Raw genomic sequence first — 57,671 nt, forward strand, 5'->3', positions numbered from 1 at the left:
TGAAGTACATGCAATTCCAGTCGCGGTTGAAGTACTCATGGGCAACGTAGTGGCGATCCTGGCCTTTGATGCTTTGCAGTTTGGCTGCGATGCTCGGGGCCGCAGCGGCGTAGTTGGGATTGGCCGCCAACAGCGTCTCGGAGAACTGCAGGGCGGCGTCTATGCGCTGCTGCGGGTTTGTAGAACTGCTGGTGGCGAAGCGATCGTGCAAGCTGAACAGATGGCGCAACGGTGCCGAAGGCGACCAGCCCGGCAAGCAGTTGTAGCTGACATACAGCATGCCGCCAGGCTTGAGGTGGCGGCGGGCGAATTCAACGATCAGCTTCTGGTTGTCGCGACTGACCCAGGTCCAGATGCCATGCAGGCTGATGCTGTCGAACTGTGGCAAATCCTTGCGCGCGAGTAGTTGTTCGAAGCTGTCGTCATACAGTTGTGCATCGCTGTTCCAGGTACGCGCAAGCGCTTGGGCATGGGCGGCCTGAGCCGGGTGAAAGTCCGTACCGATGAAAGACCCGGGATTGGCGGCAGCATGGATATTGATTGAAACGCCTTGGCCAAAGCCCAGTTCGCAGTGATAACCGTCGCTGGTCTCCAGCGTGGCAAAACCGCGCAACAACAGGCAGTAGCGCTGGAAGACGGGATTGATTTCCCGGCTATAGCTGTAGGTATAACCCTCGTCCGTGAAATACCCTTCGTTCCAGGCGTTGCTCATGCTTGTTTCCTTTATCTCGGGAGGGAAAGCGGTCTTTATACGGGGTAGCCGTGGCGCGCCACAAGCGTAATGAGCGGCACGTGGTTCGGCTTGGGTCAGACATGCTTGAGAGGCATGGTTGAAGCCATTCAATAAGTGTTACCCGGCTACCAATCTGCACTTGTTTGAGGCTCATCGTGAGCCAATAGGTAGCAGACTCTCAGGCCAAGGTCCTGAGACGGTCGCTGTCTCATTTCGCAAAAATCATTGGAATCAAACGCTTGGCAAGTGCTGGCGCAATTTGGCACGCGTCGTGCTTTTCTGCATTCATGGATAATTGGATACAAAAATACAAAAAAGGTGCCGTCATGCAATTCGCTCCCGCGTATGAACAACGACAACCGATGACGGCCGAGGAGGAGGCCTACAACTTTCTCCTGGAAGGCATCTGTGGCGGGCGTTACCGCAAGGGCGATCGACTGATTGCCGAGGACATTGCCGGCGAAATCGGCATGAGCCGCATGCCCGTGCGCGAAGCCTTCCGCCGTCTCGACGCCCAGGGATTGGTCACGCTCAGGCCCAACCGTGGCGCAATTGTCAGCGGTCTGGATGTAGAGGAAATGCACGAAGTCTTCGAGATGCGCAGCGCCCTGGAGGGGCTGGCGATGCGAATCGCGGTGCCGAAGATCACTGAGCGTCAGTTGGTGGCCCTGGAGCGACTGCTCGATGAAATGGACGACTACCGCGACGAGAGTGCGGCCTGGGTCAGCCGCCACCGCAAGTTCCATGAATACCTGTGCAGTCTCAGCGGTCGCCCGCGACTGCTGAAGCAGATTTGCGCCCTCTATTCGCTGATCGAAGCCCCGATGCGCCTATGGCTGCAGCATGTGGAGAAGCCGCTGAGTGCTCGCCAGGAACACACGATGATCCTTGATGCGATTCGGGCCGGTGATGCTGACAAGGCCGAAGCGGTGGTGCGCGAACACATCGAGGGAACCGTCCCTGAGCTGATCAAGTTTCTGCAATCCGAAAGATAACCAAAGAGCGGTCAACAAGGCCGCCGATGTTGTGACTTTGAGTACTGCCCCGTTACTAACCGAACTGGAGTGTCTGGTCATGCATAAGTCTCGTGTGTTACTCGCTGCAATCTCCTTGGGGCTCTGTACACAGTGGGCGGTTGCTGCGCCGACGGTGCCGGAGCGTCTGGTCAAGGTCGACAAGCTCACCTATTGCTCAGGCATGGATTCCCCACCTCTGGTGTCCTTCGATGAGGCGCAAAAGCCCAAGGGATTGACCATCGATCTGGGCCTGGAAATTGCCAAACGCCTGGGGGACAAGAAAGTCGATTGGCGGGTCATTCCGTTCTCCGGATTGCTCCCGGCGTTACTCGCCAAACAGTGCGACATGATCGTTGACCAGTTGTTTGACAAGCCCGAGCGCCGCGAGGTGATCGACATCGTCAACTACATGTATTCCAGCCAGGCGGTGGTGGTGCCGAAGGGCAATCCGAAGTCGCTCAAGACACTGCCAGACCTGAGCGGGCACAAGATCGCGGTACTCAACGGCTCGACCATCAAGACCCTGCTCGACACCGAGAATGAAAGCCTGACCAAGGCGGGCAAACCGCCGATGAAACTGGTCGTCTACAACACTGACACCGATGCTTTCCAGGCCCTGCGGATCAACCAGGTCGACGCGTACGGCACCACCGTGGAAACCGCCGGCTACTACGCCGCCATGGCGCCGGATCTGTTCGAGGAGGGCGTGCCTGCCTTTAGCCGAATCCTCACCGGCCTGGGCATTCGCAAGGACGATCCGCAACTGAGCGCCGCCGTGCAGCAGATCATCACCGACATGCGCAGCGATGGCAGCTACAACCAGCTCCTGAATAAATGGCACGTCGCTAGCGACACACTCGATTGAGGTCAGGCGCTGATGAATTTCAATTGGGATGTGTTCTGGCAGTACCTGTTGCAGCCGAGCGGGGTGTACCTCACCGGGCTCTGGCTGACGTGTGTGATCAGCGTGCTGGCGATGTTGCTGGGTTGCGTGCTGGGCCTTGCCGCCGCCTTGTTGCGGTTATCGAGAAATCCGTTGCTGCATCTGCCGGTGCGGTTCTACGTGTGGTTGATGCGCGGTACACCGCTGCTGGTGCAGATCGTTTTCCTCTACACCGCACTGGCCGCTGGCGGAATCTTCCGCTTTCAGGACATTGAACTGTTCGGGCTGCTGATCCCCGGCAACATCCAGGCCGCGATCATCGCGCTGGGCCTGAATGAGGGCGCGTACATGGCCGAGATTATCCGTGCGGGTATCGGCGCCGTGGACAAGGGCCAGTATGAGGCCGGGCGTTCCCTGGGCATGACCTTCGCCAAGCTGATGCGCCGCATCGTTCTGCCGCAGGCGTTTCGGGTGATCGTTCCGCCGCTGGGCAATGAGTTCAACGTGATGCTCAAGAATACCACCCTGGTCAGTGTCATCGGCGTGCAAGAGCTGCTGCTCAGTACCCAGATGGTAACGTCGGCGACTTTCCGGGTGTTCGAGTTGTACCTCGTGGTGGCGATTTATTTCCTGTTGCTTACGACGCTGTGGGGCTTCTTCCAGCGCTGGCTGGAGAAACGCTTTGGTCAGTCGGACAGGCCTTCGTCACCGCCACCGGCAACCAGCCGCATGTTCGGGCGCAGCACGCTGAAACTGTTGAGGGGGCGTTAATCATGGCGCATCAAAGTGACGAGTTGATCATCGAGGCGCTGAACATTCACAAGTCCTTCGGCGATCTGCAGATTCTCAAGGGCATTTCCCTCCAGGTACGACGGGGTGAAGTGGTTGTGCTGATCGGTGCCTCCGGCTCTGGGAAAACCACCTTCATCCGCTGCATCAATCTGCTGGAGGAGATTCAGTCCGGGCAGATCCGAGTGAGTGGCCACCCCATGGGTTATCGCACCAAGGCCGACGGAAGCCTGGTGCGGGACTCGGAGCGCAACATCGCTCGCCAGCGCCGTGACATCGGCATGGTGTTCCAGCGCTTCAACCTGTTCCCGCACATGACGGCCCTGGAAAACATCATCGAAGCCCCGATTCAGGTGCTGGGTGTGCCGCGCAAAGCTGCGGTTGAACAAGCACAGGCGCTACTCAAGCGTGTCGGGCTCGCAGACAAGGCCGGTCATTACCCCTCGATGCTTTCCGGTGGCCAGCAGCAGCGGGTGGCGATCGCCCGGGCCTTGGCCATGAAGCCTCAGGCGATGCTGTTCGACGAGCCCACCAGCGCCCTGGACCCGGAAACCGTCGGCGAAGTCTTGCAGGTGATGAAGGAGCTGGCCGAGGAGGGCATGACCATGGTCGTGGTCACCCATGAAATGGGCTTTGCCCGAGAAGTGGCCGATCGCGTAGTCGTGCTTGATCAGGGCGAACTGATCGAGCAAGGCCCGCCGGAGCAGATTTTCAGTCATCCGACTCACCCCCGCACCCAAGCCTTCCTCAGCCGCGTGCTGTGAAACTCGACAGGAGATTGACGATGCGTTTATCGAGCTTGTTCGCGGCGCTGTGCTGTGCCGCTGTGGTACCCATGATTCAGGCCGCTGACTCGGTGGTGAAGGTCTACAACTGGTCCGACTACATCGGCCCCGACACGCTGAAAAACTTCGAGAAAGACCAGGCGATCAAGGTTCAGTACGACATCTTCGACACCAACGAGATGCTCGAGGCCAAGCTGCTTTCCGGGCATTCAGGCTATGACGTGGTGGTGCCTTCTAGCCAGTTTCTCTCCAAGCAGATTCGCGCCGGCGCCTATCAGCCGTTGCAGCGCAACTTGTTAACCAACTGGAAACACCTCGATCCACGTCTGATGCAGCGCCTGGAAGCCGCCGATCCCGGCAACCGTTATGCCGTGCCTTACATGTGGGGCACCGTGGGCATCGGCTACAACGAAGAAAAGGTTCGCGCGGTGTTGGGTAAGGATGCGCCGCTGGACTCCTGGTCTATGGTGTTCGATCCGCAGAATCTCTCCAGGCTGAAAAGCTGTGGCGTGGCCTTTCTGGATGCGCCGGTGAAGATCATTCCCCAGGCCCTACTTTATCTCGGTCTGGACCCTAACAGCGTCAAGCCTGACGACTACAAACAAGCCTCGAAACTGCTGATGACCTTGCGGCCGTCGGTGACGTACTTCAACTCATCGAAGTACACAGCGGACCTGGCCAACGGTGATATCTGCGTGGCGATCGGTTACTCGGGGGATGTGATGCAGGCTCAGACCCGGGCGAGGGAGGCCGGGAAGAACATCGATATCCGCTATCTGATTCCCAAGGAAGGGGTGAACCTGTGGTTCGACATGCTGGCGATTCCCAAGGACGCCGGCAACGTCGCCAACGCTCATGCCTTTATCAACTACCTGCTGCGTCCAGAGGTGATTGCGCCGGTCAGCGACTACGTGGGGTACGCCAATCCCAACAAGGACGCCACCGCGTTGATGGATCCCAAGGTCAGCGGCAATCCCGGGATCTATCCGACCGATGAAGTGATCAGTCACACCTTCGTCTCGGCGGATCTGCCGGAAAACATCCAGCGGCTGATGACCCGTGAGTGGAACCGGATCAAGTCCGGCCAATGAATGCTTGTTTGAAAGAGACTTTGTCATGTTGAAATTTTCTGCTCACGAATATCCGTATCCGTCGCAGCGCCAGAGCGTTTTTGCCCGTCGCGGCATGGTGGCGGCTTCCCAGCCATTGGCCGCCCAGGCAGGCATTGAAATGATGCAAAAGGGTGGCAATGCGATCGATGCGGCCATTGCTACGGCGGCGGCATTGACGGTGGTTGAACCCACGGGTTGTGGCTTGGGTGGCGATGCGTTTGCCTTGGTCTGGTTCAAGGATCAGTTGCACGGGCTTAGCGCCAACGGGCACGCACCGGCGGGGCTGAGTATCGAAGCGGTGAAGGGCGCCGGCCATGAGCAGATGCCGCTCTATGGCTGGACGCCGGTGACGGTGCCGGGTTGTCCTTCGGCCTGGGCTGAACTGTCGGAACGCTTTGGTGCGCTGCCGTTTGCCGATTTGCTTCAGCCAGCGATCAGCCTGGCGCGAGACGGGTTTCCACTGTCGCCGGTGGTTGCCCATCAATGGCAGGTTGCGCTGGATGAGTTCACTCCCCATCGCGACGGGGTTCTGGAGGCCTGGTTCGAGACCTTTCTGATAGACGGGCGAGCGCCCAGAGCAGGAGAGATCTTTCGCAATCCGGAGCAGGCGCGAACGCTTGAAGAGTTGGCTGCCACCCGTTGCGAGAGTTTCTATCGAGGGGCTTTGGCCCAGCGTCTGGATGCGCATTCGCGGGCCACGGGCGGCTATCTGCGGGCCACAGATCTTGAGCAGTATCGAGCGCAATGGGTGGAACCGATCAGCGTCAATTACCGTGGCGTGGACGTGTGGGAAATCCCGCCGAGCGGGCAGGGCCTGGTTGCGTTGATGGCGCTGAAGATTCTGGAAGGGTTCGACTTCGATCACCGTGACAGCCAGCGGACCTGGCATCGGCAATTGGAAGCCATGAAGCTGGCTTACAGCGATGGACTGCACTACATCACCGATCCTCTGCATATGCGCGTGGCGGTGGCTGACTTGTTGAGTGAGGACTACAGCGCTCGGCGACGCGGGCAGATCGGTGAGCAGGCCCAGCCGCCAAAGCCTGGAGATCCACATGCCAGCGGCACGGTGTATCTGGCGACGGCCGATGAGGAAGGGAATATGGTTTCGTTCATCCAGAGCAATTACCACGGTTTTGGCTCGGGCGTGGTGCTGCCAGACAGTGGTATTGCGCTGCAAAACAGGGGGCAAGAGTTCAGTCTTGACCTCGAGCACGCCAATTGTCTGGCTCCTGGGAAGAAGACATTTCACACGATTATTCCGGGGTTTCTCACCAGGGACGGCAAGGCGCTCGGGCCGTTTGGAGTGATGGGCGGGTACATGCAGCCTCAGGGGCATGTGCAGATGGTCATGAACCTGGTGGATTTTGGTTTGAACCCGCAGGCGGCACTGGATGCGCCTCGCTGGCAGTGGTTGGGGGGGAAGAAGGTGGGAATCGAGCAGGGGGCCTCGAGGGATTTGGCCAATGCGCTGGCCCGGCGGGGGCATGAGGTGCAGATTGCCAGTGACCTGACTGATTACGGGCGAGGGCAGATCATTCTTCGTGATTCGGAGAGCGGGGTGCTTTGTGGCGGGACGGAGCCGAGGGCGGATTCGCATGTTGCGATTTGGTAAATCAGAGGTTGCCTTTAAGCGCCGGTAAAAAAGGGAAGAGAAGCCACTGTTTTTGATTGGTGAATTATTTTCACCGTGGCATCAATCATTGAGCAGATTGTTGCGACAGTCTGGCGATCTTAGGATCGAGGGGAGAAGTGCAGCAAGGGTTCCACGCCCGTTGGCGTCGCTCTGAGCCCTTGGTTTGCAACCCTACAGTGATGATGATCTGGTGGAGAGAAAAGCGCGATGAAGATGAAGGCAGTTGTGATGACGGGGGCGAACAAGCCTTGGGAAGTTCATGAGGTTCCTGTGCCCAAGGCAGAGCCAGGGCTGGTTCTTGTGAAAGTTCATGCATCCGGCATGTGCTACACGGACGTGTGGGCAACCCAAGGGGCTGGTGGTGACATTTATCCGCAAACTCCAGGTCACGAGGTGGTTGGCGAGGTTGTCGAAGTGGGTGCGGGCGTCCATACGCGCAAGGTTGGAGACCGAGTCGGCACCACTTGGGTACAGTCCTCGTGCGGTCGGTGTCCGTACTGCCGCCAGAACCATCCGTTGACCGGCCAGACGGCCATGAACTGCGTCTTGCCCAGAACGACCGGCTTCGCGTCTCAGGGCGGTCACGCAGAGTACATCGCGATTTCTGCCGAAGGCACCGTATTGTTGCCCGATGGGCTGTCCTACAAGGATGCTGCGCCCATGATGTGCGCGGGTTATACCACCTGGAGCGGCCTGCGCGACGCGGAGCCTAAACCTGGTGAGCGGATCGCGGTGCTGGGTATTGGCGGACTGGGCCACGTCGCCCTTCAGTTTTCCAAGGCTTGCGGATTCGAGACCGTCGCGATCACACATTCGCCGGACAAACACGGGCTGGCCAAGGAGCTAGGTGCCGACATTGTCGTCGCCAACGGCGAGGAACTGCTGGAGATCGGTGGCGCGGATGTTCTTCTGGTCACGACCAACGACTTCGACACCGCCGAAAAAGCGATGGCGGGGGTAAGGCCTGACGGGCGCATCGTCCTTTGCGGGCTCGACTTCAGCAAGCCGTTCTCGATCCCGTCCGATGGCAAGCCATTTCACATGATGCGCCAACGCGTGATCGGATCCACGCATGGCGGACAGCATTACCTCGCCGAAATTCTCGATCTTGCCGCAAAGGGTAAGGTGAAGCCGATCGTCGAAACTTTTTCGCTCGACCAGGCAAATGAAGCATACGACCGCCTGTCTTCAGGGAAGATGCGGTTCCGTGGAGTGTTCCTGCCGCACGGCGAGTAAATTTCAATTCCAAGGTGACTCCGGCGACTGAATTGTCGCCGGAGTCGTTTTGATCAACTGTCGGAAAGCGTTTCAGTCAGCATATTGATTAGTGCTCTCAGACCCGATGATACGTGTCGATGCCCTGAGTAGTAGAGGCACAGTCCTGGTTGCGCGGGACACCAATCCTCCAGAGCTCGTTTGAGTCGGCCATCTTTGAGAGCATCTGCCGCAAGATGCTCGGGCACGAAGGCGATGCCTATTCCATCGATCGCGGCATCTACCATCATCGGTTGATCAGTCAACGTTAAAGGTCCCGACGCATTGAACCTTTCAGCGACTCCCAGACGCTCTAATTCCCATCGGTAGATTGCACCACTTTCGAACCGGAAGCGTATGCAGTCATGCCCATGCAAATCATGGGGCACCTTTGGATATCCGCGTTGTTCAAAATATCCGGGTGACGCAACTACTGCAAAACGCACGTCTTTCGAGACAGAAACCGCCACCATGTCTCTGGGCACGGCCTCTGCTAATCGGATACCCGCGTCGAAACCGTCGGCAACAATGTCACTGAGCTTGCCGTCGCTGACAATGTCGAGGTGCACTTGAGGATACTCACGAAAAAATCGCGCCAGAACAGGTCGCAGCACCAAACGGATAGCGCCTTCACTGGCATTGATTCGCACCACACCTTTTGGGCGATGGTCATCGCTCTCCAGTTCTTGAATGGCTTCCTCGATCGATGCCATTGCCGGTCTCAATTTTGAGGCAAGACGTTCTCCTGCGTCAGTCAAGGAAACGCTACGCGTCGTTCGGTTGAAAAGGCGGACATTCAACCGTCGCTCGAGCACCTTGATCGCATGGCTTATCGCCGAGGGCGTCATGTTGAGTTCGTCAGCGGCGCTGCGAAAACTCCGATGGGCCGCCACCGCTAAGAATGCGGTGAAGGAGGAGAGGTCATTATCTTTTGATTGGTGAATAATTTTCATCGTGGAAACGATAATTGAGCATACTTTTGCGACAGTCAAGCTATCAGGGAATAACGCAGCATTGCGTGTTTATAGCCAACTGGTGGCTGTCCAATCCTTTAAGAGAATACCCAGAAATATACGGAGCATTTTTTTGATTTGAGCCCGCAGGTAGCGAGGGTAGATCATTGCTGGTGGGTTGCCCGGCGCCGGCGGGCCGAGGAGGATTAGTGCAGTTGGCCACAAAGGGCTATGTAGATATCCGGGTCTGGGAGTTATCGGATAATTGACTTGAGTTGGGACGCAATGATCTGAATAGCAACTCAGCACGGTGAGTAGTTAACTGCACTAAATAGCCGTTTAGTTGAGCTATCAAAAAAAATCAAGGGGGGCAGGCCATGAGTCAACGCAATGTGAGTGCAAATGACGTCATCAAAACGCTGAATCTTGAGCCTCACGTCGAAGGTGGCTATTTCCGGCGAACCTTCCAGGCCGACCAGCGCGCCATGCTCGAGACCGCCGCCGGCCCACGTTACCTGATGACGTCGATTTACTATCTCTTGACCGAGCAATCACCGGTGGGCCAGTTTCATTTCAACCAGTCCGACATCCTGCATTATTTCCATCTGGGCGACGCCATCGAATACAGCCTGATCCTGGCTGACGGTTCATTGCAGACACTGGTGATGGGAAACGATGTCTTGGCCGGACAACATCTGCAATTGCACGTACCGGGCGGAATCTGGAAAGCCTCGCGACTGCTTGAGGGGGCGAACGGATTTGGTTTGATCAGCGAAGCGGTTTCACCAGGATTTGATTTCGCGGATATGGAAATGGGCGATCGACAGAAACTCACGGCGCAGTACCCACAGCATCGCGCGCTGATTGAAAAGCTGACGCGAGACGGTGAATGAGTACTGTACATTTCAAGGGGGCGGCCAGGTGTCGGCGAAAGTGGTTTTGTGAGTGATGCTGGAGATTGAAATCGTGCGTGCAACGAGGCTGATCTTGAAACATGATGTTACGTGTAATGTATATTATGTTAAATTTGATCAAGCTTGAATGATCCGAAATTGTCACCAGCCTCCGAAAACCAGACTTTGCCTGAATTGACCATACATCCCTCGAGTACGCTGAAGTAAAGCTCTGTACAAAATCCTCTCTCCCTACCATTTAGACCTCAAATCCGCGATGACTAGCGATCAGTTCAGGCTTCCGCTGCTCCGACCTGCTCCGAAGGTTTTGACTCATCTTCACTTCTAAAACTCTCATTTAGCACCTCATCACATGTAGCTAAACGCCAAATAACTATCAAACGTCTTATGCGGCTCTCAATAGCTCAAATTATAGTCTCGTATGACCATCAAGCTAGGCTGCCGGTCTGTGACTGCATCCCCATACGCGTCAATGAGTTTTGACTTGCCGCGACTACGCCATGTCTAGCCTTCACTTCAATGCCGCACGCTCAGTCCTGATGATTACTTCAAATGATCATTAAGGCGCTCCAGGCTCGCGGCTAGTCTTTGAGGTAAGGCGTCTTAGGCCCTCTAATAGCTCAGTGAAATCTATGACCTGAATTGGATGCGTCTTTAGTTTTTGACCGGAATGATGTTGCGTTGCCGGTATTTCGGGCGGTCAAACAGCCTGGGTAAGCCGGGCTTGGGCTTGCGCTTCATCGAGCGCAGCGGAATGACAGGCTGCACACGGCTAATCTGCCTTGAACCGCTTAACCACTGAAGCCAGCCTACGCTTAACGCCAATTTTTGGATTCAAAGCCAGCGCCTCCTCATAGACCTGTACTGCTTCGGGGTACTGGCCCAGTTGCTCGTGTGCAAGCCCTTGCACTTTGAGCGCTGTGGATTTCCAGGCAGGGTTTTCATTCAGGATGGTCACCTCACTTCACGCGATGCTAAGCGCCTATCCCCACGGCTGTCCTGAATCAAGCCACCTTGCGGTGTCTTGACCTTGTGGAACGCCTCCCCATCGCGATTAACGCTCGGTCGCCCCTAACTTAATCATCTACGGGAGCTCGAATCCCAGGCCCTCAAGTACCAGCCGATCTTCAGCCTTCAATTTTTTCACTGCCCAAATCAGCACATGCTTCGGCCGCGAGCTCGCCACGTACGCAAATCTCGCAGCTTCGGAAGTCCGGTCACGCAGCCAGTCCTTCCAGTGCGACAGATGCACGCCTGGTTTCTGTGACGATACAACCACAGTCACGTCGTGTGTTTCACCCTTGACCCCGTGAATCGTCTCGAAACGCAGGCAGTCACGTTGGGCGGCTACATCGGGTACCCCGGCCAACCTTTCTGAGATCAGCATCTTCCCCTGCCCAGAACGGGCTCGCAAATTAAGGCCCCTCAGCCCTTCTAAATGCTTACGCACCTCTACAGGTACGAATGTTTGATCTGGAAGCTTTCCAAGCGCAATTTTTGCTGCCCTGGCCCAGTCCGACCAAGTCTGGTTACCATCTCCTACGCCGTGTTCCACCAAGAACTGGAGGCCGTCGTGAAGGAATACACGCCACGCCAGTTTTGACTCAATATCCATAGGACAGTAAGGGCCTGCTTTCGTCACCTGCAGTTCTAGTCGGGCCGCCAGCCACTTACCGAATGTTTCCAGGCATTGCGGTATGTCCGTCAACCTGCCTGCTTTGAGGTTTAGGCAGGCCAGCGCCAGCAGCTCGATGCCCTCGAAAGCTCTACCATTACGTAGACGCTGCAGTGTTGTATATCCGCGCGCAACGACCACCACCTTGTCATATATCAGGCTCATTTCTCGAATGGCTGGAAGCACCTCCGACGGGCAGTTCTGGTACTCGACGACCCTCGGTTTTACTGAAGCGATACGGGGATTTCCCACCACACGGTCGGATTGAAGAATGTTGGAGCAGACATCTACGATGGCTTGGCCGCTTCGCCAATTCTCGTTGAGGACGTACTCCTCGAAGCCAAGCTCCTCCATGCGCCGACGCACGCTTGCTGGATTCGATTTCCTGAAACCATAAATAGACTGGTTAAGGTCACCTACAAAATGGAATTTTACGCCTAGTAGGCTCAGCCTTTTGACGATCAAAAGCTGCTCAGCCGACAAGTCTTGGCACTCATCGACGATCACCAACGGGAATCGGCGTGCAATACGCGAGAAGTAATCTTTGAATTTTTCTTCTTGCATGCCGACCAACGCGAGAATATCGATGTCACCATAGGTCGCAAAGCCAGCGGCCCAAAGCCGCTTTTTGTTCGTCAACAGTGCCTTTTGGTCGGCCTCGTCCTGTTGGGCGAGGTTGGCTTCGTTATTCCACTTCCGATCGTTGGTCGAAAAGACGAAGCGTTTGGATCCTTTATCGTAGTTGTAGCGACAGGCTGAGACGGTACGCCCGCAGATCTTGATCCGCGTGTGGTAGATATCAGCTGATTTATCGATGATCCGAATGCGGAAGTCGCCGTCCCGGCCTTGAAAGCCTGTGATCTCGCTGGCGATACTCGATAGCAGGTGTGTGAGCACGAAACTATCGAAGGTGGAGATGTAGTGCGGCAAGCCCATTGGCTCGCGGAGGTATTTATGAACCCTGCTCTGGAGCTCGTCGGTAGCACTATTGAGGAAGGTGAGCAAAGCGATCCCAGAAGGGTGATGGTTCCATTCCTGGATGATCTTGCATACCTTGGCGGCCACTACCTCAGTTTTTCCGCTGCCTGGACAGGCTCTCAGGTACACGTGCCTATCCAGCGGCGTATCAATGTATCTCTGCTGCTGGTCGGTGAACTCGATGTCGGCTGCAGCCGCTTGAGCTGCCTTATCCTGCGCCGCCATCAAACCGCACCCTCTTCCAGACCGCACGCCCAGAGGATGGCCTGGCGGATGTACACCGGCACAACAAAGCCGGCCCCATTTACCTCAAGTACATCTGCGAAGGCTTGGGCGTAAATACCCTTGCCAATGTCATCGGAGTCAATACGATCCAGTAGTGCGCCGGCGTAGGGCGCCCGCTGCGTGGAGCTCATGGCAGCAAAATCGAGTTTCGCGTCTGCTTTTAGGCCTTTCACCACCCTTCCATTCTGGGCCTCCCAGAGCCCAGCAGCGACGATCAGCATTGTCTTGAGGTTGTTGCCTTCCATTGCGATATCGTACTCGAAAGTTTTGTACTTTCCCGCGAACAGCCGTGCGAAATCTGACAGGTCGATGTGCTTTTGTAACCCCAGCGCCGGGTTGTTGCCGACAATACAGTTGTCTGCATGGGGCAGAAATGGAACGCTCTTTTGACCGCCCTCACCATCGTCCTCAATCACTGACTTTGGAGGATCGTTGTCGGTCAGCCCTGAGCACCTGACAGGGATGTTTTCACCTTGATGCTCGGCTTTGACGTTGCAGAACAGCTGCATGAAATGGTTGAAATAGATTCCACCCAGATTGATGACCGACACACCGTAGTCGTCCAGGGAGTTTCGTCCCTCGCCGAAGGGCTGCAGCACAATCTTGGCGAGCGCCGGCAAGACCATCGCCTCCGCTATGCCCTCGACTAGGATTGTGCCTTTGGCGAACAGCAGGTTCGACTTCGTCGCATCAAGCCACCTGTCCACAAATTGTCGGCTCTGCGTGGGCAGGCCGCAGTTCTTGAGGGGGACTGCCTTGGGGCGATTGAGGTTGGACAGATGGATAACGTGATCTACGGATACGGCAGCGGTAATCACAGTCGAGTGGGTGGTTATGATCACCTGCATTCCGCGAGCCTCAGCAGCCTTCTTGAGGTGCCGAAGGAGTCGGAGCTGAAGCTGGGGATGAAGGTGCGCCTCCGGCTCCTCGATTAACAGCAGTCGCAGGTACGTTTTCTCGCCCTGCCCTGCATCGGCTTCGTAGGTCAGCTCTGCCAGAATGGAAGCGATGTACAGCAGGTTGTTGTAGCCCAGGCTGTTTTCTTCCAACGCACGAAATTGTGCTGCGTCAGCCTTGCTCAAGTCTGGAAAGTACAGGAGCCTCAGACCTTCCACGATTCGGGAGAAACTCACTTCTGAAAACTGAATCATTGTGCCTTGAGATAGATGAGCGCCCAGGGCAGCTTTTAGGCTTTCACCAATTCGCTGGTTGGCAGCTTTGATAGCAAATTTGTCGCAGCAACACCCATAACCCGATCGCGAACACCAGCAGATAGAACCCGAGAATCAGCCAGGTCGACCCGACCACTTGCGCACGCGATACCGATGACAGGCTGTCGGCGGTACGCAGCAGTCCATACACGGTGAACGGCTGGCGCCCCACTTCGGTTACCGTCCAGCCACTGAGCATGGCCAGAAACCCTGCCGGCGTCATCAAAACGCAAGCCCATAACCAGCGGCGGGAAATGTACAACCGCTTGCGCCAGCGCAGCAGCAGACTGGTCACCCCCTGCCCGAGCATCAACAGACCCAGGCCGACCATCAGCCGAAACGCAAAGAAGACCGGCGCCACCGGCGGAATATCCTGCGGCGCGAACTCGTCGAGTGCAGCGATGGTCCCGCTCAGGTCGTGGCGCAGATACAGCGAGCCGATACGTGGAATGGACAGTTCCCAGTGATTGCGTCGCTCATTCGTGTCGGGCCAGGCGAAGATCCGCAGCGGCTAGCCGGCACCCTCGGGCGGACGCGTCCAGGAGCCTTCTATCGCCGCCACTTTTTGCGGCTGCACTTGCAGGCTATGCCGGCCATGCAGATCGCCGACGACGATTTGCATCGGTGTCAGCACTACCAACACCCACAACGCCATGGATAATTGCACGCGCACCCGAGGGTTGTGGGCAGCTTTGAGCAACTGCCAGGCACTGATTCCCGCCACCAGTGTCGCGGTACCCAGAAACGCAGCAAGCGTCATGTGCACCAGGCGATAGGGAAACGAAGGATTGAAAATGATCGCCCACCAGTCTTCGGCAAGAAATCGACCGTCCGGGCCAAGGGAAAAGCCCGCTGGGGTGTGCATCCACGAGTTGGCCGAGAGAATCCAGAACGCACTGATCAGCGACCCGGCCGCCACCGCGCAAGTCGCAAAAAAATGCAGACGTGGACCGACCTTCTTCAAGCCGAACAGCATGATGCCGAGAAACCCGGCCTCGAGAAAAAACGCCGCAAGGACTTCATAGAACATCAACGGCCCGAGAATATCGCCGGCCTGAACCGAAAGCCGCGACCAGTTAAGGCCGAACTGATACTCCAGAATCAGCCCGGACGCCGTCCCGACCGCTACGGTCAAGGCAAACACCTTGAGCCAGTAGCGGTAGATATCCAGGTAAATCTCGCGTCCGCTCCTGAGCCACAACGCCTCCAGCACCATCAGACCGTTCGCCAGACCAATTGTGAAGGCCGCCAGTACGATATGAAAATTGATGGTGATCGCGAACTGGATTCGCGCGGCCATGAGCGCGGAGTCGAGAGTGTCCATGGGCCGAAGTTGACCTCGCTATTTGGCCTTACCGGGCAATACCGCTCCCAGCACCTGTTTGGCCGTTTGCACGATGACACCGGCCTCGTCGGGATCGCCCTTGAGCAGCGTGGTGGCGAATTTTTTTGCCTGTTCCAATTTGATATGCGGTGGCAGCGGCGGCACGTTCGGGTCAGTCTTGAACTCGATCACCACCGGTACGTCCGAGGCCAGCGCCTGCTCCCAGGCAGCGGCCACGTCTTCTTCGCGATCGACAAAAATACCCTTCAGACCGATGGAAATGGCGAACAGGTGGTACGGCACATCCGGGATGCTCTGCGAGGCGACGAACTTCGGATCACCCTCCATGACGCGTTGCTCCCAAGTGACCTGATTCAAGTCCTCGTTGTTGAACACCGCGCAGATCCATTTCGGGCTGTCCCACTGTTGCCAGTACTTGGCGACCGTTATCAGTTCGGCCATGTTGTTCATTTGCATCGCGCCATCGCCGACCAGGGCAATCACCGGCCGCTGCGGGAAGGCGAATTTTGCCGCTATCGCATACGGCACGGCCGCGCCCATGGAGGCCAGGCCACCGGAGAGCGAGCACTTCATGCCTTTGCGGATTTTCAGGTCACGGGCGAACCAGTTGGCACAAGAGCCGGAATCACTGGTGATGATGGCCTGCTCGGGCAAGCGTGGAGACAACTCATACACCACCCGTTGCGGATTGACCGGATCGGCCTTGGCCATGGCGCGTTTCTCAAGCGTTTTTTCCCAAGTGGCGCGCCAGCCCTCGATCTTTTTGCGCCATTTGCGCCGGGATTTGTGTTCAAGCAGCGGTGCCAGCGCCGCGAGGGTTTCGGCGGCATCACCCACCAGGTTGACTTCCATCGGATAGCGCAGGCCGAGCATGTCGGGCTGCAAGTCGATCTGCACTCCGCGCGCCTGGCCCTCCCTGGGCAAGAATTCGGCATAGGGAAAGCCCGAGCCGATCATCAGCAGGGTGTCGCATTCGGTCATCAGCTTGTAGCTCGGCTCGGTGCCGAGCAGACCGATACTGCCGGTCACCCAAGGCAATTCATCCGGCAACACGGCTTTGCCGAGCAGTGCCTTGGCGACCCCGGCGCCAAGTTTTTCGGCAATCGCAAACACTTCATCGCTCGCCCCCAGCGCACCGGCACCTACTAGAATCGCCACCCTCTCGCCCGCGTTCAGCACCTCGGCCGCGCGCTGAAGATCCGCATCATAAGGCAGCACTTTCGGCTTGCTGTAACCGACCCCGGAATGTGCCGTTCCGTGTGCCCGCGCCGGGGCCTTGTACTCGATATCCTGCAAGTCATTCGGCAGGACCAGTGCGGTCACCCGCCGCTCGCCAATCGCCGTGCGCACCGCACGATCCAGCAGATGGCGTACCTGTGCAGGTGCCGAAGCCTGCTGCACAAAAGCCCCGGCGACATCCTTGAACATCGAAACCAGATCGAGCTCCTGTTGATAGTGGCTGCCCAGCGCCGTACGCGCTTGCTGCCCGACGATCGCCAGCACCGGCATGTGATCGAGTCGGGCGTCGTACAGGCCGGTGATCAAGTGCGATGCGCCGGGGCCTGAGGTTGCGATGCATACGCCCAGTTCACCCGTGAACTTGGCGTGGGCCGAGGCCATGAACGCGGCCATTTCTTCATGTCGGGCCTGCACGAACTCGATCTTGCCCTGCGCACGACTCAGCGCGCCGAAGACCCCGTTGATGCCGTCCCCCGGATAACCAAAGATTCGTGTCACGCCCCACTGGCTGAGCCGCTCGACCAGAAAATCGCCCACTGTGACTGTCATGTCCAACCTCGCTTTCGCATTGCGAATGGCTTCCCCGGCACGCCTGTAGCGCAGGCAGACCCGGAAGATGTAAAGGTCTGGACAGCCCGGCGGACAGCGAAGTTTCGATTAGTTGCGAGTAACCGTGAGCAGGGTTACGGCAATGCGCTCGACCTGTTCGTAGCCAGGTTTAAGCAGCTCTTCACCGAAGACGTCCGGATCAAGCTCTTCGTAAGTCCAACTGAAATCAGTGCCCGGCAACGCTTCAACCTGGGCCAGAAAAGGGTCCGCGCCGTGCAGCATGGCGACACCGGTGTACAGCAGCAGCGTGCCCCCCGCCTTCAAGCGTGGCAGCGCCTCGCGCACGATGCGCACCGACAGTGCTTCGCCCAAAGCGCCGCCGCCGTGCCGGTAGGCACGTTGCTGTTGATCGTTCATGTAGGGGGGATTGGCGACCACCAGATCAAACTGGCCTTCGACACTCGCCAACAGATCGCTGTGGTAGATGGCGATGTTATCGGTGCCGGCCAACCCGGCATTGACGGCGCTCAGGCGTAACGCATGCGGGTTGATGTCGACCGCGACCACCTGAGCCTCAGGTTGCGCCCGGGCAATCAGCACTGCGCCAACGCCGGCCCCACAACCGATATCTACCGCGCGCTGGACCGGAACCGTTCGCCGTTGCAGATGGGCCTCGATGACCCGGGCAAACCGATAAGTGTCCGGACCGAAAAACACCGCATCACTCTGGCTGGTGGGATAGGCTGAATGCACGAACAGCAGGTCATTCAACGACGACCAGCGAACCGTGCTGCGCCACAGAGCGCCTTGTTGCTCGAGTATTCCTGCGCGCTCCAGCGCCTGAAATTGTTCAGCCGAAAACAGTCCTTTATCGAAGGGCATCGACCAGCCGAAGACATCGCGCTGATCCTTCGCCAAGGGCCTGTCCGCCCGTTGCATGACCCGCTCGTGGGTCAAAGGGGTCGGGGTTATGAACCGGTAACCGTTCTTACGCAAGCGCATGCCCAGCTCAAGCAATTCGCGATCGACCCGCTGTTGTGCTGTCATGGAACCTCCGGGATGTTCAGCGCAGGACTTTGCGCAGATGCATAAATCGGCGCGTGGCGTAAAGTCCTGCCGGGCGCCAGTGACGTTGTGGCGCCAGCCAGGGGATCAGGGTTTTCAGTTGCTCGAGCGGCGACTGCATTTCCATGGTCTTTTGCAGGGTCAGGGTTTCGCTATCGCTGGCCTGCCCGACGTCCTCGCCGGCAGGCTTGTGCAACACTCGCGCACGCTGTTTAGCGTCCTGCCAGCCGTCGGCGATCCAGTCATGTATCAGCTGTTTTTCATAGGCGCTGAATACGCCGAACATCACCGCCGAGCTGCCGTCGATCAATTGCCAGAAGCGGCTATCGACCGGATCCTCGCCTCGCTTGATCCAGCCTTTGCGGATCAATGCGTCGAGAAAAGCCCCCATCTGACCCGGTGTCGCCAGCCACTGATTGACGGTGCGGTTTTCGATCCGGCAGTAATCGGAATGCATATGCCGACCGAATACGCATTTACGCTCCAGCATGGTCAGCACTTCATGCTGCAAGTCGAATCCCTGGATCACCGCAGTCGAGCCCAGTCCGAGATCGTTCAGCCGGTAGCCCAACGTCATGCGCCGATAGAATGCGGCTCGCTGTTCCCCAGCAGGCAGCAAGTCATGCAGGGCCTGCACGGCGCGGTGGGCGTGCCCGGTGCTGGCGTTGTCGATGGTCACATGCAGGCGAAAGTAATGCGGATCGATGCCCAATTCACGCAGTTCGTAAGCGCTGATCAACAGGTGCAGCGGCAATTGCTCGTAGCCGAGGTTGTAGCCGATGACTTCGGGCAACAACGAATCGCCGCAATGCCCCAACGCCAGCTGTATTGCGCCTTGCAGAAAGTACTCATCGCCAAGGTCCGACAGGTCATCACAGGCGTGCTCAGCCAATAGCTGACGATAGATCAGCACATGGTTCTGCCTCGGCACGCCCTCGCCCAGCTCTTCGAGATAGATCTCCTGCAAGTGATCGAAGCGGACGTCTTGCCAGTGATGCAGCACACCCGCCAACCAGGCGCCATCGACTAATTTCGTCGGTCCGACATGCTGCACAAAGTACAAGGCATGAGCCTTGTTCTGAAAATAGCGGCGCCCTTCTCCCGCCTGCCGAGACGCGAGGTAGCTCGCGTATTGCGCGGCGACCTCGGCGCAATGGGCTTCCGACCACTGAAAGAGTTGCTCGGGATCGGCAGGTAACTCATTGGCAATGTCTCGTGCGGCCGCCAGATGCTGCTTCACAAAGGCATAGGCAATGGTACTGGCCTCCTGATCATGCTTGAGCAGTTTCTCGTAGATCTCACGATTCGGATGGTTCGGCCTCTCGTGAAGCGCGACAGGCATGGTGCTCGGGCACTCTATCGATGTCATGGAGCTCTCCCCCTGTGAAGGCGGCAAATGGAACGTCATACACAGGAGAGGAAAGGGGTCAGCGAAAATTCCTTTTATTTGCATGAGCGGCAGCGGCGCATTGAACGTTGCGAAACCGGTAGTCACTCAGGCTGAACCTTTGCTCGCTGCCTCCCCCAAAACCTTTACAACCGATGGAGGTGCAGCATGGAAACCACATATTTTCTGATCGGCGGCGCAGTGATCGTCCTGCTGCTCGATTTATGGATCATCAATAGCGTGTTCAGAAGCGACAGCCCTATGTTGAGCAAAATCTGGTGGTCGGCGCTTGTTCTGCTGCTGCCGATAGTGGGAGCGCTCATCTGGGGCATCACGGGACCCCGAGGCGTCACCAAAGGACCTTCTTCACCGGAACACAGCAAAGGCTGAATTGTGCCGATCCATTCATTGAACAGGACACGCCGCTTTGCCAAGAATTCTCACCAGCCAGACCAGTGAAAGCGAACTCACGGAACACAACGCCAAGATGTTCGGCTCGCCAAAAGAGCGACTGGATTTCTATCGTCGCGAAATCCAGTACGAGACCAGCATCCTGGCCAACCGTACCGACGCCTATCTTGCCGCCCAGTCTTTTCTGGTGATCGCTTTTGCGTCCAGCATGGGCAATCTCAACCCCGAGTGGGGCAAGCTGTTCACCCTCGCGGTGCCACCCTTTCTTGCGCTGCTGGGATTACTTAGCTCACTCAACGCATGGCCCGGTATTCGGGCGGCGTATGACATCATCGACCATTGGTATTTCAAGCAGAGTCAGTTGCTGCGCAGCGAGCCGCTGATGGGCCTGGCGTACGACGAATCGCCACTGTTCAGCGAACGCGAGTCGACTCACAAGGGCTATCGCAAGGCACTGCTGTTTTCGGTGCGCACGCCGTGGATTTTCGCGACGTTCTGGATACTGCTCGGATTCTGGGGCGTGTACATCCAGGTAGCCTGAGCGTTACGCCCTCCTCCCGTCGGATTCGCTGAACCCCACAGCGAGGCAGGTGCTCAACGTTGAAACAGCCCATGGAAGACCCTCGCCATGAACGCCTTCAAGAATCTGCTCACAGCCAAACAAGAAATGAAGCTTCAGGCACTCGACTGCTGGTATTGCGCACTGGACAACCAGCTCTTGCGCATGGACTGCCCGAACGACTACCACGATGAATTGTTGCGCCAGTGCGATGAGATGCATCGTCAGCAAATCGTGACATGGGAAGAGTGGAGAGACCTGCGTATCGAAGCCGATCAGGCCTACCTGCATGCAATCGCCGGTGACGATTATCACTAGGTGCCCGACTTGCGTACCACGAGGAGCATAGTCATGCACGCAGGCCCGCGATTCGGCATCGAAGAGGAATACTTCATCACTGATCTGGCGTCCCGGGTCATGGTGGGTCAGCCCTGCCGTGGGGCTATCCAGGCATGCCGGGATGCGCTGGGCGAACACTTTGCTTTTGAGATGTTTCAGGGACAGATCGAGGTCGCCTCGCCGATTTTCACTACTCTGGGGCAGGCCACCGATTACCTTGCCGGCGCCCGCGAGGCCGTGAGCCGCAGCCTGCAGCCCTATGGTCTGAGCGCCATCAGCGTCGGCAGTCACCCGCTCGCCGATTGGCGAACGCAGATGCCGACCGATAAAGAACACTTCCAGCAGATCTTCCGCAACTACGGCCATGTTGCGCACCGCAGCGTCTTATCGGGGCTGCATGTACATGTCGAGGTGCCCGACCCTGTCGACCGGGTACACGTCATGAACGAAGTCTTGCCCTGGACGCCCCTGTTGCTGGCCTTGAGTTGTTCATCGCCATTCTGGGACGGTGCGGACAGCGGCTTCATGAGTTTCCGCCAGACGCTGTGCGATGAATGGCCGCGCATGGGCATTCCTCCGCTGTTTGCCGGTCAGCACGATTACGACGTTCACATCGCCCTGCTCACTCGCACAGGCATCATCAAGCGTCCGAGCGAATGCTGGTGGGCACTACGCCCATGCGCCAGATTCCCCACACTGGAATTGCGCATGACCGACGCCTGTCCCCGTCTGGCCGATGCCCTTACCCTCGCCTCGCTTTATCGATTGCTGATTGCCTACGCCCTGGAGCAGAAACGGCCGGGCGCTTCGTACACGCCGACCTCACGAATCCTGCTTGAGGAAAACCGCTGGAGAGCAAAACGCTCGGGCCTTCAGGGCGCCTTTCTCATCGAAGGCCATGAGCAGACTTTTTCCATCGCACAGTGGCTGGAACATGCCGAGCAGGTCATGGGCTCTACCGCTGAGCGGATGCAGATGCATGACATCTTTGATCAGGTGCGCGAGATGATTGCCGCCGGCACAAGCGCGGATCGTCAACAGAAAATCTTTCGCCAGGGGCTGAATGACAGACTCCCGACGCCGCTCGCACTGGCACAAGTGGTAGACCATTTATTACAGGAGACATGAGGATCATCGGCTCGCGACCCTCATTGCCTTGCCAATACAAGAAACGTCTGCATCACTCACTTCAGCATGCTGCTACACAGTTCCTCGATTGTTTCTACCAACTCTTCATATTGCACCGGCTTGCTCAAGTGCCGATCAAAGCCTGAAGTTCTGGCTTTCTGTACTTCAGCCGCCACGCCATAACCCGTCAAAGCGATGGCCGGTGTAAATTTGTGCAATTTGGTCTGACGCAACGCCTGAATCAACTCATGTCCGTCCATGACCGGCATGCCTATGTCGGACAAAATGATGTCGTAATGCTCATCCGTCGCATTGCGCAAGGCAAACAAGGGTTCACTGAAAGACTTGACCAGCGCATCTTCCATCTCAAGCAACATGCGCATGACATCGACGACTTCAGGAGAGTCGTCCACCAGCAAGACCTTGAGACCCTTGAGCCGGCCTTTCTGCTCGGCCTTGGGTTCATTCTGATCGACATCGATGGTTTGATCCGACAGCGGGAGCAAGACGGTGAAAGCGCAGCCGTGGCCGAGTCCTGCGGACTTGACGCCGACCGATCCGTCATGGGCCTGTACGAGCTGGCGAACGAGCGAAAGGCCGATGCCCAAGCCATCGCGTTGATGACTATTTGTTCTCGGCTTGGCCTGGTTGAACAGATCGAAAACATGTTCGATGTCCGCCGGTGCCAGCCCAATGCCGTTGTCGATGATTTGCAGCCGTGCGTGACCGTCGTTCACGCCAAGAATCATCTGAATACGGGCATTCTGCTGGGTGAACTTCAGAGCGTTGTGCAGCAAGTTCCAGATGATCTGCTCCAGCCGTGTGGGATCGCCCTCGACCGGCACTGAAACGTCGGTTGACGGCGCGTCAAGGGTGATCTCGGCGCCGGGGTATTCCTCCACGACAACGGCATGGATGTCACGCACGATAATCGCCAGATCCAGCAACTGCGTCTTGAGCTTGAGTTTACCGGTACGAATCCGTGCCACATCCAGCAGATCATCAATGATGCGTGCCTGGCTGGCGACGGCGTCACTGATGGTCGAAACGGCTTTACTGGCCTTTTCCGCGCTGCGCACCGAAGGCAGGCGACGCAGGATTTCGGTATTCAATTGAATCAGGTTGAGCGGGTGTTTCAACTCGTGCGACATGACGGCGAAAAACTCGTCCTTCATATGGCTGGAAACCTGGTTTTCCGCCAGCTTCTTGCTTTGCTCTTCATGCAATCGTTTATGGCCGGTCAGATCACGGGCGATTTTGACGTAGCCCATGTCCGTTTCCGCCCGCAACAAGGTCACTTCGCCGCTGCAATAGAAACGGCTGCCGTCTTTGCGCACATGCCAGCGCTCATCCTCGCCGCGCCCGTGTTCGCGAGCCTGACGCAATTCATTTTCAGGAACCCCGGCTTTGCGGTCTTCGGGCGAGAACAACAAGTCGTAGTAGATGCCGATGACTTCAGTGCTCTTGTAACCGAAGATCAGCTCTGCACCGGTATTCCAGTCAGTGATCAGCCCCTGTTCATCAAGGATGATGATCGCGAAGTCGTGCGTGCTCTCTGCCACCAGGCGCATGCGTTCCTGACCCAGACGCAAATCTTCTTCGGCCTCGCGGCGTTTGGTGATATCGATGAACGTCAACACCGTACCGTCGATGTGGTTTTCGCTGGAGCGGTAAGGCAACAGGCGTGCGATATACCAACGGTGATCGATGCTGCTGACCTCCCGCTCCATCATGTTCAGCGACTCGAACACCGAAGTTGCATCGTCCGCCAGTTGCGGGTAGTTGAGGCGATGGGTGATGTCGAGCAACGAGCGCCCGGTATCGACCGGCAACATGCTGAAAATGTCGGTCGCGCGCGGAGTGAACCAGCGGATATGCATGTTGCGATCAACGAAGACCGTCGCAATGTCGGTCGATGCGATCAGGTTCGCCAGGTAGTCATTGATTTTGTCGGTTTCTTCGACCTTGGTTTTCAGCTCGTAGTTGACCGTCAACAACTCTTCGTTGATCGATTGCAGCTCTTCCTTGCTGGTTTCCAGCTCTTCGGTGGCTGAGCGCAACTCCTCGTTGATGGCGTGCATTTCCTCGTTGGAGGCCTTGAGCTCTTCACTGGAAGTCTCCGAGTGTTCGATCGTCTCCTGCAGATGCTCTTTGGTACGTTGCAACTCGTTTTCCAGGCTGGTGAGCACCTGGTTTTCGGTCTGCAGGTTCAATTCGAAACCTGGTCCGGCCTCGATCTGCGAGACACCGAACACGATCAAGCGCACATCCTGTTCGGAAATCTCGTCCTTGTGCGGCTGCACCATGATGTCGACGAAGTAATCGCCTTGTGGATCCTGGATGCGAATTTTCCGTGACACGGTCGCTTTACCGCTCTGCTGCGCCTGGAATAGTGTCGTGCGCAGTTCCAGGCGTAACTGGGGCATGACCAGCCCCAATACGTTGCGACTCATCTCGCCACCGATATAACGCAGAAACCGTCCAGCCCCTTCGCTCATGTGCAGAATATCGGCGTTGGCATCAACGATCAGGCTCGGCGGTAAACGCTGTTCCAGCGCGCGCTGATGAATATCGGCGTAAGCCACTTTGCGCGTTACCGGCACCATGGGCGGCGGCACGGACATGTTGAACGAAGTGAAACCGCCGCGCGGCATCGTTGGCGTACGCCGGCTGGCGGTCCCCGCCTTGGCCCGGAAAATACGGTTGCGTTTGTCGACTGGCGTAAACAGATCCGGGCAGGCGTCTGCAGATTCGGACGAACCGAGAAACAGATAGCCGCCAGGGCGCAAAGCGAAATGGAACATCTGCAGGATGTCGCGCTGAATTTCCCGTTCCAGATAGATCAGCAGGTTGCGGCAGACGATCAGGTCTATCTGCGAAAACGGCGGGTCGGACAGCAGGCTGTGATTGGCGAAAAGAACCTTCTCGCGGATTTCCTTGCGCACCTTGAAGCGCTCGCCTTCCTTGACGAAGTACTGGCGCAGTCGGGTCGGCGGCACGTCCGTAAGAATGGCTTCGGGATACTGGCCAGCACGCCCGGTGGCAATGGCTCGCTCATCAATGTCCGTGGCGAACACCTGCACCTTGACCGGGTTGGCTTCGAGCTTCTGATGCTCGGTACACAGGATCGTCAGGCTGTAGGCCTCTTCACCGGTCGAGCAACCTGCCGACCAGATGCGAACCTCTTCGCGCTTGGGTTTTTCCAGCTCACTGCCCATCAGTGGAGTCAGCACATGGCGCTCCAACGCCTCGAAGGCTTCCCGGTCACGGAAAAAGTTGGTGACGCCAATCAGCATATCGCCAAGCAGGTTGCTGGCTTCTTCGGGATTGTTTTCCAGATAATTGAAATAGGTCGGCAGATCCGGTTGCGCTGTCACTTGCAGGCGACGCTCGATACGTCGCAGCACCGTGGCGCGCTTGTAATGCTTGAAGTCGTGTCCGGTGCGGTTGCGCAGCAGCAACAGAATATCCTGCAGAGTTTGCTCGGCTAAAGCGCGCTCTTTCTCTGGGGTATCTGATGGCATCTGCATATCGTGCGGCTCAGGCAACGTAATGGTCTGCGAGTTGCGCCACAGTTCGAGAATTTTTTGCGGTATTTCGGCGACGGGCAGCACCACATCGACCATAAGTGTCGCGATGGCCGCTTGCGGCATGCCGTCGAATTCAGCGTCTGAAGGCGCTTGCACAATGGTTACGCCCCCCTGCTCCTTGATCCTGGACAGCCCGACAGCGCCATCACTGCCAGTGCCTGACAGCACGATGCAGAAAGCATGTTCTTTGTGTACATCAGCCAGATCCCGGAAAAACAGATCAATTGCCACATGGCTACCCACCGGCCGATTGGTGGGGATCACCCGCAGATAGCCATCGTTCATCGATAGCTGACTGGCAGGCGATATCACGTAGACATTATTGCGTTCGATGGGGCACGGATCATTGACCTGGCGGACGGGCATCGATGTGCAGTCCTGAAGAATCTGATCGGCCACACTTTCGTGATTGGGAGACAGATGAAGGACAATGACAAACGCCATGCCACTGTCGGCAGGCATCTGCTCAAAAAATATTTTCAGCGCATTGAGACCGCCCGCCGAGGCGCCGATTCCAACGACCGGGAACGATAAATGACTGGGCGTAACGCCTTCCCGTTGTGGCAGGGAGTTGGGGCGTTTCGGAGTCGACTTCATCTTCCATTCCTATTCATTCGAGCAACATGCTTACTCATTAGCATGATTGTAAGAGGCATGAGGCAAGCAGGGTAGGAAGATTTTGAATACATCGTCTTCCGTCACATTTAGGCATCGCCAAGCAAGGTTTAGCAGCAAAAAATACCTAAGCGTCGTCCATACTCAGGATTGATTGTGGTGGCCTAATTTTTCAGGACAACTCGATAAGGTAGATATCGCAGCGGTATTGTTTAGTTTTTTCCGCTTCCCCACCCTGCGCAACAGATCGGAGTGACGCAAAAGTAAGCTTATCGGATTTAGAGCTGAAGCTTTCTGTCCGAATGGGCATTAGGCACGGGAGTATCCATCAAGGCCGAAACCAAGCCAGATTCAGTAACAACACTCTCCATGCACCGACTTCTCTCTGCATCAACTACTTTACGCCGCATCTTTAGCTACCATCCCGTCCCATGCATCCACCACTTCAGCCGGTGAATAGCTCACCACCGGACGCTGGCGAACCACCGCCACGACCACAGGTTTGAGATAGAAATTGGCCATTGCACGGCGTTGGTCTTTAGCAGCAAATATCACTTCGAGACTTTTTTGCGATAGCGCCTTTTCCAAGTTGGCGTTCACGCTGTCGATCTCCTCTCTGGCAAGCATGAAAGCGATAGCCAAATACTCCAACTGAGCCTGGATGATGCTGATGATCAAAACGCGATCTTCTTGAACCAGTTTGCCCATCAGCTTGGCAGAGATTGCGGTGGCAACGATACCTCCGATAATCCCACCTGCTGTGCGGCCAACCATCGCGCCAATTGGCCCTAGGGGAGCCGCCAGAATTCCCCCGGCGATGGAACCCACCGCACCACCCGCTACACCTGATGAGGCGACAGCAAGGTTCTTCGCAAATTGCGCTTTAGAGATACGACCACGAGCGAGCTTGATGAGATCTGGACCGGTAGTCACAGCAATGACCGCGATGGAACTGATCAGCGTCCCCCGTAGCGCTTTGTTCACGCCACTTTTGCTCACTCCCATACCTTGAGCCAGTAACCCGCGTGTACTCGGCGCCAGACTTGTAACATCAATCAGGGTCAGAGATCGCTGGATGAACTGGACGCGATGTAATTGCTGAGCCGCAACATACACCGTCAGGCTGCGACCAAAGCTTTTTCCGGCCTGGATAGAGGCGACTTGCAGAGCCTTACGGCGATCTTGAGTCTTCAGATAAAACAGTGTCGCGCTGACCCCGAAGCTGATACCCCCGGCAACGGCCCCTACCACGACCCCTTCGGTGATGTCATAGGCGATGGACTCGAAAGTACCAAACTTGGTAATACTGCGCGCCTGGCTATACGTCAGATGACCTTTGCGGATTAGCTTCACCGCATCTTTAGGATCCGAGACGCCTGGCACCTTACCCTCGCTGATCTTGCGTTGGAGCGTGCGTACTGCATCAACATATTGGTCTTTGGGTACCTCGATCTGCATGGCACGCCCTTGCTGGTCGAAGTACTTGTAGCCACCCTGTTGCCCGTCGAAAGCAGCCCCGACACTACGGGCACCGGTCGCACAGTATTTAGTCTGAATCATCTGACCCTGTACCAACCGGTCAGCACCATTTTTGGCATTGTTGTCGCCAAGAATCTCTGCCTGGCGCCCCATCATGCGATCAACGCGATGGTTAACCTTTTCGGCGGCAAATCCATGGCCTTGGCCACCGGCGGCAAACAATTTGTGATTTGCGTCCCAAGCGCTTCCAGATGCCATCAGCACAAAACCATTCGTGGCCGCGTCGGCCAGGAACTCCTCTTGAGGCTTGTCACGAACACTCAGGCATACCTGCTCGGTTTCAGCACAAATCGTGGAGCAGAACCACTCTGCGTCATTCGCACTGCTGCGAACTTCGGCAAGCCCGCACGCGGTACAGCAACTGATACGCTGTGACAAGGCAAAGGCACACCAAAAACGACCGTCACGAAAATCCTGGAACTGGCCAAAGCTCATTTGCCGCTCTATGAAGTCCTGGGCAGCGGCACCTTCAAACCCGAACGCACTGCGCACAATTGCACTGAGTGCCTCAGAGCGATGACGAACTTGCTTGAGCAGTACGCCGTGAAGTGCCTTGTATCGGTTGCGGTACCAGTTTTCGGCAAAAACCCAGCGCTGCCCCGCCACCTCCATTTCACGCAAGGTGCCTGCGCCTGTCAGGTAAGAGAGACGCCCATTGAAAAGGGTTTCGACTTCCTTGGCATCAAGAATGCTGTCAGCGGCCAGGACTTTAAGTGTCTGGCTAACATTGAGCGAGGTCTGTACTTCTAACGCCTCGCACGTGCTGGATTCCAGCGTGGAGCGAGCATGGTCCTGGCTGATGGCATAAAGCTGCACGATTACCGCCACACCCCAATAGAAGTAAGCGGCAACTTCAGCGCCAGGCCAGCGCAGCATTTCAAAAAACACCGGTACCAAAGCGCAAACCAGCAACAACGCAAAAGCGCCGTGAACACAACGATGGAATTCTTGATCCTTCTTCAGCAGCCACTCTTCTGCCAGGTTGTTCACAAGGCTGCGCCTGCTCTTGCGGTGGACGACCAGCATCACCCCATACAACATGGCAGGCAGTCCAAACTTCAGGCTGGCAAACGCCCCGGGAGGAAGCTTCGGGTGCCACCCGAGTACCGCCCAACAGAACGTCAACGCGAACGTTGCTGCAGTAGTCAGCCAAGCTGCACCGGCGCGAAGCTTAAGCGGTTTAGTGATGGCCTCCACCGAGACGCCATAGACAGCAGGTAGCCCCAGCGCAACCAACCCAGCCAGACCAAGCACAAACTGGAAGGCTAGTCCGATGAAACGGAGCAACTTGGCCATCAGTGCCAGTGCGATGAATACGACGATAATGCCGACAATAACGCCCATTAGTTTTCAGCCGACAGGGTGAGAAAAACGATGGGGAGTCGCGCGCTTCCTTGCAATGGCATAACGCCCTCGATAAAGGTCCATGAGGGCGCGATTGATATCATATAGACACTATTTCGGCCAGTATCCAATCAGCCGATAGTGCAGGCTGAGCGTCGGCTCAGAAGTCGACCGTCGCCGACAACAAATAAGTTCGCGGCGTGGCGAGGGTCAGTCCTGGTTCACTGTCATCCGACGCCCCGGCCGAACTCCAGTAGCGTTTGTCCGCGACGTTCTCGACATTGGCCCGCAAGGTGATGTTCTTTTCATCGACCTTGAAAGCGTAACGCGCGCCGACATCGAAGCGTTCCCATGCCTCGATTTCCTTGTCGTTGGACTGATCCAGGTATTGCGAACTGGAGTAAATGCCCCGCCCGGTCAGGGTCAGGCCCTGCACATTCGGCACGTCCCACTCGGCGCCGAGATTGACGTTGTACTTCGGTGTTGCCGGCGCGCGATTGCCGTCGAAGGTGCCATTGGTGGTGTTCTTCAACTCGCTGTCGATGTACATGACACCGCCGAGCAGGCGGAAGCCGTTGAGTGGTTCGCCGAATACATTCAACTCCACTCCGTCGTTCTGGCGCTTGCCGTTGGGGCCGAAGACGCGCGTCACCGCGTTGGTTTCGTAGGCTGGCTGCTTGATGCGGAATACCGCCGCCGTCACGCCGAACGAGCCGGCGTCATATTTGGCGCCGACCTCGACCTGACGGCTGATGAACGGCGGGAAGATTTCGTCCTCGTTGACCGAGGTCGACGGTGCGATCTTGCCCTGGCTCAGGCCTTCCATGTAGTTGGCGTACAGCGACAGTTTGTCGGTGGCCTTGAACAGAACGCCACCGGATGGCGAAACCTTTTTCTCGTCGTAGGCCGTGTCACCTTTGACGTCGTTGCTCCAGTCATCGACTTTCACTCGCTGCCAGCGCGCACCCAGGGTGACCAGCAGACGATCGTCGAAGAAGCCCATCGTGTCTGCCAGCGCCACGCCGCTGAAGCGGTTTTCAGTGTAGACCTCAGCGTCCTGGCGCGTCGGTCGTACTGGCGTCGGCGTCTCGACCGGGTTGTAAATATTGCTCGGGGACGCCGCGTAACGCGCGCCGCCGTTTTCGAAGTCCATGTAGAAGTAACTGGCCGCGAGGTTGACCTCATGGCTTACGGGGCCGGTATGGAACCAGTTGCGTACCCCGGCGGTGGCCGTGCGGACGTTTTCATCACGGGTGAAATCCCGGGGCTGGACGCTGAAATCACCGGCATCGTTGGTGACCGAAACCGCATGCCGAAGGAAGTCATGATTGCTTTTGCGCACGCCGACACCACCGTAGAGCATGGTCGAATCGTTGACGTCGAACTCGGCGTTTACCGTGCCGAAAGTGTCTTTGGTGCGCGCTTTGCTCCAAGGCTGTGCGTAGTTGCGGTGAACATCATTGGCGCTCGGCACCCGGGCATTCGCGCCGACCTGCACACGCTCCTGCGGCGCATCGGTGTCACGCTCGGTGTGGCCGACATCGGTCGACAGACGCAGACGCTCACCCCGGAAATCCAGACCCAGCACCGCCATGTCGCGATCGACGCTCTGGTGATCCCATTCGGTATCGCCGGACTGCTTCACCCCGTTGAAACGAATACCGAACTTGTTGTCTTCGCCAAACCGCCGCCCGACATCCACCGCCCCGCCCACCTGATTGTTGGAGGCATAGTTGGCCGTGAGTGAGGTGATCGGTTTGTCGGTGGCGCGCTTGGGCACCACGTTGATGCCGCCGCCCACGCTGCCCCGTGGCGAGATGCCGTTGATTAGTTGGGTCGGACCTTTGAGGATGTCGACGCGATCGGCCATTTCCATGTCGATTGTGTAGGTCGGCAACACGCCGTAGAGGCCGTTGTACGCGACATCGCTGTTGAACAGGCTGAAGCCGCGAATGGTGAACTGCTCGTAACGCCCGCCGGCCGGGTTAGTGGCGCGCACGGAAGGATCGCTGGCGATCAGATCGCCCAGGGTGCGGGCTTGCTGGTTCTTGACCGCCTCGCTGGTGTAGGTGGTCATGCTGAACGGCGTTTCCATGAAATCACGGGAACCGAGCAGCCCCTGCGAGCCGCGCCGTGCGACCTGACCGCCGGCATAGACGTCGCCGCCGGTTTCATCGTTGGCGCCGAGAATCGAGGTCGGCGCCAGTTGCAGACTGCTGCCCTCCGCCGCCGGCACCAGAATGTAAGCGCCCTCTCCCACGGGTTGCAGTTGCAGGCCGGAACCGGCAAGCAATCGCGCAAATCCCTCCTCGACGCCATATTCCCCGGATAAACCTTGGCTGCTGCGACCGCTGACCAGCGCCGGATCCACCGACAGATTGACCCCGGACAACCCGGCAAAACGGGTCAGCGCGGCACTCAGGCTGCCGGCCGGCACCTGATAACTGCGGCGGACGGCGGCATCGTCGGCCCAGCTCACCGGAATCAACAACGGACTGGCACTCAGGCTCAGCATGAAGCTCAACTGCAACAACGGACGCAAACGACTCGGGAATACTGCGGGCATTGGAAGAAGCTCTCGTTTTCAGTTCACTTACCTGGAATGACCGGCGAGGCGAAAAAAAGGGACAGGCTTCAGGCAATATTTTTTCGAGGAACCAGCGTGACCCAGAATCGGGTGCGTGATTGCACGTCCAGCGGCAGGCTCGCCGCCAGCAGTGACAGCACGCGATCGGTATTGTCGAGACGGAAACTGCCGGTGATGCGCAGGTTTTCCAGTGCCGGATCCCAGCGCAGCAGACCGGACCGGTAGCGACTCAGCTCACGCAAGAAATCGCCCAGCGCCTGGTTCTGCGCCATCAGCACACCGCTGCGCCAGTCCGGCAGCAACGCATCGAATGGCGCTATTGGGCCGACCCCGCTGGCTTGCAGGCTGACCTGTTGCCCGGCTTGCAGGGTCATCATTGGCCCGTGCAGCGGTTGCAACTGCACCGAGCCGCTGACTACCGAAACCCGACAATCACGCTCGTTCAAACGCACGCAGACTTCGCTTCGACTGACGACGATGCGGCCGTACGGCGCCTCGATAGTCAGCGCAACACTGCCGGGCACTTTGAGCGCCATTTCGCCGCGCACCAGGGTCACCCGATGCTTCGCGAGATCGACATTCGCCGCACTGGCGGTGTTCAGTTGCAACGAACTGCCGTCGGCCAGCGGCAGGCGCTTGAGTTCACCCGTGGAGGTTTGCAGATCAGCACGCCAGACATCCAGCGGCAATTGTCGGCTGATCAGCCAGGCTGCCGGCACCAGTGCTGCGACGCCGAGTGCCCGTTTCAGTGCGGCCCGACGCGCGAGGTCCGGACGATCCAGCGTCGCCATCGCCAGGGTCGGAGGCAATCCGCAGAAGCGTTGACGCAACAACTGGGCTTTCTGCCAGGCACTTTCATTGCGACTGTCGCTGCTGCGCCAGTGTTGCAGGCGGGTGTGATCGTCGTCGGTGGCTTCGCCGGACTCGAGCAGCGTCAGCCATTGCGCCGCCGCGCGGGCCACTTCACGGGCTTCACTGGAAATTGCGGTGCGCATCACAGCTCCAGCAGCAGGCAATGTTCATAGGCTTGCGCCATGTAGCGCTTGACCGTGCGTTCGGAGACGTCCAGGCGCTCGCCGATTTCGCGGTAGCCCAGGCCTTCGAGCTGACTGAGCAGGAACACTCGACGCACCGGCGGCGCCAGTCCGTCGAGCAGTTCGTCTAGGGCTTGCAGGGTTTCCAGCAGGATCCAGCGCTGTTCCGGCGATGGCATGCACTCTTCCGGCAGGTTCGCCAGCGCATCCAGATAAGCCTTTTCCAGGCTGCGGCGCGTGTAGAAATTGCTCATCAGGCGTTTGCCGATGGTCAGCAAATACGCACGCGGCTCACGCATATCGACGATTGACTGCGAACTGCCAAGCACCCGCAGGAAGGTGTCCTGGCTCAGGTCAGCCGCATCCCAGGCATTGCCCATGCGCCTGCGCAGCCAGTTTTCCAGCCAGCCACGATGGTCACGGTACAGGGCGTGGAGGCTGTGATCCGGTGGCGACGCTTCAATCATCTCAAGAGATCCTGCGAAGGATATAAATGAGACTGATTCTATTTAATGTTCAGGCGCAAAACCAAGCCCTTTTCTATAGAAAGGAATTGGCGTCGCGTTTACGGGTGTTCAGGACGCCGTCGCAGCCCTCCCCTTCTTGCCGACGGTGCCCATTTCAATCGGCGTTTTTATGTAGAACACGGAAATGTCCTCAACCTCCAGGCGTTTGAACAGGCGCTCGGACTCCTCCTCGGTGATCGCCATGCGAATCTCCGTCGGCTGGTCCGCCAGTTCGAAAAAGTGTGAGGAATGCAGCCGGCCGGTATGCCCGAAACCCTCGATACCGGTTGAAAGCGTCGCCCCGCGCAGCCCCATCTCCTTTGCCAGATCAACAAGCCAGTCGCCGAGCATCTTTCCCTGATGGCGCCGGTTTTGTTGAGTAAAGAAAATCACCAGAAAACCGTTCATTTCGTCACCTCAACGCGTGCCAAACCATTGATAGGACAACAGCCCGGCGGCGGTCATCGCCAGCGAGCCTGCGACGTGTACGGACACCGAGCCGAGCGCCCAGAAAAGCCGGCCCTCCTGAAGCAGGGCGACGGTTTCGGCCGAAAAGGTAGAAAACGTAGTGAGCCCGCCACAGAAGCCCGTGATGATCAGCAACCGCCACTCAGGGCTGAGCGAAGGAGATGCCGCGAGAAACGCGATGGCCAGGCCGATGATGTAGCCGCCCACCATGTTCGCGACCACGGTGCCCGGAGGAATCGCGGGAAACAGCGCATTCAGCTTCAGGCCCAGAAGCCAGCGCAACCACGCGCCAAGCGATGCGCCTACGGCAATGACCACGAGAGATTTCAGCATGATGGGCTCACCTCGTCAGACCGATGTGGCCGAACCGGGAGCGGGCACGCGCAGCAAGAAAGCGGCGGCTGGGGGAGTAAATGCATGATCCTGTCCTTTCAATGTAGGGACAGGGCGAGCAGACACACCTACGCACCCTGTCCAGGGTTCACGTAGGCATCATCAGCACAAGGCGGTTCAAGGAGGAATGCCATCTCCTGTTGCCGATGCTATAGCAACGCAGACGCCGGCTTCAAGAAACGTTTTGATACAGAAAAACAAAAAAGCACCCGCAGGTGCTTTTTTGCTGGAGCAGGTAACGCCGCGACGTCAGATAGACAAACCGCTGACCTTCGCCCGCGCCGCATGCAGCTTTTTATAGCTGTCGACCAGGCGCTGATGGCGATCCAGCCCTTCCAGCTTCATGCTGGTCGGCGTCAAGCCGTAGAAGCGCACGCTGCCGTCGACCGAACCGATCGCCGCGTCCATCCGCTCATCGCCGAACATCCGACGGAAATTGACCTCGTAATCGGCGAGTTCCAGATCGTCGTCCAGTTGCATTTCCAGCACCACATTCACCGCTTGATAGAACAAGCCGCGCTCGACAGTGTTGTCGTTGTATTGCAGGAAGGCCTCCACCAGATCCTTGGCCTTTTCATACTTCTGCGTGGCCAGGTAGATCAGCAGCTTCAGCTCCAGGATCGTCAACTGACCCCAGGCCGTGTTGTCATCGAACTCGATGCCGATCAACGTGGTGATGTCGGTGTAGTCGTCCAGTTCGCTGTCTTCCAGACCCTTGACGAGATTGCGCAGCCCCACCTTGCTCAGGCTGTGCAGATTAAGGATGTCGGCGCGAAATTGCAGGGCCTTGTTGGTGTTGTCCCAGATCAGATCATCGACCGGATAGATCTCCGAATAGTCCGGCACCAGAATCCGGCAAGCCTTGGCGCCGATATGCTCGTAGACCGCCATGTACACTTCTTTGCCCATGTCTTCGAGAATGCCGAACAGCGTGGCGGCCTCGTCGGCGTTGGAGTCTTCGCCCTGACCGGAGAAGTCCCACTCAACGAATTCGAAATCAGGCTTGGCGCTGAAGAAACGCCACGACACCACACCGCTGGAGTCGATGAAGTGTTCGACGAAGTTGTTTGGTTCGATCACTGCCTGACCTTCGAAGGTCGGCTGCGGCAAGTCGTTCAGGCCTTCGAAACTGCGACCCTGCAGCAACTCGGTCAGGCTGCGTTCCAGCGCCACTTCGAAGCTCGGGTGAGCGCCGAACGAGGCAAACACACCGCCAGTGCGCGGGTTCATCAACGTCACGCACATCACCGGGAATTCACCGCCCAGCGACGCGTCCTTCACCAGCACCGGGAAGCCCTGCTCTTCCAGGCCCTTGATCCCGGCCAGAATGCCCGGGTATTTCGCCAACACCTCCTGCGGCACATCCGGCAGGGCCATCTCGCCTTCGAGGATTTCGCGTTTCACCGCCCGCTCAAAGATCTCCGACAGACATTGCACCTGGGCTTCGACCAACGTGTTGCCAGCGCTCATGCCGTTGCTCAGGTACAGGTTTTCGATCAGGTTGGACGGGAAATACACCACCTCGCCGTCCGACTGGCGCACAAACGGTAGCGAGCAGATCCCGCGCTGTGTGTTGCCGGAGTTGGTGTCGTACAGGTGCGAACCGCGCAGCTCGCCATCGCGGTTGAAGATCTCCAGGCAGTACTCGTCGAGGATCTCCTGCGGCAGCGCATCGTCCGGGCCAGGCTTGAACCAGCGCTCGTCCGGGTAATGCACGAACTCGGCATTGGCGATGTCTTCGCCCCAGAACTGGTCGTTGTAGAAGAAGTTGCAGTTCAGCCGCTCGATGAACTCGCCCAGCGCCGACGCCAGCGCGCTTTCCTTGGTCGAGCCCTTGCCATTGGTGAAGCACATCGGCGAATGCGCGTCGCGAATGTGCAGCGACCAGACGTTGGGCACGATGTTGCGCCACGACGCAATCTCGATCTTCATCCCCAGGTCGGCGAGGATCCCCGACATGTTGGCGATGGTCTGCTCCAGCGGTAGGTCCTTGCCGGCGATGAAGGTGCTCGCCTGGGAATCCGAATCAGGCATCAGCAAGGCCTGGGCATCGGCGTCCAGGTTTTCCACTTCCTCGATCACGAATTCAGGCCCGGTCTGCACGACCTTCTTCACCGTACAGCGATCGATGGAACGCAAAATACCTTGGCGATCCTTGGCGGAGATGTCCGCCGGCAATTCGACCTGGATCTTGAAGATCTGGTTGTAGCGGTTTTCCGGGTCGACGATGTTGTTCTGCGACAGACGAATGTTGTCGGTCGGGATATTGCGGGTTTCGCAGTACAGCTTCACAAAGTAAGCCGCGCACAGCGCCGAGGACGCGAGGAAGTAGTCGAACGGACCCGGTGCCGAACCATCGCCCTTGTAGCGGATAGGCTGGTCAGCCACCACCGTGAAGTCATCGAACTTGGCTTCAAGTCGGAGGTTGTCGAGAAAGTTGACCTTGATTTCCATGCGGGATTACCAGAATAGCGAGCTGAACAGAATGGCCGCCATTATCCGGTTTTTCAGCGGGAAGTCTTGTGCTTTGGCGCGGCGACCGCTGACCGGGCGCCGTTCAGAGGCGTTGGTTACGCTGCGCCATCTCGGCGACGATGGCCTCGATTACACGGCGCGCCGTCGGCGACAGGCTGCGGTTTTGCAGGCTGACCACACCGATTTCCGAATGAAACCTGGGGACATCGGCGACGCGCAGCTCGATCAACCTGCCGGCCTCGATGTCCTCGGCGACCGCACCGTGGATGACGCCCATGATCGTGTCGGTCGACAGGGCTACGGATTTGAGCAGCGCCACATCGTCGCATTCAAGCACGATGGGCAGTGTCTGCCGGGAAGACATGCCGAGGGTTCTGGCCGTCTCGGCTTTGACGACGGCGGGCAAGCGCGTGGTGGCGACGCCATACCCCTCAAGTTCGATCAGCGTCACTTCACGCCCGGCGAGCGGATGCTCGGGGCGGACGAAGAACCCGGCTGAAACCTGGCCCAATGAGTGAATCAGCAGATCAGACTCCGCCGAGAAATCACGAATGTCGGCCACGAAGAACTCGATCTCTTCGGCCCGCAACCGTGCTTCGAGAATCTGCCAATTATTGATCTCCACCCGCAGCGCAATCGCCGGGTGCCGTTGTCGCAACAGCGGAACCACCTGATGCATCAGCATCGCTGCCGGGAACGGCCCGACGCCGAAGGCAAGATTGCCGAGCTGGCCGTCGCCGTAGAGCGCCATGTCGCGCTCCAGCGAGCGCGCATCGAACAGCAGGCGCCGCGCCCGCTCGATCAGAAACTCCCCCGCCGGAGTCGGTCGCACGTCGCCGCTGTCGCGATCGAACAGGCGCTGGTTGGTTTCGCTTTCCAGCGCCTGGATGCTGCGGCTCAAGGCCGGTTGGCTAAGATGCACCCGTTCGGCAGCGCGACCGAAATGGCGTTCATCGGCCAGCGCCAGCAGATGTGAGAGTCGTTTAATGTCCATGTCGCCGATGCTAGTGACGCATTACACGGATGTAAACAATGCATTGGATACATCACCCGTCTCTCCCTACGCTTTGGCCGAAAGCCCCTTCGGAGAACAACAAGAATGAAACCGACCTTCCCCGCTCTCCTCGCCCTGGCACTGGTTACGTTGGGTGGCTGCGACAAAGGCCCCAGTGTGGCTGCGGACGACGCGACCCCCGCCACGGCAGCGGCAATTGCCGCCAGCATCAAAGGCCTGAACCTGGAAGACAGCAAGGATCTGACCGATGCCAAACGCGGCTTCATCGCCCGGCCAACCGGGCAGATCCTCGGCTCAGACGGCAGTGTCCTGATCGATTTCGAGGCGTTCAGGTTCGTCGAGGGCCAGGCGCCGTCCACGGTCAACCCGAGCCTTTGGCGCCACGCGATGCTCAACGCGCAGATCGGCTTGTTCAAGGTCACTGACGGGATCTACCAGTTACGCGGCTTCGATATCGCCAACATGACCCTGATCGAGGGGCAAACCGGCTGGATCGTGGTCGACCCATTGACCGCCAAAGAGTCCGCCGCTGCCGCCCTGGCATTCGCCCGGCAACAGTTGGGTGACAAAGCCGTCAGCGCCATAGTCTTCACCCACGACCACGTCGACCATTTCGGCGGCGTGCTGGGCATCACATCAATCGAGGACGTGGCCCGCCGCAATATCCCGGTCGTCGCGCCCGCCGGCTTCATGGAGGAAGCGACCAGTGAAAACATTCTGGCCGGGCCAGCGATGGCGCGGCGTTCGATGTATCAGTTCGGCAAGAACCTCGCGCCCGGCGCCAAAGGCATCGTCGATACCGGGCTGGGCAAAAACGTCGCTTACGGCAGCATCGGGATCATCGCGCCGACGCAAATCATCGACCAGCCGACCCAGGAACTCGTGCTCGACGGCGTGACATTCGTCTTTCACAACATGCCGGGCGCCGAAGCGCCGGCCGAGCTGACCTTCTCGATTCCCGAGCGCAAGGCCTACGGCGGCGCCGAGCTGCTCGCGCAGACCATGCACAATCTGCTGCCGATCCGGGGCGCCAAGGTGCGCGATGCGTTGCGCTGGTCCGAATACACCCAGATTGCCCTCGATGAACTCGGCGACACCGAGGTCTACTTCGGCCAGCACAACTGGCCGATCTGGGGCAATGAGCGGATCCGCGAGTTCATCACCAAACACCGCGACGTCTACAAATACCTGCACGACCAGACCGTGCGCCTGATGAACGCGGGCTACACGCCCAACGAGATCGCCGAGAAAATCCAGTTGCCCGATTCGCTGGCTTCGTACTTCGGCACACGCGGCTATTACGGCGACCTGCGACACAACGTCAAGGCGATCTACCAGATGTACCTCGGCGCCTACGACGGCAACCCCGCGCATTTGAATCCGCTGTCGCCCAGGGAGTCGGCCAAGCGTTACGTCGAATTGATGGGCGGCAGCGCCAAGGTTGTCGACGCCGCGCAAGTCGCCTATGACAAGGGCGAGTATCGCTGGGTCGCGGAGTTGCTGAACCAGGCAACCCTCGACAAACCCGATGACAAAGCCGCCAAGGAGTTGCTGGCCCGCGCCTATGAGCAAATGGGCTATCAGGCGGAATCGGCGACCTGGCGCAACAGTTACCTGACGGCGGCCCAGGAGTTGCGCAATGGCCCGCCCGCCAAAGGCGTCAAGCGCTCCGACCTGATCGAGTTGATGAAGCAGACCCCCACCGAGCGCTTCCTTGAAGCCATGGCCGCAAGCCTCGACGGGCCGGCCGCCGATGGCAAGAACTGGACCTTCAACCTCGTGCTGACCGATACCCACGAGACGTTCGTGCTGTGGATCGAGAACGCGGTGCTGCACTACCGAAAAGCCGCGCCGGTGGCTAATGCCAACGCGACGCTGACGGTCAGCAAAAACCTGTTCGTGCAATTGCTGAGCGGCACTGCCGGGCTGAAGGAAGCGCTGACCTCGGATGAGTTGAAGATCGATGGCAGCCAGATGGACCTGTTGCGCTTCCTCGGTTTGCTGGAAAAAGCCCCGGGCAACTTTGCGATTGTCGCCCGCGAAGGCGACTGACCCGAGGTGATTGCGGAGTGATTGCTCCGCAGTGATCGGAACGGCGGCCTGTTTTTCTCGCGGGACGCGCTACCTAGCATGGCTCCACTGTTAATTGTGGAGCCATCCCATGCACGACTCACCCGCTTTACCCGCTTCAACGGCGCTCGCCGCAGAGCCGCCCTCCTCCTGGCGCGACTGGCTGTCGGTGTATTCCGTGGCCCTTGGCGCCTTTGCCTTTGTCACCACCGAATACCTGCCGGTGGGCATCTTGCCGCAGATCGCCGACAGCCTGAACGTCACCGTCGGCGTGGCGGGATTGATGGTCACCGTGCCGGGCATTGTCGCGGCAGTGTCGGCCCCCGTCGTACTGCTCGGTGCAGGGCGCATGAACCGGCGCCAGCTATTGTTGTTGCTGACCTTGCTGCTGGTAATCGCCAACCTGATCTCGGCGGTGTCGCCGTCATTACCGATCCTGTTACTGGGGCGCGCACTGGTCGGTATCGCACTCGGTGGGTTCTGGGCTGTAGCGATCGCAGCGGCCGGACGGCTGGTCAACGCAGCGAACGCTGCCAAAGCCACCGCACTGATTTTCGCCGGGATCACCGTGGCAACGGTATTTGGCGTACCGCTCGGGACGTTTGTCAGCACGCTGTTTTCCTGGCGCATATCGCTGGCCCTGACAGCGGGTCTGGCCTTGCTCGCGCTCGCTGCACAGGTGCTGACCTTGCCTTCACTACCTTCCAGCGAGGGGTTGAAAGTACGCACGTTGCTGGCCTATCTCTCACGAAGCAATGCCCTGCGCAGCATGCTGTTGCTGGGCGCCGTGGTCGCCGCGCACTTTGCCGCTTACACCTACATCGCACCGTTTCTCGGACAGCAGGCCGGATTTTCACCGAGTGCGATCACCGCCATTCTGCTGGGCTTCGGTCTGGTCGGTATGCTGGCCAACTTCACCATGGCCGGCACCATCACCACACATCTCCGGGCGTCGTTGGGCGCAGTGGTGCTGCTGATGGTGATCGCCCAACTGGCGCTGCCGCAGTTGCAGGGTTGGGCCGTGAGCCTGGCAGTGTTGCTGTGGGGCGTGGCGTATGGCGCGATTCCACTGGGTGTCAGCAGCTGGATGCAACTGACGTCGCCCAAACTTCCTGAAGCCAGCTCGGCGATGCTGGTCACCACGTTTCAGGTGGCCATCGCCTCGGGATCGTTGTTCGGAGGCCTGGTGGTGGACCACACTGGCGTAGCCTCGGCGCTTTGGCTGGGCGCCGGCGTCGGCTTGCTCGGGCTGCTGGTGTTGCTCAGCTTCGGCGTCGGCAAAGCGCCCATCGCCGAATCCTTGCAGCGCTGATTCACCCTCGCAAAACGTTATCCTTGAAATAGTCGATCAACACCCGCAATCTCGGTGCCGTCTGCTTTGCCGCAGGCCAGAGCATCCACAGGTTGCCGGTGTGGTCGGTGTAGTCCCCCAACACCACCTCCAGCCTGCCATCGGCCAGCGGCTGACGGATTGAAAAGTCCGGCAGGCAGGCAATCCCCACCCCATCCAGCGCCAGGTACGTCAGCGGATCCATCGTGGTGCAGGTCAGCGCCCGTGTCAGGTTCGGTTCGATGTGCGTGTCGCCGACCCGCAGCGGCCAACGCTCGATCATCCCCGTCGCCGGAAACTTGTGCAGCAGACACACATGCCGGATCAGATCGTCCGGGTGCCTCGGCACGCCATGGCGTTCCAGATACGCCGGCGACGCCACCAACTGCAATTGATAGCCCCCCAACTTGCGCGCCATCAGCCGCGAATCCTGCGGCGCACCGGTCCGAATCACCGCGTCGAAACCTTCCTCGATCACGTCCACCATACGGTCAGACATGTCCACGTCCAGCTCGATATCCGGATAAGCACGCATGAACCCGGCCAGTACCGGCATGATCAACACATTCTGGATCGGCACGCTGATGCGTACTTTGCCACGAGGCGTGGCGGACAATTGCAGCAGCTCTATCTGCGCCGCTTCCACCTCACTGAGGATGCGTTTGCAGCGATCCAGGAACAGCTCGCCTTCGGTGGTCAGGGTCACGCTGCGGGTGCTGCGATGAAACAGCCGCACGCCCAGACGCTCCTCCATGCGCGCGACGCTCTTGCCAACGGCAGAAGCAGAAATCTCCAGCAGGCGCCCGGCTTCGGTGAAGCTGCGGGTTTCCGCCACTTGAATGAAGGCCGTGATACCGCTGAGGCTGTCCATCATGGCAGGCGTGCTCGGGGGTGAGAGTGAGGTAAGCGCAGAGTAGATGCGGGCGAAGGATTTGCAAAGAGCGGGATTTTTCAGGCCGCAAAACGCCTTCGCGAGCAAGCTCGCTCCCACATTCAATCGTCACTGAGCACGTATTCTGTGCTCAACGAAAACCGATGCGGAAGCGAGCTTGCTCGCGAAGGCGGTATTGCCTGTAACCGAGGCCGGTCAGGCACTCTGCTGATAGAACGGATAATCCGTAAAGCCGACCTCGGTGCCACCGTAGAACGTATCCCGGTCGTAGGCATTCAACGGCAGATCTTGGCGAATGCGCTCCGGCAGATCCGGGTTGGCAATGAAGTCGCGCCCGAACGCCACCAGATCGGCGTCGCCGGCCTGCAGGATGCGCTCGGCCGAAGCGGCGTTGAATCCGCCCGCCGCAATGATCAAACCTTCGTAGTGCTGGCGGATCAACTGCGCCGCCACCGGGTTCTGATCCTTGCTTTCATCGATCGAGTTGCCAATCACCCGTGGCTCGATCAGGTGCAGATAGGCCAGTTTCAATTCGGCCAGTTGCTGCGCCACATACACGAACAGTGCCTCAGGATCGCTGTCCTTCATGTCGCCAAAACTGCCACTCGGACCAAGGCGTACCGCCACCCGCTCGCTGCCCCACACCGAAATCACTTCACGGGTGATGTCCAGCAGGAACCGCGCACGCTTGGCGATGGTGCCGCCGTAGGCATCGGTGCGCCGGTTGCTGCCGTCCTGCAAAAACTGGTCGATCAGATAACCGTTGGCGCCGTGAATTTCCACGCCATCGAAACCCGCCTCCAGACCGCGCTGTGCGGCGCGGCGGAAGTCTTCGACCAGCGCGGCGACTTCCGCTTCGCTCAAGGCCCGATGCGGCGTGCTCGGCACCCAGCCGCTGGCGGTGTAGGCAACACCGTTGTACTCGACGGCCGAAGGCGCCAGTGGTTGTGCGCCGGCCGGCTGCATGTCGCTGTGGGACTGGCGACCGGCATGAAACAGTTGCAGGAAAATCCGCCCGCCCTTGGCGTGAACCGCATCGGTAATGGCCTTCCATCCGGGGATCTGCGCATCGTTGTACAGACCCGGTGAGCCGAGATAGCCATTGCCGGTGGTCGACACCACGGTGGCTTCGGAAATGATCAACCCGCCGTCGGTGGCGCGCTGCGAGTAATACTCGGCCATCAACGCACCGGGCAGATCGCCTGGCTCGGAGCGCATGCGTGTCAGCGGTGCCATGACCACGCGGTGGGACAGCGCATGCGGGCCGATCTGGATCGCGGAAAACAGGGTTGGGTGATTCATGGTGACCTCCAATAATTAACTGGAGGCCACCTTAGGCCACACGCCACTGGAGAAAAACCGGCTGCATTTCCACTCTCTGCGGACGGATCTGTCCGCAATCACCGACCTATGTCCCCGTTGGCGACTGCGGCGTATCCGGATTGAGTTGCTGTTTGCGAAATTGCCCTGGCGGCTGGCCGTGGATCTGTCGGAAGCGCCGGGAAAAGTACGCCTCGTCGGCGAATCCGCACAGCCGCGCCACCTCGCCCACTGGCCGAGCGCTGTTGAGCAGGTAGTTACGCGCCGCATGCATTCGCCGTTCGAGCACCAGTTCGGTGAAGGTCTTGCCGATTTCCTTGCGCAGCCAGTGCGTCAGATAGGTCGGTGACAGGTAGGTCGCGGCGGCGACCTTGATCAGGTTCAGATCCGGGTCGGCGATGTTCTTGCGCAGGTACTCGGACATCCGCCCCAGCGCATCCCGTCGACTGGTTTCCGCCGCGTTCTCTTCGGCCAGCCGCTTGAGCGGTTCGGCATACAAGCCACAGACGCTGCCAATCAGTTGCAGCAGCAAGCCCTTGAGCATCTCGCGGGTGCCGAACTGGCGGTTTTCATCCAGCGCGCGCATTTGTTCGATCAGGCCACAGACCCGGGCGAAATCCTCGTCGCCGAGAATGAAGTCCAGGTGTTCCTGAAAACGGAATGGCGACAACTCCGGCGCCAGCAGGATCGAGACTTCCTCCAGGTCCATCGGATCGCATTGCAAATGCGGCAGCAGAAATGTCTGGGAAAAATTGATCACCATGAACTTGCTGTCGGCCGGGTGCGGAATTACATGCACGCGGTGCGGCAGGATAAAAGCCAGGGTATTGCGTGGAAACGGGCGCTCGACGTTGCCGATGTGCTGCACGGTGTCGCCACCGAGGTTGATCTGGATCTGGAAATACTCGTGGCGGTGAGGACTGGTTTCAGCGCGTCGTCCCTGCTTGTCACGAATATAGAAGTCGGTCAGCTCGCTGCGCTGCTGCATGACATAGGTGGGCACTCGGCTGCTGGCTGACATCTCCCGGAGATCCTCGACAAGGTGCGTGGGCGGTGGCCGATTGTGACGGTCAGTTCGTCCGCTTTTCAATAGGTCATACGATGACGTGAGTATTGCCGTAATTTCCCGCACATTGCCGACGAACGGTCAGAGTCCAAAAAAACCAATACAAAGCAGAGACTATTTTCCTATTAAAAACAGTATGTTGGCTTGAAAAGGTCACAAAGCCGCGTTTTCTGCATTCTAGAATTTTTTGGACAGATCCAAAGATCAGCGTTTTCTTCCCGAAAAACGATCTGACAGGCGTGTTGATTTAGCGAGGTTGTACGACCACTGTAAAGACCAATGCAGCCCGACTTCCTCCAAAAACAATCAAAGGTGCGCACGTCATGAAACAGCATTTGCCCTCTCACCCACCCTCTTCCCTCTCCATCATCGGCACGCGCCTGAAGACGCTTTCGCACGCCTGACTCCGGCTGGCTGCGCCGCCCACCGCTCGCAAGAAAACACCCAACCCCGACATTCGGGGAGCGGGACCGGCTGCGCGCAAAACAACGGCTCCCAACAATAACAAGGCCAACTCCATGTCCAACTCCCCTCTCTCGCAAACCGCCGCTGCGTCGGCGATCAGTGGCGTCCAGGACGCCGCATCCACCAAGCGGCTGCCGACACGGCGACGCTGGTTCATGCTGTCGCTGCTGCTGATCGCGACGATCATCAACTACATCGACCGGGTGAACATCTCGATTGCCGCACCGTTCATGGCCAAGGACCTGGGCCTGGACAAGATCGAAATGGGCCTGATCTTCTCGGCGTTCGCCTGGACGTATGCGTTAGCCCTGGTGCCTGCCGGGTTCATCGCCGACCGCTTCGGCTCGCGGCTGACTTATGGCGTGTCACTGATCAGTTGGTCGACGGTCACGGTCTGCCAAGGCCTGGCCTCGGGCTTCGCCTCGCTGTTCGGCCTGCGTCTGGCGGTCGGGGCCATGGAGGCGACGGCGTTTCCGGCCAACAGCCGCGCAGTGACGGTTTGGTTTCCCGCACGCGAACGGGGCATGGCCAGCAGCATTTACGTGTGCGGCCAGTATCTGGGCACGGCGCTGTTTACCGGTGCGCTGCTGTGGCTGGCAACCACGTTTGACTGGCGTCACGTGTTCTACAGCACCGGCGCCCTCGGCATCGTGTTCGGGGTGTTCTGGCTGTACTTCTACCGCGATCCGCTGGAATGCAAGAAGGTCAGCAAGGAAGAACTGCAATACATCGAATCCGGCGGCGGGCTGGTCAAGAGCAGCCAGGAACGCACCTGCTTCAACTGGCGCCAGGTGGCCGAACTGTTTTCGTACCGGCAGATCTGGGCGATCTGCATCGGCAAGTTCGCCAGCACCTCGGCGCTGTACTTCTTCCTGACCTGGTTCCCGACGTACCTGATCGAAGAACGTCAACTGACCATGATCAAGGCCGGGATCTTCGCCGTGCTGCCGTTCGTGGGTGCAACGGTCGGCATCCTGCTGGCCGGGATCATTTCCGATCTGCTGATTCGCCGTGGCTGCTCGATGTCGTTCGCCCGCAAGTTGCCGCTGGTGGTCGGGTCGATGCTCGGCATGTCGATCGTGCTGGTGAATTTCACCGACTCGAACCTGATCTGCATCGCCATTCTCACCGTTGCCTTCTTCGCCCAGGGCATCGCTTCGTCGTCGTGGGCAGCGGTATCGGAAGTCGCGCCCAAGGAGCTGATCGGTCTGACCGGAGGCGTGACCAGCCTGGCGGCCAACATCGGCGGGATCGTCACGCCGATCGTGATTGGCGCGATCGTCCATGCCACCGGTTCGTTCGCCTACGCCTTCTGGTTCATCGGCGGCGTGGCCCTGATCGGCACGCTGTCCTATTCGCTGCTGCTCGGCCGTTTGTATCGCATCGAACTCAAGCCGCGCTGAAGCAAACACAACGGTTTTCTCCAATACGAGGCGGCATTCGTCCAACTTCACCCCCGGATGCCGCCGTACGCTGACGTTTCAATCAGGACTTCTACAGAGATGAACATGACAGAGTACGTCTTTACCCCGGATTTGCCTGTGACCTTGCCGGTTGCCGGCAGCCAGCAACGTTTTCCGGTGGGCCGGGTGTTTTGTGTAGGCCGTAACTATCCATGGCCGGATACCCAGACCCAGGGTCAATCGCGCATCCCGCCGGTGTTTTTCATGAAGCCGGCGAGCACCGTGGTGGATGCCGTCGGTGAAGTGGCGTTCCCGGTGCTGACCGAGGACTTTGCCCACGAAATCGAACTGGTGGTGGCCATCGGCGAAGGCGGCGCAAATATTCCGGAAAGTCAGGCACTGGCCTACGTCTGGGGTTACGCCGCCGGGCTCGACCTGACCCGGCGCGACGTACAACGCGCGGCCAAGAGCAATGGCTTGCCGTGGGAAGGCGCCAAAGTCTTCGACGGTGCCGCACCGATGACCGCCATCGTTCCGGTGACGCGCTCAGGTCATCCCGACGGCGAGTTGTGGCTCAACGTCAACGGCGAGGAACGCCAGCGCGACAGCCTCGACAGCCAGATCTGGTCGGTCAGCGAAGTCATCAGCCGCATCTCGCAATCGGTCGCCCTGCGCGCCGGGGACCTGATCATGACCGGCAGCCCGGCAGGCGTTGACGGCCTGCAACCGGGCGATGTGATCAACGCCGGGGTCGATGGCATCGGCCAATTGGAAATGCGCGTCGGCCAACGCCCCTGAAGCCTCCCACCCAGACCAATAAAAAGGAAACCCCGACATGCCCAACACCCAACCCTTGAAAGTCGCACTGGTGACCGGCGCCGGCAGCGGAATCGGCCGCGCCGTGGCCCTGGCCCTGATGGCTGACGGTTTCACTTTGGTTCTGGCCGGCCGCCGGCCTGAGCCTTTGCAAGCCCTGGTCGAGCAGGCGCGCAATGAAGGTCACGAGGCCTTGGCCGTTCCCACCGACGTTCGTGATGAAGCCAGTGTCGATCGTTTGTTCGCGACAATCAGCGAGGTCTACGGACGCCTGGACGTGGTGTTCAACAACGCGGGCATCAATGCCCCGGCCGTGCCGCTGGATGAGCTGACGGTCGAGCAATGGCGCAACGTGATCGACACCAACCTCAACGGGGTTTTCCTCTGCGCCCGTGGCGCGTTCGGCCTGATGCGCCGACAGCAGCCGCAGGGCGGACGCATCATCAATAACGGCTCGATCTCGGCCCATACCCCAAGGCCGTTCAGCAGCGCCTACACCGCCAGCAAACACGCCGTGCTGGGCCTGACCAAATCCCTGGCGCTGGATGGACGGGAATTCAACATCGTCTGCAGCCAGATCGACATCGGCAATGCCCTGACCGAAATGTCCGTGCGCATGACCAAAGGTGTGCGCCAGGCCAACGGCAGCATCGCGGTGGAGCCGATGGTCGACGTCCAGCATGTCGCCGATGCCGTGCGCTACATCGCCGCCCTGCCGCTGGCGGCCAACGTTCTGAACATGACCGTCATGGCCAGCGCCATGCCGTTTGCCGGTCGCGGTTGAATCTTTTTTGAATTATTCGAGGTTTACATGAAGCCAGAAGTCTTGCAGCTCAGCCCGATCCTGATTCCGCAAATCAATGCCCGACTCGATGAGTTGTTCACCGTGCGACGCTATTTCCAGCAGGCCGACAAGGCCGCCTACCTGCAAGAGCACGGCGCCAATATCCGTGGCGTGATCACCGGCGGGCACACTGGCATCACCCAGACGGTGATGGCGCAACTGCCCAATCTGGAAGTGGTCGCGGTCAATGGCGTGGGCACCGATGCGGTGGATCTGGCCTACGCCAGGGATCGCGGCATTCGAGTGACCGCCACTATCGGCGCCCTGACCGAGGACGTTGCCGATCTGGCGATAGGGTTGTTGATCGCCGTGTGTCGCGGGCTCTGCACCAGCGATCGTTACGTGCGCTCGGGCCAGTGGCCGCAGAGCCCGACGCCGCTGGCCCCGCTGCCACTGGCGCGTCAGGTGTCCGGCATGCGGATCGGTATCGTCGGCATGGGCCGGGTGGGCCGTGCGGTGGCGGTTCGCGCGGCAGCCTTCGGTTGTCCGATCAGCTACACCGATCTGCAACCAATGAGCGATGTCAGCCACACCTTTGTTGCCGACCTAAAGCAACTGGCCCGGGACAGCGACGCCCTGATTCTTGCCGCTGCCGCCGACAAGGCCGAAGCAATCATCGATGCCCAGGTGCTGAAGGCTTTGGGAACAGACGGTTATTTGATCAACGTTGCCCGGGGCAAACTGGTCAACGAGACCGATCTGGTGGCGGCCCTTGCAGCCGGTGAGATTGCCGGCGCAGCGCTGGATGTGTTCGTCGATGAGCCGAACGTCCCCGAGGCGTTGTTCGGCAACGAGCAAGTGGTGCTGCAACCGCATCGCGCCAGCGCCACCTTGCAGACCCGCACGCGCATGGGGGAAATGGTGGTGGCGAGTCTGGTGGACAGCTTCGCCGGCAAAGTCCCGCAGGGTTGCGTGACGGGCTGACGGTTCGGCCACCGGGGTGCAATGCCTCGGTGGCGCCTGCCGATGTCGATCAATGCTGTGGCCAGGCACCTTCTGGAATTTGCGCCAGTGCCTTGAACGCAGGCTTGGCGAACCAGTAACCCTGCATCAGATAGATGCCGCAATCGGCGAGGAAGTCCCGTTCTTCGGCGTGCTCGATGCCTTCGGCAATCACCTCGACTCCCAACTCCACACAGATGCCCACCACCCCTCGAACGATTGCCTGACGTACGCGATCGCGATGAATATCACGAATCAGCGCCATGTCCAGCTTGATCAGATCCGGCTGAAAATCGGCCAGCAGGTTCAACCCGGAATAGCCGGCGCCAAAATCATCGATGGCGGTCTTGAAGCCAAACTCACGGTATTCGCGCAGGATATTCATCAGGTGTCTGTTGCTTTCGACGTGCTCGCCCTCAACCGCTTCGAAGATCAGCCGGTCGAGGGGAAAGCCGTGAGCGCGTGCCGCATCCAGTGTGCTGCGGATGCACAGTTCCGGGCGGTAAACGGCATTGGGCAGAAAGTTGATCGACAGGTGCTGCGTCATTCCAAGGTCTGCGGCGGTCGAAATCGCCCGAACACGACACTGCTGGTCGAAACGGTAGCGGTTCTGATCGTCGACCTGCTCAAGCACAGATAATGCACTCTCGCCATTGATGCCGCGTACAAGTGCTTCATGCGCGAAAACGCTTCGGTCGCGCAGATCGACGATAGGCTGAAAAGCGAAGGAAAAATCGAGGTCGGGCTGGCTGCTGCGTCGGCATCCCTGGCAGCCACCGGATGGCGGGAATAGTTCGGAAAAATCGGTCATGAAGCCTCGCCAAAAATGGGTTGCCGCCTTCCATGGTCAGGCTGGAAAACTGATAGGCGAAACGCTGTGACCGCGTTTCGCATGCTATGCGGGTGTAAGTCTGCGGGGTATTGCGCGTGGGCGCCGCTCACTGTTCGCGGAACGGTCGCAATCGGGTTATCGACCGGTCAAATTCAAACCTTAGCTCCGTTCGTCGCCTGCCCCGCTGCCCCTCAAAGACGCGGTTCGCCATCAATCCTGAAAAAACCAAATTGCGATGTGTTTCCTTCGTTCCTTTACACGTCGCAATGTTCATTGCCTGTTCCTGTCTGTCTGGAGTTTCTCGATGCCCGCGCCCAAATCCCTGCCCACTGCATTGCTGGGGCTGGCCCTTGCCTGTCCGGCGATGGCTGAAACCCAAGGCCTGGAGCTGGGGCAAGTGCTGATTTCGGCTGAGGATCAGGGCAGCGAAAACGCCCGTGTCGAAGAAGCCAGGGCGCGTCTCGCTCAGGTTCCCGGCGGCAGCAATATGGTCGACATGCGCCGCCCGTTGCAGGGCCGCGTGGCCGGCAATCAGGATGTGCTGGCTTATCAGCCGGGGGTGTATGCCCAGTCCTCGGGCAATGAAGGGACGAAAATCTCGATCCGAGGTTCGGGGATCAACCGTGCGCCGGGCGCCCACGCCTCGGGGTTGTACACGATGCTCGACGGTCTGCCGCTGACCGGCCCCGGTGGTACGCCTTATGAGTTGCTGGAACCCTTGTGGCTCGATCATGTGGAAGTGCTGCGCGGTGCCAACGGTTTCGACCGGGGCGCGCTGGCCTTGGGCGGCGCCATTGATTACGTCAGCCACACCGGTTACGACGCGCCGAAATTACAGGTGCGTTATGCAATGGGCAGCAAGGGTTATCAGCAGCGTCAGATCAGTTCCGGGCAGGTGCTGGGCGACTTCGATTACTACGTGTCGGCCACCGACGCGAGCGCTGACGGTTATCAGGATCACACCAAGAGCGAGAGCCAGGGTGTCATCGCCAACTTCGGCTATCGCTTCAACCCGAACCTGGAAACCCGCTTCTACTTCCGCTACCGCGAGACCGACAACGACCTCGCCGGCCGGGTGACCAAGCATTCCATCGAACATGATCCACGGGCGGCCAACCCTGCCTATGTGTCGCGGGACGACAGCCGCAAGCAACCGGGCAGTACGTTTTTCGGCAACAAGACCACCTTCTACATCGACGACGATTCGAGCATCCAGACCGGCCTGGTCTATCACGACTACCCGATGGATCTGCGCGAAGGCTCCAATCGCCTGAAGGTCGCCTACACCGACGTCAGCGGCACCTTCGACTACAAGCGCCGCGACACGCTTTGGGGCCTGGAAAGCCGCAGCACCGTGGGCCTGCGCGTGACCAAACACCTGCCCAACGACGGCGCCAGCGAAATGGTCCGCATCCCGACCGGCAACACTGCCGGTTATGCGCCGGGCACGCACATGCGCAATTTCACCTATCAGGGCTCGGACACCGTCCTGCATGTGGGCAATGACCTGGAAATCGCCGACGACCTGTGGCTGACCACCGGCCTCGCCGCGATCTACACCCGCCGCGAAAGCGATGTTACCTACCCGCAAAACGGCGGCAAGACCAGCCTGGGCGACTGGGACTATGCCCCGCGCCTGGGTCTGCGCTATCAGGTGACGCCGGATCTGCAACTGTTCGGTAATCTCAGCCGTTCAGTGGAAGCGCCGCACCCGTGGTCGCTGATCTACAGCTCCAACATCCGCTTTGGGCCGGAAAACGGTCCGGCCACCGGCACCCAGCGCGACCCGGTCAAACTGCAAAACCAGACCGCGACTACCCTGGAACTTGGCGGTCGCGGCGACAGTACGCTGGGCGAATGGAGCCTGGCCTGGTACTACGCGCAAGTGCGCCATGAACTGCTTTCGGTATTGCCGGACGCCAACGCCACCACGCCTTATGAACTCAACGCCAGCCCCACGGTGCATCAAGGCGTCGAAGCCAGTCTGCAGAGCCATCTGTGGACGGCCAACGACGGCGGCCAGTTGAGCCTGCGTCAGGCCTACACCTTCAGCGACTTCCACTACCGCGACGACGAGCGCTTCGGCGACAACCGCCTGCCGGGCCTGCCGATGCATTACTACCAGGGCGAGTTGCGCTACGACTGGCCGCAGGGTTTCTTCGCGGCACTCAACACGCAGTTATCGTCGAAAGTCGCGGTGGATTACGCCAACAGTTATTACGCCGACCCGTACGCCACTTTCGGCGCCACCCTGGGCTACAACGCGCCCAAGGGTGACTGGCAGACCTGGCTGGACATGCGCAACCTGACCGATCAGCGTTACGCCGCGACCGTCACGCCGGGCTACGACGACAAAGGCCTGGACGCGGCGCGTTCGACGCCGGGGGAAGGCATGGCGATGTATGTCGGGGTGTCGTGGAGTTTGCGCTGAGGACTAGCGGGCTGTTTAACCGTTGACTCGCCGGGTAAAACCGGCAAAATCGCCGGCCTTTTTTCGCGACAGGAAGTCTCCATGCAACGGATTGTGATTCTAGGAAATGCCGGTAGTGGCAAATCGACCCTCGCCCGCAGACTCGGCGAACGCCTCGGGCTATCGGTGGTGCACCTGGATACGCTGTTCTGGGAACCCGACTGGACCGAACCCGATGCAGAAGAGTTTCGTGAACGGGTTCGCGAAGCGGTCATGCCAGATGCCTGGATTTGCGAAGGCAACTACTCCCGACGCACATTCGACCTGCGCCTGCCGCGCGCAGACCTGATCATCTGGCTCGATACGCCGCGCCTCACTTGCTTGATTCGGGTGTTCATCCGCAGCGTCATGAACCGCCCTCGCCCCGACCTGCCAGCCGGCTGCACGGAAAAACTCAACCGGGCCTTCCTGACATTTCTTGGGTTCGTCTGGGCCTTTGATCGCGCCTATCGCCCCGGTATCGAGTCGGTGCGCTTTGCCATCGCGCCAGAGATTCCGGTATTGCACCTGCGGGACAAACGACAGATCGCCGCGTTTGTCGAAGGGCTGCGCGCAATGCCCGGGACTTGCCAAGAATAGAGACTTCATTGGCAATCCGCTGCTGTTCTGTGGTGTCCTGTCAGGCAGGAACCCGAGGTTCTGACCCGGGTCTACGACATCTCAGCCAGCAAACAATGAGGTCTGCTTCATGAGCAAAGCGTCTTACGTTCCGCCCAAGGTCTGGAAACACGAAGCGCCGTCCGGTGGACAGTTCGCCAGTATCAACCGCCCGGTGGCCGGGCCGACCCATGACAAGACCCTGCCGGTTGGCAAACATCCGTTGCAGTTGTATTCGCTGGCCACGCCCAATGGCGTGAAAGTGACGATCCTGCTCGAAGAACTGTTGGCCCTCGGACACACCGAAGCCGAGTACGACGCCTGGCTGATTCGCATCGGCGAGGGCGACCAGTTCTCCAGTGGTTTTGTCGAGGTCAATCCGAACTCGAAGATTCCGGCGCTGCTGGATCGCAGCGTGGAACCACCGATTCGCGTCTTCGAATCAGGTTCGATCCTGCTGTATCTCGCGGAAAAATTCGGCGCTTTGCTGCCCAAGGACCCGGCCGGCCGCGCCGAAACCCTGAACTGGCTGTTCTGGCAGATGGGTTCGGCACCTTATCTGGGCGGCGGCTTCGGGCATTTCTATGCCTATGCCCCGGAGAAGTTCGAATACGCGATCAACCGTTTCACCATGGAAGCCAAACGGCAGCTGGATGTGCTGGACCGACGCCTGGCCGAGAGCAAATACCTGGCGGGCGACAGCTACACCATCGCCGACATCGCGGTCTGGCCGTGGTATGGCCAACTGGTGCGCAACAACGTCTACTCGGCCGCCGAGTTCCTGGCCGCCCATGAGTACACCCATGTGCAGCGCTGGGCGGAAGAAATCGCCAAGCGGCCGGCGGTACTGCGCGGGCAGCGGGTCAACCGCACCTGGGGCGATGAGGACAAACAGTTGCCGGAACGGCATCAGGCCTCTGATCTGGATTGATCCTATTCGTATATGAAACAGGGCCTCAGCCGCATCCCGGCTGAGGCCCTGTTGTTTTAACGAGCGCGAACTACTTCGCGACCGCCGCTTTTTCAATCAGTCGGGCAACCGCCTCCGGGTGTGAAACCATCACCACATGGGAGCCACCCTTCACCACTTCTACCGCTTTGGCATCGGCGCGTTTGGCCATGAACGCCATCGCCTGCGGTGGAATGTTCTTGTCTTTGTCGCCGTAGATGTACCAGGACGGAATGTGCTTCCAGGCCGGGGCACCGGACTGTTCGTTGAGCGCCGCTTCAGTGACCGGGCGTTGCGTCGCCGCCATCAGCGCCGCTTGCGCGGCAGGCACGTCGGCCGCGAACTGGTCATGAAACTTGTCCTGCTGGATGTACAGATCCTTGCCGCCGTCAGCCAGTGCGACCGGCGCCGCCAGCGTCGGGCCGAGGGTGCTGCCCGGGAACTTGCCGGCCAGCCCGGCGACGGTCTCGCCCTGCTCCGGCGCGAAAGCGCTGACGTACACCAGTGCCTTGACATTCGGCCGGTCATTGGCCGCCTCGCTGATGACGTTGCCGCCGTAGGAGTGCCCGACCAGTACGACCGGCGACTTGATGCTCGCCAGCAGCGCGGAAAGCTCTGCGCCATCTCCTTTGACGCTGCGCAATGGATTGGCCGCTGCCACCACCGCGTAGCCATCCTTTTCCAGAATCTTCGCCACGCCGTTCCAGCTGGAGGCATCGGCAAAGGCGCCGTGTACCAGAACGACAGTGGGTTTTTCGGACTGGGCGAAAGCGTGGGCGCCTGCAAACAGGCTGCCGGCGACCGCCAATGCCGTGATCAGTTTTTTCATTGCGAACTCCTTGAGCGATTGAGCGAAGCGGATGATGTCCTTCGGGGCAAACGATGAGGTGGTGCGAAGGCTTACCAGTTCATGACGATGTCTCCGGACGTTGAAAGATCCAACCAGGCAACTGGTGTTGCCTCGTTGGAGCTCATTTGACGTCGCGCAGGTATCTCGTGTGTGTCACTGACAGGGGTAAAAGAATCGGCACGTATCGTTGGCGCGGGCGGATACACAGAGATACATGTCGCCCGCATCCTTCAGGACCCGGAAGCACTCAATCCCGGGAGTTTTCCATTGCGGCAAACCCACGCTCCAGGTCCTCAATCAGCGCCTCTACATCCTCCAGACCGATGTGCAGGCGCAGCACCGGGCTTTCGATACGCTGTTCCTGGCGCTCGGCGAGCGTGACCAGACTTTCGTAACCACCCCAGGACGCGCCTAGGCCGAATAGCCGCAGCGCATCGATGAAGCGTTCCAGTTGAGCGGTATCCGCTTGCTGCAATTCGAACGACAGCAGGCCATTGCTGCCGTTGAAATCGCGTTTCCACAACACGTGCCCGGGATGCTCCAGTAATGCGGGATGGAACACCCGCGTCACTTCAGGACGAGCCTGTAACCAGTGGGCGATTTCCAGCGCCTGGCGTTCATGGACTTCCATGCGCGCGGCCAGGGTTCGCGCACCACGCAGCACCAGATAGGCATCGTCGGGGCTGACCGTGGAACCGAAGGCATCGCTCATCGACGCCAGTGGCTGCCAGACGTCCTCGCGAGTGCAGACGCTGCCCATGACCACATCGCTGTGGCCGCTCAGGTACTTGGTCAATGCCATGATCGAGATGTCCGCGCCCAGCGTCAGCGGCCGGTACAGGTAAGCCGAGCCCCAGGTGTTGTCCACTGCCAGCAAAATCCCCCGGGGCTTGCACAGGGCGGCGATGGCCGGCAGGTCACTGAGTTCGTAGAGCAAGGAGCCTGGCACTTCGGTGTAGACCATCCGGGTGTTGCTTTGCAGTTGCGCCGCCAACGTGCTGCCGTCGGCCTTGAAGTAATCGACCTGAATGCCGAACGGCTGCAAAAACTCCGCTGCCAGACGCCGCACCGGGGCGTAGACCGCGTCGGTGATCAACAGGTGATCGCCGGGGCGCAGGTAGGCCAGAAAAGTCTGCGCGATCGCCGCCAGACCGGTGCCGAACAATCGCGTGCGATAGCCGCCCTCCAGCGCCGTGACCAGGTCCTCCAGGGCGAAGGCCGTAGGATTGCCCCGGGCGCCGTAGCTCAACACTCGTTCGGTGTCGCGGCGCCGACGGGCATCGCGCATGTGCGCCAGGTTGTCGAACAGCACGGTACTCAGGCGGGTGACCGGTACGTTGACCCCACGCGGGCCGCTACCGCTTTCAGGACGCGCCGCATGAACCAACCGGGTGCGTACTCGCGGGTTTTCGCTGGCCTGGGAAGGTGCCGTCAGCGGTTTGAGGCTGGCAATTTCGTCGTCGCTCATTTGCGCCAACAGACCGATTTCCCAGGCCAGATACTGACGCGCCGCGTCCTTGTTGCCGGAATGGCGGTCGTGGGTAAAGAACAGAAAATCGATGCACTCGCGATCCTCAGGGACGCCCGCGTCGGCCTGCACGCTCTGGCCCGCCGCACGCCACGCCTGAAGTCCGCCGTCCAGCAAGCGCACCTCGGCACGCTGGGCCGCCGGCAACTCCAGAACCGCCAGCGCAGCTATCGCCGGATCGTCGGCCAGCAGCACCAACGGCCGTGTTTCCCCAGCAACTGCCGCCGCCAGCAGCGGTCGGATCGACCAGCTTGAACCCGGGATATGCCCTTGGCGATAGACCATGCTCGGACGCAGATCCACCACGGCTACGGTTCGGTCTTTGAGCGCATCGGCCAGTGCCTGCGCCGAAATCAGCGGCACGCTCTGCTGCACGGTAACCGTACTCGCGGAGATCGCCAGACCGCTGTCCGTGCCGCCTGCCAGCACATAGGCCTCATGCCCCAATTGCCGCAGCCAACTGGCAATGATCGGCGCACGCACGCCCTCGCTGTCGAACACCACCACACGCGCCCGCCGCACGCCGATATACAGATCGGTGGATTGAATCAGTTGTCCGCCCGGCGTGTGCTGCGCGCCGGGCAAACTGCCGGCGGCGTATTCCTCGGCGGTGCGTACGTCGCACAAAAACACACTGCGTCCTGATTCCCCGGCCCATCGGGCGACTTCGGCGGCTTCGACGGTTTTCACTCCGGCGCGCTCGGCCAGGCGATTGGCCGCCCGTTGTCGGACCTCCAGCGCGTCACCGGACACCTGCTCGGCATAGCGGCGAGTGCTGCCATGTTCCAGCTGGAAATCTTCCAGATACCAGCCTTGAGTGCCGTTCTCCAGGGCATAGACCGGGTTCTTCAGCCCCAGATTGATCAGGGTCTGCGCGCCGATGATGCTGCGGGTCCGACCGGCGCAGTTGATGACGATCGGTGTGCTGTCATCCGGCAGCAGATCGTGAATGCGATAACCCAGTTCGCCGTTCGGGCAGCAGATCGACCCGGGAATGGTCATCTTGCGATATTCCTCGAACGGCCTTCCGTCCAGCATCACCAGCGGCTCGCCCCGCGCCTGCCATTGAGCCAGCTGCTGCGCGGTGACGTGCGGCGTATGGCTGGCTTCCTCGACCAGCTCACCAAATGCCTTGGACGGCACATGCACCCCGGCAAACAACTGATAACCCGCCGCTTGCCAGCCATCGGCACCGCCGGCGAGCCGATGTACGCGGTCGTAGCCCAGCGCCTGAAGGCGTTCTGCGCAACGCGCCGCAAGCGTCCCGTCATCCTGGTCGTAAATCACCAGTCTCACCCGGGGATCGGGCGCCAGACGCGCCACCTCCAGCTCCAGTCGGCTGTAGGGCAGATTGACCCCGTAAAACAGATGAGCTTCGCCGTACTGGCCGTGCTCGCGCACATCGAACAGGGCTATTTCCTGCCCGTCGAACAGCCACTGCTGCAGCTGCTCCGGGGATACGCTCTGGCTCATGAGTAGGCCTTG

The 57,671-nt window shown here is 59.1% G+C and carries 44 protein-coding genes, 3 pseudogenes and 1 riboswitch (2 of these 48 cut by a window edge); of the genes and pseudogenes, 21 read left to right on the forward strand and 26 right to left on the reverse strand.

What is annotated here, in order from left to right:
- Positions 1 to 712, reverse strand: the beginning of a protein-coding gene (locus tag N8H74_RS05765) for a class I SAM-dependent methyltransferase (RefSeq protein ID WP_217829963.1). 833 nt of this gene lie to the left of the window's left edge; 712 of the gene's 1,545 nt are visible here — the first part of the coding sequence; it begins with the start codon at positions 710 to 712; its stop codon lies off the left edge, out of view.
- A 347-nt stretch (positions 713 to 1,059) separates the two neighbouring features.
- On the opposite strand from N8H74_RS05765, the gene N8H74_RS05770 reads away from it, so the two are divergent.
- From N8H74_RS05770 to N8H74_RS05800, 7 genes are all read left to right on the forward strand, one after another.
- Positions 1,060 to 1,728 carry a GntR family transcriptional regulator gene (locus N8H74_RS05770; protein ID WP_262146531.1) on the forward strand — a complete coding sequence of 223 codons (669 nt, stop codon included), beginning with the start codon at positions 1,060 to 1,062 and terminating at the stop codon, positions 1,726 to 1,728.
- A 79-nt stretch (positions 1,729 to 1,807) separates the two neighbouring features.
- Positions 1,808 to 2,614 carry an ABC transporter substrate-binding protein gene (locus N8H74_RS05775; RefSeq protein ID WP_217829965.1) on the forward strand — a complete coding sequence of 269 codons (807 nt, stop codon included), beginning with the start codon at positions 1,808 to 1,810 and terminating at the stop codon, positions 2,612 to 2,614.
- Between the two features lie 12 nt (positions 2,615 to 2,626).
- The gene (locus N8H74_RS05780; protein WP_217829966.1) at positions 2,627 to 3,403 is read left to right on the forward strand and encodes an amino acid ABC transporter permease; all 777 of its coding nucleotides are present in this window, start codon (positions 2,627 to 2,629) and stop codon (positions 3,401 to 3,403) included.
- 2 nt (positions 3,404 to 3,405) lie between these two features.
- Positions 3,406 to 4,185, forward strand: a complete 780-nt coding sequence (locus tag N8H74_RS05785) for an amino acid ABC transporter ATP-binding protein (protein WP_217829967.1) — start codon at positions 3,406 to 3,408, stop codon at positions 4,183 to 4,185.
- A 20-nt stretch (positions 4,186 to 4,205) separates the two neighbouring features.
- Complete coding sequence (locus tag N8H74_RS05790; protein ID WP_217829968.1) at positions 4,206 to 5,297, forward strand: polyamine ABC transporter substrate-binding protein; 1,092 nt, start codon at positions 4,206 to 4,208, stop codon at positions 5,295 to 5,297.
- 25 nt (positions 5,298 to 5,322) lie between these two features.
- Positions 5,323 to 6,933 (forward strand): gamma-glutamyltransferase family protein, encoded by a 1,611-nt coding sequence (locus N8H74_RS05795; RefSeq protein WP_217829969.1) that lies wholly within the window; start codon positions 5,323 to 5,325, stop codon positions 6,931 to 6,933.
- A gap of 228 nt (positions 6,934 to 7,161) precedes the next feature.
- Positions 7,162 to 8,190 carry an alcohol dehydrogenase catalytic domain-containing protein gene (locus N8H74_RS05800; protein ID WP_217829970.1) on the forward strand — a complete coding sequence of 343 codons (1,029 nt, stop codon included), beginning with the start codon at positions 7,162 to 7,164 and terminating at the stop codon, positions 8,188 to 8,190.
- Between the two features lie 53 nt (positions 8,191 to 8,243).
- Here the strand turns inward: N8H74_RS05800 and N8H74_RS05805 are convergent, their stop codons facing one another.
- Positions 8,244 to 9,161 carry a LysR family transcriptional regulator gene (locus N8H74_RS05805; protein ID WP_217829971.1) on the reverse strand — a complete coding sequence of 306 codons (918 nt, stop codon included), beginning with the start codon at positions 9,159 to 9,161 and terminating at the stop codon, positions 8,244 to 8,246.
- Positions 9,162 to 9,538: 377 nt separating this feature from the next.
- Between N8H74_RS05805 and N8H74_RS05810 the strand changes: the two genes are divergently transcribed.
- The gene (locus N8H74_RS05810; RefSeq protein WP_217829972.1) at positions 9,539 to 10,054 is read left to right on the forward strand and encodes a cupin domain-containing protein; all 516 of its coding nucleotides are present in this window, start codon (positions 9,539 to 9,541) and stop codon (positions 10,052 to 10,054) included.
- A 690-nt stretch (positions 10,055 to 10,744) separates the two neighbouring features.
- Here the strand turns inward: N8H74_RS05810 and N8H74_RS05815 are convergent.
- From N8H74_RS05815 to N8H74_RS05850, 8 genes and pseudogenes are all read right to left on the reverse strand, one after another.
- A pseudogene (locus tag N8H74_RS05815) lies at positions 10,745 to 10,846 on the reverse strand (IS5/IS1182 family transposase); the annotation flags it as partial.
- Position 10,847: 1 nt separating this feature from the next.
- A complete protein-coding gene (locus N8H74_RS05820; RefSeq protein ID WP_347710398.1) occupies positions 10,848 to 11,033 on the reverse strand; it encodes a tetratricopeptide repeat protein in 186 nt (61 codons plus the stop codon).
- 126 nt (positions 11,034 to 11,159) lie between these two features.
- Positions 11,160 to 12,953 (reverse strand): ATP-dependent helicase, encoded by a 1,794-nt coding sequence (locus N8H74_RS05825; RefSeq protein WP_262146532.1) that lies wholly within the window; start codon positions 12,951 to 12,953, stop codon positions 11,160 to 11,162.
- Positions 12,953 to 14,242: pseudogene (locus N8H74_RS05830) on the reverse strand (AAA family ATPase); the annotation flags it as partial. The pseudogene N8H74_RS05830 and the gene N8H74_RS05825, both read right to left, overlap by 1 nt.
- A pseudogene (locus N8H74_RS05835) lies at positions 14,208 to 15,548 on the reverse strand (cytochrome ubiquinol oxidase subunit I). The pseudogenes N8H74_RS05835 and N8H74_RS05830, both read right to left, overlap by 35 nt.
- 18 nt (positions 15,549 to 15,566) lie before the next feature.
- Complete coding sequence (locus N8H74_RS05840; protein WP_262146535.1) at positions 15,567 to 17,357, reverse strand: thiamine pyrophosphate-requiring protein; 1,791 nt, start codon at positions 17,355 to 17,357, stop codon at positions 15,567 to 15,569.
- 108 nt (positions 17,358 to 17,465) lie between these two features.
- A complete protein-coding gene (locus N8H74_RS05845) occupies positions 17,466 to 18,404 on the reverse strand; it encodes a class I SAM-dependent methyltransferase (protein WP_262146537.1) in 939 nt (312 codons plus the stop codon).
- Between the two features lie 16 nt (positions 18,405 to 18,420).
- A complete protein-coding gene (locus N8H74_RS05850; protein WP_262146710.1) occupies positions 18,421 to 19,764 on the reverse strand; it encodes an iron-containing redox enzyme family protein in 1,344 nt (447 codons plus the stop codon).
- Positions 19,765 to 19,977: 213 nt separating this feature from the next.
- Between N8H74_RS05850 and N8H74_RS05855 the strand changes: the two genes are divergently transcribed.
- The 4 genes from N8H74_RS05855 to N8H74_RS05870 all read left to right on the forward strand — a co-directional run bounded on the left by N8H74_RS05855 (position 19,978) and on the right by N8H74_RS05870 (position 22,246).
- The gene (locus N8H74_RS05855; protein WP_217831145.1) at positions 19,978 to 20,199 is read left to right on the forward strand and encodes a PLDc N-terminal domain-containing protein; all 222 of its coding nucleotides are present in this window, start codon (positions 19,978 to 19,980) and stop codon (positions 20,197 to 20,199) included.
- Between the two features lie 37 nt (positions 20,200 to 20,236).
- Positions 20,237 to 20,761, forward strand: a complete 525-nt coding sequence (locus N8H74_RS05860) for a hypothetical protein (protein ID WP_262146538.1) — start codon at positions 20,237 to 20,239, stop codon at positions 20,759 to 20,761.
- Between the two features lie 87 nt (positions 20,762 to 20,848).
- On the forward strand, positions 20,849 to 21,097 hold the full coding sequence (locus N8H74_RS05865) for a hypothetical protein (RefSeq protein ID WP_262146540.1): 249 nt from the start codon (positions 20,849 to 20,851) through the stop codon (positions 21,095 to 21,097).
- A gap of 33 nt (positions 21,098 to 21,130) precedes the next feature.
- Entirely contained in the window at positions 21,131 to 22,246 is a 1,116-nt protein-coding gene (locus N8H74_RS05870) for a carboxylate-amine ligase (RefSeq protein WP_262146541.1), read from the forward strand.
- Between the two features lie 56 nt (positions 22,247 to 22,302).
- On the opposite strand, the gene N8H74_RS05875 is transcribed toward N8H74_RS05870, so the two are convergent.
- The 9 genes from N8H74_RS05875 to N8H74_RS05915 all read right to left on the reverse strand — a co-directional run bounded on the left by N8H74_RS05875 (position 22,303) and on the right by N8H74_RS05915 (position 37,791).
- On the reverse strand, positions 22,303 to 26,433 hold the full coding sequence (locus N8H74_RS05875; protein ID WP_262146542.1) for a CheR family methyltransferase: 4,131 nt from the start codon (positions 26,431 to 26,433) through the stop codon (positions 22,303 to 22,305).
- Positions 26,434 to 26,850: 417 nt separating this feature from the next.
- The gene (locus tag N8H74_RS05880) at positions 26,851 to 29,334 is read right to left on the reverse strand and encodes a hypothetical protein (RefSeq protein WP_262146543.1); all 2,484 of its coding nucleotides are present in this window, start codon (positions 29,332 to 29,334) and stop codon (positions 26,851 to 26,853) included.
- Positions 29,335 to 29,494: 160 nt separating this feature from the next.
- Complete coding sequence (locus N8H74_RS05885) at positions 29,495 to 31,900, reverse strand: TonB-dependent receptor (RefSeq protein WP_262146544.1); 2,406 nt, start codon at positions 31,898 to 31,900, stop codon at positions 29,495 to 29,497.
- 68 nt (positions 31,901 to 31,968) lie between these two features.
- On the reverse strand, positions 31,969 to 32,916 hold the full coding sequence (locus N8H74_RS05890; RefSeq protein ID WP_262146545.1) for a FecR domain-containing protein: 948 nt from the start codon (positions 32,914 to 32,916) through the stop codon (positions 31,969 to 31,971).
- Positions 32,916 to 33,422: a sigma-70 family RNA polymerase sigma factor gene (locus N8H74_RS05895; RefSeq protein WP_262146546.1), complete on the reverse strand. Its 507-nt coding sequence runs from the start codon at positions 33,420 to 33,422 to the stop codon at positions 32,916 to 32,918. The genes N8H74_RS05890 and N8H74_RS05895 overlap by 1 nt, the downstream gene beginning before the upstream one ends.
- A gap of 108 nt (positions 33,423 to 33,530) precedes the next feature.
- On the reverse strand, positions 33,531 to 33,869 hold the full coding sequence (locus tag N8H74_RS05900) for a DUF190 domain-containing protein (RefSeq protein WP_217831154.1): 339 nt from the start codon (positions 33,867 to 33,869) through the stop codon (positions 33,531 to 33,533).
- Positions 33,870 to 33,878: 9 nt separating this feature from the next.
- Positions 33,879 to 34,262, reverse strand: a complete 384-nt coding sequence (gene crcB, locus N8H74_RS05905; RefSeq protein WP_217831155.1) for a fluoride efflux transporter CrcB — start codon at positions 34,260 to 34,262, stop codon at positions 33,879 to 33,881.
- 146 nt (positions 34,263 to 34,408) lie between these two features.
- Positions 34,409 to 34,469, reverse strand: a riboswitch (Fluoride riboswitch).
- 102 nt (positions 34,470 to 34,571) lie between these two features.
- Positions 34,572 to 36,776, reverse strand: coding sequence for an OsmC domain/YcaO domain-containing protein (locus N8H74_RS05910; RefSeq protein ID WP_262146547.1), 2,205 nt, complete (start codon positions 36,774 to 36,776; stop codon positions 34,572 to 34,574).
- Between the two features lie 103 nt (positions 36,777 to 36,879).
- Entirely contained in the window at positions 36,880 to 37,791 is a 912-nt protein-coding gene (locus N8H74_RS05915) for a LysR family transcriptional regulator (RefSeq protein WP_217831157.1), read from the reverse strand.
- Positions 37,792 to 37,896: 105 nt separating this feature from the next.
- On the opposite strand from N8H74_RS05915, the gene N8H74_RS05920 reads away from it, so the two are divergent.
- Together N8H74_RS05920 and N8H74_RS05925 are read left to right on the forward strand one after the other, a co-directional pair.
- Positions 37,897 to 39,864, forward strand: a complete 1,968-nt coding sequence (locus N8H74_RS05920; protein WP_262146549.1) for an alkyl sulfatase dimerization domain-containing protein — start codon at positions 37,897 to 37,899, stop codon at positions 39,862 to 39,864.
- Positions 39,865 to 39,973: 109 nt separating this feature from the next.
- A complete protein-coding gene (locus N8H74_RS05925; RefSeq protein ID WP_262146550.1) occupies positions 39,974 to 41,194 on the forward strand; it encodes an MFS transporter in 1,221 nt (406 codons plus the stop codon).
- Position 41,195: 1 nt separating this feature from the next.
- Here the strand turns inward: N8H74_RS05925 and N8H74_RS05930 are convergent, their stop codons facing one another.
- The 3 genes from N8H74_RS05930 to N8H74_RS05940 all read right to left on the reverse strand — a co-directional run bounded on the left by N8H74_RS05930 (position 41,196) and on the right by N8H74_RS05940 (position 44,445).
- Positions 41,196 to 42,083, reverse strand: coding sequence for a LysR family transcriptional regulator (locus N8H74_RS05930; RefSeq protein WP_217831314.1), 888 nt, complete (start codon positions 42,081 to 42,083; stop codon positions 41,196 to 41,198).
- Positions 42,084 to 42,299: 216 nt separating this feature from the next.
- Positions 42,300 to 43,406: an alkene reductase gene (locus N8H74_RS05935; RefSeq protein ID WP_217831160.1), complete on the reverse strand. Its 1,107-nt coding sequence runs from the start codon at positions 43,404 to 43,406 to the stop codon at positions 42,300 to 42,302.
- Between the two features lie 106 nt (positions 43,407 to 43,512).
- Positions 43,513 to 44,445 (reverse strand): AraC family transcriptional regulator, encoded by a 933-nt coding sequence (locus tag N8H74_RS05940; protein ID WP_262146551.1) that lies wholly within the window; start codon positions 44,443 to 44,445, stop codon positions 43,513 to 43,515.
- A 563-nt stretch (positions 44,446 to 45,008) separates the two neighbouring features.
- On the opposite strand from N8H74_RS05940, the gene N8H74_RS05945 reads away from it, so the two are divergent.
- The 4 genes from N8H74_RS05945 to N8H74_RS05960 all read left to right on the forward strand — a co-directional run bounded on the left by N8H74_RS05945 (position 45,009) and on the right by N8H74_RS05960 (position 48,942).
- The gene (locus tag N8H74_RS05945; RefSeq protein ID WP_262146553.1) at positions 45,009 to 46,358 is read left to right on the forward strand and encodes an MFS transporter; all 1,350 of its coding nucleotides are present in this window, start codon (positions 45,009 to 45,011) and stop codon (positions 46,356 to 46,358) included.
- 99 nt (positions 46,359 to 46,457) lie between these two features.
- Positions 46,458 to 47,156: a fumarylacetoacetate hydrolase family protein gene (locus N8H74_RS05950; RefSeq protein WP_262146554.1), complete on the forward strand. Its 699-nt coding sequence runs from the start codon at positions 46,458 to 46,460 to the stop codon at positions 47,154 to 47,156.
- 37 nt (positions 47,157 to 47,193) lie between these two features.
- Entirely contained in the window at positions 47,194 to 47,958 is a 765-nt protein-coding gene (locus N8H74_RS05955) for an SDR family oxidoreductase (protein ID WP_262146555.1), read from the forward strand.
- A 27-nt stretch (positions 47,959 to 47,985) separates the two neighbouring features.
- Positions 47,986 to 48,942, forward strand: coding sequence for a 2-hydroxyacid dehydrogenase (locus tag N8H74_RS05960; RefSeq protein WP_262146556.1), 957 nt, complete (start codon positions 47,986 to 47,988; stop codon positions 48,940 to 48,942).
- Between the two features lie 49 nt (positions 48,943 to 48,991).
- Here the strand turns inward: N8H74_RS05960 and N8H74_RS05965 are convergent, their stop codons facing one another.
- Entirely contained in the window at positions 48,992 to 49,771 is a 780-nt protein-coding gene (locus N8H74_RS05965; protein ID WP_262146557.1) for an EAL domain-containing protein, read from the reverse strand.
- A 325-nt stretch (positions 49,772 to 50,096) separates the two neighbouring features.
- On the opposite strand from N8H74_RS05965, the gene N8H74_RS05970 reads away from it, so the two are divergent.
- The 3 genes from N8H74_RS05970 to yghU all read left to right on the forward strand — a co-directional run bounded on the left by N8H74_RS05970 (position 50,097) and on the right by yghU (position 53,790).
- A complete protein-coding gene (locus N8H74_RS05970) occupies positions 50,097 to 52,223 on the forward strand; it encodes a TonB-dependent receptor (RefSeq protein WP_262146558.1) in 2,127 nt (708 codons plus the stop codon).
- An 81-nt stretch (positions 52,224 to 52,304) separates the two neighbouring features.
- Positions 52,305 to 52,841: an AAA family ATPase gene (locus N8H74_RS05975; protein WP_262146559.1), complete on the forward strand. Its 537-nt coding sequence runs from the start codon at positions 52,305 to 52,307 to the stop codon at positions 52,839 to 52,841.
- Between the two features lie 109 nt (positions 52,842 to 52,950).
- Positions 52,951 to 53,790 (forward strand): glutathione-dependent disulfide-bond oxidoreductase, encoded by an 840-nt coding sequence (gene yghU, locus N8H74_RS05980; protein ID WP_217831169.1) that lies wholly within the window; start codon positions 52,951 to 52,953, stop codon positions 53,788 to 53,790.
- A gap of 70 nt (positions 53,791 to 53,860) precedes the next feature.
- On the opposite strand, the gene N8H74_RS05985 is transcribed toward yghU, so the two are convergent.
- The 3 genes from N8H74_RS05985 to N8H74_RS05995 all read right to left on the reverse strand — a co-directional run.
- Positions 53,861 to 54,637, reverse strand: a complete 777-nt coding sequence (locus N8H74_RS05985; RefSeq protein WP_262146560.1) for an alpha/beta hydrolase — start codon at positions 54,635 to 54,637, stop codon at positions 53,861 to 53,863.
- 268 nt (positions 54,638 to 54,905) lie between these two features.
- Positions 54,906 to 57,659 (reverse strand): cystathionine beta-lyase, encoded by a 2,754-nt coding sequence (gene metC, locus N8H74_RS05990; RefSeq protein WP_262146561.1) that lies wholly within the window; start codon positions 57,657 to 57,659, stop codon positions 54,906 to 54,908.
- Positions 57,656 to 57,671: the 3' end of a cysteine dioxygenase gene (locus N8H74_RS05995; protein WP_262146562.1), read on the reverse strand. 581 nt of this gene lie beyond the right edge of the window; only the last 16 of its 597 coding nucleotides appear in the window; its start codon lies beyond the right edge, outside the window; its stop codon occupies positions 57,656 to 57,658. Before N8H74_RS05995 ends, metC begins: the two co-directional genes overlap by 4 nt.

Origin of the sequence: Pseudomonas sp. B2M1-30 (genome assembly GCF_025447575.1) — a bacterium.
Taxonomy (GTDB): Bacteria; Pseudomonadota; Gammaproteobacteria; order Pseudomonadales; family Pseudomonadaceae; genus Aquipseudomonas; species Aquipseudomonas botevensis.

What these genes read in the sequence shown, in the direction of transcription:
- N8H74_RS05965 (WP_262146557.1), bottom strand. Translation starts at nt 49,771, where the DNA reads ATGACCGATTTTTCCGAACTATTCCCGCCATCCGGTGGCTGCCAGGGA.
- N8H74_RS05950 (WP_262146554.1), top strand. Translation starts at nt 46,458, where the DNA reads ATGAACATGACAGAGTACGTCTTTACCCCGGATTTGCCTGTGACCTTG.
- N8H74_RS05795 (WP_217829969.1), top strand. Translation starts at nt 5,323, where the DNA reads ATGTTGAAATTTTCTGCTCACGAATATCCGTATCCGTCGCAGCGCCAG.
- N8H74_RS05840 (WP_262146535.1), bottom strand. Translation starts at nt 17,357, where the DNA reads ATGACAGTCACAGTGGGCGATTTTCTGGTCGAGCGGCTCAGCCAGTGG.
- N8H74_RS05975 (WP_262146559.1), top strand. Translation starts at nt 52,305, where the DNA reads ATGCAACGGATTGTGATTCTAGGAAATGCCGGTAGTGGCAAATCGACC.
- N8H74_RS05780 (WP_217829966.1), top strand. Translation starts at nt 2,627, where the DNA reads ATGAATTTCAATTGGGATGTGTTCTGGCAGTACCTGTTGCAGCCGAGC.
- N8H74_RS05940 (WP_262146551.1), bottom strand. Translation starts at nt 44,445, where the DNA reads ATGTCAGCCAGCAGCCGAGTGCCCACCTATGTCATGCAGCAGCGCAGC.
- N8H74_RS05845 (WP_262146537.1), bottom strand. Translation starts at nt 18,404, where the DNA reads ATGACAGCACAACAGCGGGTCGATCGCGAATTGCTTGAGCTGGGCATG.
- N8H74_RS05800 (WP_217829970.1), top strand. Translation starts at nt 7,162, where the DNA reads ATGAAGATGAAGGCAGTTGTGATGACGGGGGCGAACAAGCCTTGGGAA.
- N8H74_RS05855 (WP_217831145.1), top strand. Translation starts at nt 19,978, where the DNA reads ATGGAAACCACATATTTTCTGATCGGCGGCGCAGTGATCGTCCTGCTG.
- N8H74_RS05925 (WP_262146550.1), top strand. Translation starts at nt 39,974, where the DNA reads ATGCACGACTCACCCGCTTTACCCGCTTCAACGGCGCTCGCCGCAGAG.
- N8H74_RS05770 (WP_262146531.1), top strand. Translation starts at nt 1,060, where the DNA reads ATGCAATTCGCTCCCGCGTATGAACAACGACAACCGATGACGGCCGAG.
- N8H74_RS05915 (WP_217831157.1), bottom strand. Translation starts at nt 37,791, where the DNA reads ATGGACATTAAACGACTCTCACATCTGCTGGCGCTGGCCGATGAACGC.
- N8H74_RS05935 (WP_217831160.1), bottom strand. Translation starts at nt 43,406, where the DNA reads ATGAATCACCCAACCCTGTTTTCCGCGATCCAGATCGGCCCGCATGCG.
- N8H74_RS05870 (WP_262146541.1), top strand. Translation starts at nt 21,131, where the DNA reads ATGCACGCAGGCCCGCGATTCGGCATCGAAGAGGAATACTTCATCACT.
- N8H74_RS05930 (WP_217831314.1), bottom strand. Translation starts at nt 42,083, where the DNA reads ATGGACAGCCTCAGCGGTATCACGGCCTTCATTCAAGTGGCGGAAACC.
- N8H74_RS05985 (WP_262146560.1), bottom strand. Translation starts at nt 54,637, where the DNA reads ATGAAAAAACTGATCACGGCATTGGCGGTCGCCGGCAGCCTGTTTGCA.
- N8H74_RS05895 (WP_262146546.1), bottom strand. Translation starts at nt 33,422, where the DNA reads ATGATTGAAGCGTCGCCACCGGATCACAGCCTCCACGCCCTGTACCGT.
- N8H74_RS05900 (WP_217831154.1), bottom strand. Translation starts at nt 33,869, where the DNA reads ATGAACGGTTTTCTGGTGATTTTCTTTACTCAACAAAACCGGCGCCAT.
- N8H74_RS05885 (WP_262146544.1), bottom strand. Translation starts at nt 31,900, where the DNA reads ATGCCCGCAGTATTCCCGAGTCGTTTGCGTCCGTTGTTGCAGTTGAGC.
- N8H74_RS05960 (WP_262146556.1), top strand. Translation starts at nt 47,986, where the DNA reads ATGAAGCCAGAAGTCTTGCAGCTCAGCCCGATCCTGATTCCGCAAATC.
- N8H74_RS05920 (WP_262146549.1), top strand. Translation starts at nt 37,897, where the DNA reads ATGAAACCGACCTTCCCCGCTCTCCTCGCCCTGGCACTGGTTACGTTG.
- yghU (WP_217831169.1), top strand. Translation starts at nt 52,951, where the DNA reads ATGAGCAAAGCGTCTTACGTTCCGCCCAAGGTCTGGAAACACGAAGCG.
- N8H74_RS05955 (WP_262146555.1), top strand. Translation starts at nt 47,194, where the DNA reads ATGCCCAACACCCAACCCTTGAAAGTCGCACTGGTGACCGGCGCCGGC.
- N8H74_RS05850 (WP_262146710.1), bottom strand. Translation starts at nt 19,764, where the DNA reads ATGCCTGTCGCGCTTCACGAGAGGCCGAACCATCCGAATCGTGAGATC.
- N8H74_RS05875 (WP_262146542.1), bottom strand. Translation starts at nt 26,433, where the DNA reads ATGAAGTCGACTCCGAAACGCCCCAACTCCCTGCCACAACGGGAAGGC.
- N8H74_RS05775 (WP_217829965.1), top strand. Translation starts at nt 1,808, where the DNA reads ATGCATAAGTCTCGTGTGTTACTCGCTGCAATCTCCTTGGGGCTCTGT.
- N8H74_RS05825 (WP_262146532.1), bottom strand. Translation starts at nt 12,953, where the DNA reads ATGGCGGCGCAGGATAAGGCAGCTCAAGCGGCTGCAGCCGACATCGAG.
- N8H74_RS05945 (WP_262146553.1), top strand. Translation starts at nt 45,009, where the DNA reads ATGTCCAACTCCCCTCTCTCGCAAACCGCCGCTGCGTCGGCGATCAGT.
- N8H74_RS05890 (WP_262146545.1), bottom strand. Translation starts at nt 32,916, where the DNA reads ATGCGCACCGCAATTTCCAGTGAAGCCCGTGAAGTGGCCCGCGCGGCG.
- N8H74_RS05880 (WP_262146543.1), bottom strand. Translation starts at nt 29,334, where the DNA reads ATGGGCGTTATTGTCGGCATTATCGTCGTATTCATCGCACTGGCACTG.
- N8H74_RS05970 (WP_262146558.1), top strand. Translation starts at nt 50,097, where the DNA reads ATGCCCGCGCCCAAATCCCTGCCCACTGCATTGCTGGGGCTGGCCCTT.
- N8H74_RS05910 (WP_262146547.1), bottom strand. Translation starts at nt 36,776, where the DNA reads ATGGAAATCAAGGTCAACTTTCTCGACAACCTCCGACTTGAAGCCAAG.
- crcB (WP_217831155.1), bottom strand. Translation starts at nt 34,262, where the DNA reads ATGCTGAAATCTCTCGTGGTCATTGCCGTAGGCGCATCGCTTGGCGCG.
- N8H74_RS05865 (WP_262146540.1), top strand. Translation starts at nt 20,849, where the DNA reads ATGAACGCCTTCAAGAATCTGCTCACAGCCAAACAAGAAATGAAGCTT.
- N8H74_RS05785 (WP_217829967.1), top strand. Translation starts at nt 3,406, where the DNA reads ATGGCGCATCAAAGTGACGAGTTGATCATCGAGGCGCTGAACATTCAC.
- N8H74_RS05810 (WP_217829972.1), top strand. Translation starts at nt 9,539, where the DNA reads ATGAGTCAACGCAATGTGAGTGCAAATGACGTCATCAAAACGCTGAAT.
- N8H74_RS05805 (WP_217829971.1), bottom strand. Translation starts at nt 9,161, where the DNA reads ATGAAAATTATTCACCAATCAAAAGATAATGACCTCTCCTCCTTCACC.
- N8H74_RS05790 (WP_217829968.1), top strand. Translation starts at nt 4,206, where the DNA reads ATGCGTTTATCGAGCTTGTTCGCGGCGCTGTGCTGTGCCGCTGTGGTA.
- metC (WP_262146561.1), bottom strand. Translation starts at nt 57,659, where the DNA reads ATGAGCCAGAGCGTATCCCCGGAGCAGCTGCAGCAGTGGCTGTTCGAC.